General features: G+C 42.5%; 51 protein-coding genes (2 of these 51 only partly in view). 24 read left to right on the forward strand and 27 right to left on the reverse strand.

Annotation, left to right across the window (positions count from 1 at the left end):
• Positions 1–175, reverse strand: the start of a protein-coding gene (gene dusB / locus M2135_RS01085) for a tRNA dihydrouridine synthase DusB (protein ID WP_280746711.1). It extends 809 nt beyond the left edge of the window; only the first 175 of its 984 coding nucleotides appear in the window; the start codon lies at positions 173–175; the stop codon falls past the left edge of the window.
• Between the two features lie 239 nt (positions 176–414).
• Between dusB and M2135_RS01090 the strand changes: the two genes are divergently transcribed.
• From M2135_RS01090 to topA, 5 genes are all read left to right on the forward strand, one after another.
• The gene (locus M2135_RS01090) at positions 415–1227 is read left to right on the forward strand and encodes an SDR family oxidoreductase (RefSeq protein WP_280746712.1); all 813 of its coding nucleotides are present in this window, start codon (positions 415–417) and stop codon (positions 1225–1227) included.
• Positions 1228–1259: 32 nt separating this feature from the next.
• The gene (uxuA, locus tag M2135_RS01095; RefSeq protein WP_280746714.1) at positions 1260–2429 is read left to right on the forward strand and encodes a mannonate dehydratase; all 1170 of its coding nucleotides are present in this window, start codon (positions 1260–1262) and stop codon (positions 2427–2429) included.
• A 40-nt stretch (positions 2430–2469) separates the two neighbouring features.
• Positions 2470–3252 (forward strand): HipA family kinase, encoded by a 783-nt coding sequence (locus tag M2135_RS01100; protein ID WP_280746715.1) that lies wholly within the window; start codon positions 2470–2472, stop codon positions 3250–3252.
• Positions 3230–3613 (forward strand): DUF3037 domain-containing protein, encoded by a 384-nt coding sequence (locus M2135_RS01105; protein WP_280746716.1) that lies wholly within the window; start codon positions 3230–3232, stop codon positions 3611–3613. The genes M2135_RS01100 and M2135_RS01105 overlap by 23 nt, the downstream gene beginning before the upstream one ends.
• Before the next feature lie 422 nt (positions 3614–4035).
• Positions 4036–6378: a type I DNA topoisomerase gene (topA, locus tag M2135_RS01110; RefSeq protein WP_280746717.1), complete on the forward strand. Its 2343-nt coding sequence runs from the start codon at positions 4036–4038 to the stop codon at positions 6376–6378.
• Positions 6379–6467: 89 nt separating this feature from the next.
• On the opposite strand, the gene M2135_RS01115 is transcribed toward topA, so the two are convergent.
• The 11 genes from M2135_RS01115 to M2135_RS01165 all read right to left on the reverse strand — a co-directional run bounded on the left by M2135_RS01115 (position 6468) and on the right by M2135_RS01165 (position 16958).
• Positions 6468–7019: a chromate transporter gene (locus M2135_RS01115; protein ID WP_280746718.1), complete on the reverse strand. Its 552-nt coding sequence runs from the start codon at positions 7017–7019 to the stop codon at positions 6468–6470.
• A gap of 1 nt (position 7020) precedes the next feature.
• Positions 7021–7551: a chromate transporter gene (locus M2135_RS01120; protein ID WP_280746719.1), complete on the reverse strand. Its 531-nt coding sequence runs from the start codon at positions 7549–7551 to the stop codon at positions 7021–7023.
• Positions 7552–7557: 6 nt separating this feature from the next.
• Complete coding sequence (locus M2135_RS01125) at positions 7558–9150, reverse strand: S41 family peptidase (protein WP_280746720.1); 1593 nt, start codon at positions 9148–9150, stop codon at positions 7558–7560.
• Between the two features lie 19 nt (positions 9151–9169).
• Entirely contained in the window at positions 9170–9628 is a 459-nt protein-coding gene (coaD, locus tag M2135_RS01130) for a pantetheine-phosphate adenylyltransferase (RefSeq protein ID WP_280746721.1), read from the reverse strand.
• Positions 9625–11487: a DNA topoisomerase IV subunit B gene (locus M2135_RS01135; RefSeq protein WP_280746722.1), complete on the reverse strand. Its 1863-nt coding sequence runs from the start codon at positions 11485–11487 to the stop codon at positions 9625–9627. Before M2135_RS01135 ends, coaD begins: the two co-directional genes overlap by 4 nt.
• Before the next feature lie 84 nt (positions 11488–11571).
• On the reverse strand, positions 11572–12729 hold the full coding sequence (locus tag M2135_RS01140; protein WP_280746723.1) for a hypothetical protein: 1158 nt from the start codon (positions 12727–12729) through the stop codon (positions 11572–11574).
• 129 nt (positions 12730–12858) lie between these two features.
• On the reverse strand, positions 12859–13167 hold the full coding sequence (locus M2135_RS01145) for a type II toxin-antitoxin system RelE/ParE family toxin (RefSeq protein ID WP_280746724.1): 309 nt from the start codon (positions 13165–13167) through the stop codon (positions 12859–12861).
• On the reverse strand, positions 13164–13394 hold the full coding sequence (locus M2135_RS01150) for a hypothetical protein (protein ID WP_280746725.1): 231 nt from the start codon (positions 13392–13394) through the stop codon (positions 13164–13166). Before M2135_RS01150 ends, M2135_RS01145 begins: the two co-directional genes overlap by 4 nt.
• Before the next feature lie 77 nt (positions 13395–13471).
• Positions 13472–14959: an altronate dehydratase family protein gene (locus M2135_RS01155; protein ID WP_280746726.1), complete on the reverse strand. Its 1488-nt coding sequence runs from the start codon at positions 14957–14959 to the stop codon at positions 13472–13474.
• Positions 14960–14971: 12 nt separating this feature from the next.
• The gene (locus M2135_RS01160; RefSeq protein WP_280746727.1) at positions 14972–16414 is read right to left on the reverse strand and encodes a tagaturonate reductase; all 1443 of its coding nucleotides are present in this window, start codon (positions 16412–16414) and stop codon (positions 14972–14974) included.
• Positions 16415–16493: 79 nt separating this feature from the next.
• Complete coding sequence (locus tag M2135_RS01165; RefSeq protein ID WP_280746728.1) at positions 16494–16958, reverse strand: VTT domain-containing protein; 465 nt, start codon at positions 16956–16958, stop codon at positions 16494–16496.
• Between the two features lie 778 nt (positions 16959–17736).
• Between M2135_RS01165 and M2135_RS01170 the strand changes: the two genes are divergently transcribed.
• The 13 genes from M2135_RS01170 to M2135_RS01230 all read left to right on the forward strand — a co-directional run bounded on the left by M2135_RS01170 (position 17737) and on the right by M2135_RS01230 (position 29528).
• Entirely contained in the window at positions 17737–18201 is a 465-nt protein-coding gene (locus M2135_RS01170) for a hypothetical protein (protein ID WP_280746729.1), read from the forward strand.
• 50 nt (positions 18202–18251) lie between these two features.
• A complete protein-coding gene (locus M2135_RS01175; protein WP_280746730.1) occupies positions 18252–18776 on the forward strand; it encodes a hypothetical protein in 525 nt (174 codons plus the stop codon).
• Positions 18777–18780: 4 nt separating this feature from the next.
• Entirely contained in the window at positions 18781–19290 is a 510-nt protein-coding gene (locus tag M2135_RS01180) for a hypothetical protein (RefSeq protein ID WP_280746731.1), read from the forward strand.
• A gap of 10 nt (positions 19291–19300) precedes the next feature.
• A complete protein-coding gene (locus tag M2135_RS01185) occupies positions 19301–19804 on the forward strand; it encodes a hypothetical protein (RefSeq protein ID WP_280746732.1) in 504 nt (167 codons plus the stop codon).
• A gap of 4 nt (positions 19805–19808) precedes the next feature.
• On the forward strand, positions 19809–20324 hold the full coding sequence (locus M2135_RS01190; RefSeq protein ID WP_280746733.1) for a hypothetical protein: 516 nt from the start codon (positions 19809–19811) through the stop codon (positions 20322–20324).
• A gap of 4 nt (positions 20325–20328) precedes the next feature.
• The gene (locus M2135_RS01195) at positions 20329–20862 is read left to right on the forward strand and encodes a hypothetical protein (RefSeq protein WP_280746734.1); all 534 of its coding nucleotides are present in this window, start codon (positions 20329–20331) and stop codon (positions 20860–20862) included.
• A gap of 470 nt (positions 20863–21332) precedes the next feature.
• Complete coding sequence (locus tag M2135_RS01200) at positions 21333–22652, forward strand: TolC family protein (RefSeq protein ID WP_280746735.1); 1320 nt, start codon at positions 21333–21335, stop codon at positions 22650–22652.
• A 97-nt stretch (positions 22653–22749) separates the two neighbouring features.
• Complete coding sequence (locus M2135_RS01205; protein WP_280746736.1) at positions 22750–23964, forward strand: efflux RND transporter periplasmic adaptor subunit; 1215 nt, start codon at positions 22750–22752, stop codon at positions 23962–23964.
• Positions 23965–24001: 37 nt separating this feature from the next.
• Positions 24002–24745 carry an ABC transporter ATP-binding protein gene (locus M2135_RS01210; protein ID WP_280746778.1) on the forward strand — a complete coding sequence of 248 codons (744 nt, stop codon included), beginning with the start codon at positions 24002–24004 and terminating at the stop codon, positions 24743–24745.
• 7 nt (positions 24746–24752) lie between these two features.
• Positions 24753–25973, forward strand: a complete 1221-nt coding sequence (locus M2135_RS01215; protein ID WP_280746737.1) for an ABC transporter permease — start codon at positions 24753–24755, stop codon at positions 25971–25973.
• A 94-nt stretch (positions 25974–26067) separates the two neighbouring features.
• Positions 26068–27174 (forward strand): histidine kinase, encoded by a 1107-nt coding sequence (locus tag M2135_RS01220; protein WP_280746738.1) that lies wholly within the window; start codon positions 26068–26070, stop codon positions 27172–27174.
• Positions 27171–27935, forward strand: coding sequence for a LytTR family DNA-binding domain-containing protein (locus M2135_RS01225; RefSeq protein WP_280746739.1), 765 nt, complete (start codon positions 27171–27173; stop codon positions 27933–27935). Before M2135_RS01220 ends, M2135_RS01225 begins: the two co-directional genes overlap by 4 nt.
• A gap of 1185 nt (positions 27936–29120) precedes the next feature.
• Positions 29121–29528 (forward strand): DUF3836 domain-containing protein, encoded by a 408-nt coding sequence (locus M2135_RS01230; protein ID WP_280746740.1) that lies wholly within the window; start codon positions 29121–29123, stop codon positions 29526–29528.
• A 155-nt stretch (positions 29529–29683) separates the two neighbouring features.
• Here the strand turns inward: M2135_RS01230 and M2135_RS01235 are convergent, their stop codons facing one another.
• The 9 genes from M2135_RS01235 to M2135_RS01275 form a co-directional block, all read right to left on the reverse strand.
• Entirely contained in the window at positions 29684–31030 is a 1347-nt protein-coding gene (locus tag M2135_RS01235) for a TolC family protein (protein ID WP_280746741.1), read from the reverse strand.
• Positions 31031–31043: 13 nt separating this feature from the next.
• Entirely contained in the window at positions 31044–32165 is a 1122-nt protein-coding gene (locus tag M2135_RS01240) for an efflux RND transporter periplasmic adaptor subunit (protein ID WP_280746742.1), read from the reverse strand.
• A 22-nt stretch (positions 32166–32187) separates the two neighbouring features.
• Complete coding sequence (locus M2135_RS01245) at positions 32188–33453, reverse strand: ABC transporter permease (protein WP_280746743.1); 1266 nt, start codon at positions 33451–33453, stop codon at positions 32188–32190.
• Between the two features lie 49 nt (positions 33454–33502).
• Positions 33503–34777, reverse strand: coding sequence for an ABC transporter permease (locus M2135_RS01250; protein WP_280746744.1), 1275 nt, complete (start codon positions 34775–34777; stop codon positions 33503–33505).
• Positions 34764–35456 (reverse strand): ABC transporter ATP-binding protein, encoded by a 693-nt coding sequence (locus tag M2135_RS01255; protein ID WP_280746746.1) that lies wholly within the window; start codon positions 35454–35456, stop codon positions 34764–34766. Before M2135_RS01255 ends, M2135_RS01250 begins: the two co-directional genes overlap by 14 nt.
• Before the next feature lie 188 nt (positions 35457–35644).
• Complete coding sequence (locus tag M2135_RS01260; RefSeq protein WP_280746747.1) at positions 35645–37972, reverse strand: radical SAM protein; 2328 nt, start codon at positions 37970–37972, stop codon at positions 35645–35647.
• The gene (locus M2135_RS01265; RefSeq protein WP_280746748.1) at positions 37969–39087 is read right to left on the reverse strand and encodes a HEAT repeat domain-containing protein; all 1119 of its coding nucleotides are present in this window, start codon (positions 39085–39087) and stop codon (positions 37969–37971) included. The genes M2135_RS01260 and M2135_RS01265 overlap by 4 nt, the downstream gene beginning before the upstream one ends.
• 12 nt (positions 39088–39099) lie before the next feature.
• Positions 39100–40359, reverse strand: a complete 1260-nt coding sequence (locus tag M2135_RS01270; protein WP_280746749.1) for a hypothetical protein — start codon at positions 40357–40359, stop codon at positions 39100–39102.
• Positions 40360–40831: 472 nt separating this feature from the next.
• Positions 40832–42226, reverse strand: a complete 1395-nt coding sequence (locus M2135_RS01275; RefSeq protein ID WP_280746750.1) for an MFS transporter — start codon at positions 42224–42226, stop codon at positions 40832–40834.
• A gap of 308 nt (positions 42227–42534) precedes the next feature.
• Between M2135_RS01275 and M2135_RS01280 the strand changes: the two genes are divergently transcribed.
• From M2135_RS01280 to M2135_RS01295, 4 genes are read left to right on the forward strand one after another with little or no spacing between them, the layout of a single operon-like run.
• Positions 42535–43485, forward strand: a complete 951-nt coding sequence (locus tag M2135_RS01280) for a LuxR C-terminal-related transcriptional regulator (RefSeq protein WP_280746751.1) — start codon at positions 42535–42537, stop codon at positions 43483–43485.
• Positions 43482–44957: a protein kinase gene (locus tag M2135_RS01285; RefSeq protein WP_280746752.1), complete on the forward strand. Its 1476-nt coding sequence runs from the start codon at positions 43482–43484 to the stop codon at positions 44955–44957. The genes M2135_RS01280 and M2135_RS01285 overlap by 4 nt, the downstream gene beginning before the upstream one ends.
• The gene (locus tag M2135_RS01290; RefSeq protein ID WP_280746753.1) at positions 44954–45721 is read left to right on the forward strand and encodes a protein phosphatase 2C domain-containing protein; all 768 of its coding nucleotides are present in this window, start codon (positions 44954–44956) and stop codon (positions 45719–45721) included. The genes M2135_RS01285 and M2135_RS01290 overlap by 4 nt, the downstream gene beginning before the upstream one ends.
• A gap of 11 nt (positions 45722–45732) precedes the next feature.
• Positions 45733–49329: a serine/threonine-protein kinase gene (locus M2135_RS01295; protein WP_280746754.1), complete on the forward strand. Its 3597-nt coding sequence runs from the start codon at positions 45733–45735 to the stop codon at positions 49327–49329.
• Positions 49330–49363: 34 nt separating this feature from the next.
• On the opposite strand, the gene M2135_RS01300 is transcribed toward M2135_RS01295, so the two are convergent.
• From M2135_RS01300 to M2135_RS01325, 6 genes are all read right to left on the reverse strand, one after another.
• Complete coding sequence (locus M2135_RS01300) at positions 49364–49990, reverse strand: lysine exporter LysO family protein (RefSeq protein ID WP_280746755.1); 627 nt, start codon at positions 49988–49990, stop codon at positions 49364–49366.
• Positions 49987–50265 (reverse strand): LysO family transporter, encoded by a 279-nt coding sequence (locus M2135_RS01305; protein ID WP_280746756.1) that lies wholly within the window; start codon positions 50263–50265, stop codon positions 49987–49989. The genes M2135_RS01300 and M2135_RS01305 overlap by 4 nt, the downstream gene beginning before the upstream one ends.
• 56 nt (positions 50266–50321) lie before the next feature.
• A complete protein-coding gene (locus tag M2135_RS01310; protein WP_280746757.1) occupies positions 50322–51335 on the reverse strand; it encodes an AI-2E family transporter in 1014 nt (337 codons plus the stop codon).
• A gap of 99 nt (positions 51336–51434) precedes the next feature.
• Complete coding sequence (gene nagA, locus M2135_RS01315; RefSeq protein WP_280746758.1) at positions 51435–52607, reverse strand: N-acetylglucosamine-6-phosphate deacetylase; 1173 nt, start codon at positions 52605–52607, stop codon at positions 51435–51437.
• 12 nt (positions 52608–52619) lie between these two features.
• Positions 52620–54047 (reverse strand): S41 family peptidase, encoded by a 1428-nt coding sequence (locus M2135_RS01320; RefSeq protein WP_280746759.1) that lies wholly within the window; start codon positions 54045–54047, stop codon positions 52620–52622.
• A 10-nt stretch (positions 54048–54057) separates the two neighbouring features.
• Complete coding sequence (locus M2135_RS01325) at positions 54058–55863, reverse strand: Na/Pi cotransporter family protein (RefSeq protein ID WP_280746760.1); 1806 nt, start codon at positions 55861–55863, stop codon at positions 54058–54060.
• Between the two features lie 82 nt (positions 55864–55945).
• Between M2135_RS01325 and M2135_RS01330 the strand changes: the two genes are divergently transcribed.
• Both M2135_RS01330 and M2135_RS01335 read left to right on the forward strand, forming a co-directional pair.
• On the forward strand, positions 55946–57613 hold the full coding sequence (locus M2135_RS01330) for a nucleoside kinase (RefSeq protein ID WP_280746761.1): 1668 nt from the start codon (positions 55946–55948) through the stop codon (positions 57611–57613).
• Positions 57614–57619: 6 nt separating this feature from the next.
• Positions 57620–57671, forward strand: the beginning of a protein-coding gene (locus M2135_RS01335) for a DMT family transporter (protein WP_280746762.1). The gene runs 821 nt beyond the window's last position; 52 of the gene's 873 nt are visible here — the first part of the coding sequence; the start codon lies at positions 57620–57622; its stop codon lies beyond the right edge, outside the window.

Consider the following 57671-nt stretch of genomic DNA (forward strand, 5'->3'; position numbering starts at 1 on the left):
GTTTTTGCTGGGTCTTATTGACATGACGGATTAAAGCATCACTGGAGACAAATTCGGTATACACCATATCGGCGCCAAAACGTTTACACATCAATCGGAATGCGATATCTGTCACATCCTCCATGGGAGCCAGCAGAACAGGTTTTTCTCCTAAATCGATCTCTCCTATCTTCATTTCTATTGCATGAATTATCCCACAAAGGTACGAAGCAACAGGATAAAAACATAAATCAACCGTAAAAAAGGACGTATCAAAAGTATAACTGTTATTCGAGTAGCGTGCAAAAGAGCAAGTAACGCCATCTAAAAAGCGTGATTCAAAATAGGGAATGTATAAAAAAAGAAAATTAATGTGCGCGGACACATATTATGGTAAATAATTAGTTTACATTTGCAGCAAAATAAAATAGACCTATGGATAATTTATTTAATATTACAGGAAAAGTAGTCGTAATCACAGGCGGTTCCGGTGTTTTAGGAAAAGGGATCGGAGCGTATCTGTCGGCTCAGGGAGCCAAAATTGCCATTCTCGATCGAAATGAAGAAGTAGGACAAAAACAGATTGAGGCGATGAACGCCAAAGGTGGTGATGCGGCCTTTTTTCTTTCCGATGTGATGAATCAGGAGATCCTGGAGCAGAACAAGGCGGCGATCCTTGCCCGTTTCGGTCAAATAGATGTTTTGCTCAATGCTGCAGGAGGGAATATGCCCGGAGCGACGATTCCACCGGATAAAACGTTTCTGGATCTGAATATAGATGATTTTAAAAAAGTAGTCGATCTGAATCTTTTCGGAACAGTGTTGCCTACTAAAGTGTTTGTGCCCGAACTTGCCAAACAGAAGAAAGCGAGTATTGTGAATTTCTCTTCTGAATCGGCACTACGTCCGTTAACGCGCGTCGTGGGTTACGGCTGCGCAAAAGCTGCTGTCACTAACTTTACCAAATATATGGCGGCCGAACTTGCACAAAAGTTCGGCGCCCACCTTCGGGTGAATGCGATTGCTCCGGGGTTCTTTATTACAGAGCAAAACCGGGATCTGTTATTAAATGCCGACGGATCGCATACAGAGCGGTCTAAAACAATTCTGGCGCATACCCCTTTCGGACGGTTCGGGGAAGCCGATGAATTATACGGTACGATTCATTACCTGATTAGTGATGCTTCCAGTTTTGTGACCGGAACAGTCGCTGTCGTCGACGGAGGTTTCGACGCTTTCTCTATTTAAAAATTAATCATTTACCATTAAACATTCTGATTATGTATTTATGTGAACAATCATGGCGCTGGTACGGACCGAATGATCCGGTCACCCTTGCTGATATCCGTCAGGCAGGAGCAACGGGTATTGTAACCGCTTTACACCATATCCCGAATGGTGAAGTCTGGACAACGGATGAAATCATAAAACGTAAAAAGGAGGTCGAAGCCGCCGGTATGCGCTGGGCAGCCGTAGAAAGTGTGCCGGTACACGAACACATCAAAACACAGACCGGTGATTTTCAGAAATATATCGACAACTACAAAGAGAGTCTTCGCAACCTGGGTCAATGTGGGATCGATGTGGTCACCTATAACTTTATGCCCGTATTAGACTGGACACGGACAGACCTGGCTTATGAGATGCCGGATGGATCCAAAGCGCTTCGTTTTGAACGCGCTGCTTTTATCGCCTTTGATCTGTTTCTGTTGAAACGTCCGGGAGCGGAACAGTCATACACTGCAGAAGAGCGGGAGAAAGCACGTATTCGTTTTAATCAGATGACCGAAACAGACAAACAAACCCTCATCCGGAATATGATCGCAGGTCTTCCCGGTTCTGAAGAGAGTTTTACTGTGGAGCAATTCCAGGAGGCATTGGATCGCTATAAAGGTATCGATGCGGAAAAATTACGTATGCATCTGATCTATTTCCTGCGTGAGATAACACCGGTTGCCGATGAAGCCGGCGTAAAGCTGGTTATCCATCCCGATGATCCACCCTATCCGATTCTCGGTTTGCCGCGTATTCTGAGTACGGAAGATGATTTCCGCAAACTTGTCGAAGCGGTGCCGAATAAGAGCAACGGATTATGTCTCTGTACCGGTTCATACGGAGTACGTGCGGATAATGATCTCGCTGGTATGATCACCCGTTGGGGAGACCGGATCCACTTTGTCCACTTCCGGAGTACACAGAGCGATGCGGAAGGTAATTTCTATGAAGCTAATCACCTCGAAGGGGATGTGGATATGTATGGAGTCATGAAAGCATTATTTGAGGTAGAGCAAAAATATGGGCGTAGTATCGTGATGCGTCCCGACCATGGGCATCAGATGATCGATGACTTACACAAAAAAACCAATCCGGGTTATTCCTGTATCGGCCGACTTCGTGGCTTAGCCGAATTGAGGGGATTGGAAATGGGAATTGCCAAATCCATGAAATAAAAACTATCTTTGTATCATAAGCGTGAATAACTGAATTGGCATGAACCTGCGTTCGGAAAATGTGACCCGTTATATAATGCCCTTACGGGAAGGAGGGTCGTTGCCGGCTTTGGCCGAGGCAGACGATAGCTTTAAATATGTCCTTAAATTCAGAGGAGCCGGACATGGCACCAAAGCCTTGATTGCCGAACTGATCGGAGGAGAGATTGCGCGTACACTCGGATTGCGTGTGCCGGAAATTGTTTTTCTGAACCTCGACGAGGCGTTCGGTCGTACACAGGCGGATGAAGAGATTCAGGATTTATTAAAAGGTAGCCGGGGACTGAATATGGGATTGCATTTTCTGTCCGGAGCATTGGGTTTTGATCCGGTGATTCATACGGTAGATCCTTTACTGGCTTCTCAGATTGTCTGGCTGGATGCCTACCTGACCAATATCGACCGGACTGTTCGCAATACCAATATGCTGATCTGGCATAAAGAACTTTGGCTGATCGACCATGGTTCTTCGTTTTATTTCCATTATACCTGGAACAATTGGGAAAAACATGCCTTGAGTCCTTTTACGCAAATCAAAGATCATGTGCTTTTAAAATGGGCTGAACAGATCACAGCGGCAGATCAACAATTCGTTGCACTCTTAACCGATGAGAAATTGCATGAGATTGTCTCACTGATTCCAGAAGATTGGCTGGAAGGAGACGGGTGGGAAACATCTGCTCAGCAAGCCAGGGAGGTTTACTATCAATTCCTGGTTCGGCGACGTAATCATTCCGAACAATTTGTAAATGAGATAGAAAATGTCCGGAAAATTACTCTATGAATATGCGGTAATTCGACTGCTTCCCCGGGTTGAGCGTGAAGAATTTATCAATGTCGGAGTCATCCTTTTTTCCAGGGAGGCCAGATTCATTAAAACACTTTATACCATTGATGAGGAGAAACTTCGTCTATTCACTTCCGAACTGGAAATCGATTCTCTGAGAGATAGTCTGCATGTTTTTGATAAGATCTGCTCCGGAGAAGCAGAAGGTGGCTCTATCGCTTCAATGCCTATCCAGGAACGTTTCAGATGGCTGACAGCCATTCGAAGTACCTCCTTGCAAACCTCCCGCCCACAAATGGGCTTTTCCGATGATCCCGATAAAACATTAGAACGGCTGTTCAACGAATTTGTGTTATAAAAACGCACTGTAAAAGTGTTAATTTTAGTAGTTTTTATACCAAATGTATATCCTTTTACTTTGCCTAACAATTTTTATACCACCTTCCCTGTTTGCTTAACATATATTACACGAAAGTACATTGACAAACAGCTTTTGAGGTTGTATATTTGTACTGTGGTTTTTTCATAATAGTATTAGATTTAAGGTTAACAAAGTTTGATTAGGGGATGTCGTGATGACATCCTTTAATTTTTTAGAGTTGATTTTTCTACTGAACGAATTTGAACAAAACAGGAGCCTCCCCAAATACTCGTTTTCAGAGCGATGTTTCTAATTGTGTTACACGAGTTTAAAAAGACGTTTTTTGCCTATTAATGTTCGCTCGCGTTAAATATTTATGTATGTTTGCACTCGTTTTCGAAAATAATTACGTTAAAAATATGCAGAAAAACCTGGTAATAGTGGAGTCCCCGGCAAAGGCCAAAACCATTGAAAAGTTTCTTGGTAAGGACTTTAAGGTGATGTCAAGCTACGGACATATCCGAGATCTGAAAACAAAAGATTTCAGTATTGATATCGAGAACAATTATAAGCCGGTATATGAAATTCCGGCCGACAAAAAGAAAATTGTCTCTGAGTTGAAAGCCGAAGCCAAGAAATCTGAACAGGTATGGCTTGCTTCCGATGAGGACCGCGAAGGGGAGGCGATATCCTGGCATCTGTATGAGGCATTAAACCTAAAACCGGAAAATACCAAACGAATTGTATTTCACGAAATTACAAAGAATGCGATTCTGCATGCGATTGAAACACCCAGAGCTATTGATATAAACCTGGTGAATGCGCAACAAGCGCGTCGGGTACTCGATCGAATTGTAGGTTTTGAACTATCTCCTATTTTATGGCGGAAGGTAAAACCGGCGTTGTCTGCCGGCCGGGTGCAGTCGGTTGCTGTGCGATTGATCGTTGAACGGGAACGGGAGATTCAGGGTTTTGTCTCTGAAGCTTCTTTTAGAGTGATTGCAACGTTTATTCTTCCTGATGGAACGACTTTGCTGAAGGCTGAGTTGAACCGTCGATTGAAAAATGAAGAGGAGGTAAAAATCTTTTTGGAATCGTGCAAAGAGGCCTCATTTACTATTGATGATATTTCTAAAAAACCGGGACGTAAAACACCTGCTCCGCCATTTACGACTTCTACTTTGCAACAGGAGGCTGCCCGTAAGTTAGGTTTTTCGGTGTCGCAAACGATGGTTGTTGCTCAACGTCTGTACGAATCGGGGTTGATCACTTATATGCGTACCGACTCTGTCCACTTAAGTGATTTGGCATTGGGAACATCCAAGGAGGCTATTGTGCAGAATTACGGGGATAAGTATTATAAATTCCGACAATATCACACGAAAAGCAAAGGAGCGCAAGAGGCGCACGAAGCGATTCGTCCGACTTATATCAGTAATGCGGAGATCGAAGGGAGTGCTCAGGAAAAGCGTCTTTACGACTTGATTTATAAACGTACTATTGCCAGCCAGATGGCTGATGCCGAACTGGAACGGACGACTATTTCAATCAGTATCAGTTCTCTAAAGGAGACTTTTGTCGCAACGGGTGAAGTGATTACTTTTGACGGTTTCTTGAAAGTGTATCACGAAAGTATGGATGATGAACATGAGAAAGAGCAGGATAACGGACTGTTACCTCCTGTTCAGCTGAATGAAAAACTGGAGATGAAAGACATTGTCGGAACCGAACGTTTTACACAACGTCCTTACAGATATACAGAGGCAAGCCTCGTTCGGCGATTGGAAGAGTTAGGGATTGGACGTCCTTCGACTTATGCTCCGACGATTCAGACCATTCAGAACCGTGAATATGTCATAAAAGGCGACAAAGAGGGAACAGAACGTCAATATACGATTGTTACTCTTCGGAAGAATAAAATTACTTCTGAAGAGAAGAAAGAGGTTGTAGGTGCTGATCGGAATAAACTAATGCCTACCGATATTGGCATTGTTGTGAATGATTTTTTGATGGAGTATTTTCCGGATGTATTGAACTATAATTTTACGGCCAGTGTCGAAAAAGAGTTTGACGCTGTGGCAGATGGTGAGATGATTTGGACTGATGCTATCGATAAATTTTATAAAATATTTCATCCGATAGTCGAATCGACATCAGCGATACGAACCGAGCATAAGGTGGGCGAACGTGAATTGGGGCTCGATCCGAAAAGCGGCAAACCTGTTTTTGTCAAGATCGGACGATATGGACCGGTTGTGCAGTTAGGACAAGCTAATCCCGAGGATAAAGAGGCGCCTAAACCGCAATTTGCGTCATTACTGAAAGGACAGTCTATCGAGACGATTACACTGGAGGAGGCGTTAAAACTGTTTGATCTGCCTCGAACGGTTGGTGATTTTGAAGGAAAGACAGTCGTTGCGGCAATCGGTCGTTTTGGACCGTTTATCAGACATGATGGAAAGTTCATCTCAATACCGAAGCAACTAAATCCGCTGAGTATCACCTTGGAAGAATCGATAGAACTGATTAAAGAGAAACGGGTTAAAGATGAACAACGTTTCCTGAAGAAGTTCGACGAAGAGCCTGAAATGGAAATACTGAATGGCCGTTATGGTCCTTATATCGCTTATAAAGGGGCGAATTATAAAATTCCCAAGTCGGTCAAAGAACCGCAGAATCTTACATTGGAAGAGGTACGGAAGATAATTGCCGATGCTGCTGAAAATCCGGCTCCCAAGAAGAGAGCATCACGTAAGAAATAATCGTTTGTGATAAAAATATAGAAGAGAAGACATGAGGTTTCCCGACTTCGTGTCTTCTTTTTTTTGAGGTTATCAGACCATTGTGTATACTACCAGTATAAAAAGAGTCCTGCAATCCCTGCCAGGAAGATCATTAAAATGGGATGCACCTTAAATTTCCAAGTAAGCACAAAAGCAAATCCAAAGATCAGGAGACTTTTGTAATCAATAAAGTTTTCACTGTTCATTAAAAGCAAAGCTGCTGCACCAATTAATCCGACTGTCGCCGGACGCAATCCCATGAAGGCGGCTTCGACATATCTGTTTTGCTTAAACCGGCTATACGAAGCTGAGATGATCAATACCAATATGAAAGAGGGGAGACAAACGGCAAATGTGGCTAAAACCGATCCTGAGATAGCAATCAACGAAGAGTACCCCGCATTATGAACAGCCGTATAACCGATATAGGTTGCACTATTGATTCCAATAGGACCGGGAGTCATTTGCGAAATTGCAACAATATCTGTAAATTCTTGTAAGGTAATCCAACCATACCTTTCCACCACTTCCGCCTGGATCAATGAAAGCATGGCATACCCTCCTCCAAAACCAAAGAGACCGATTTTTATATAGACCCAGAATAGTTGTAAAAAGATCATCTCACTTCTTCTTTATATATAAACCATATACGATTCCTCCTATAGCAGCAGCCAGGATAAAATAGATCGGAGAAACTCCTCCTTGCCAGATCAGTAATGCACCAGCTATCGGTATAATAGCTGTTTTCCAAGACAGTTTAATCGATCTTGCTGCAGAGATACAGGGCACAACGATCAATGCGACTACAGCAGGTCGTAAACCTTTAAAAACCTTTTCTACCCAGATGTTATCCTGAAATTGTGTAAAGAAAAGAGCAATGGCCAGAATGATCAAAAATGACGGTAAAATCGTACCTAATGCACAGACAAGGCTTCCTCTTACCTTTTTTAAGCGGTATCCCAGAAAGATTGCAATATTGACGGCAAAGATCCCCGGAAGTGATTGAGTGATGGCAAAGAGATCGATAAAATCTTCTTTTGTAATCCATCCCCGATTGATCACTTCACGTTCAATTAATGGCAACATGGCATAGCCTCCGCCAATAGTAAAAGCTCCGATTTTTGTAAAAGTGATAAAAAGCGTCCAGTACATATCCGGTTATTTCATTCCCAGTTCCTTCGTATAACTTTCCTGGTTTTTGATGATGCGCAGTGCCTCTTTAAAACTGTCATTATCTTCATTCATGATCTGGAAATATTCGCTCATTTCGTACATGTCACGCGCGATTAATGCTTTAACCTGTAAAGTAATCAATTGCTTCGAACGGTTATACTGCTCCTCGTTGTATTCGATTTTATCTTCGGTGGCCATATGAATCAATTCCTGCATTGTTGCTTCCGGAACGTTGAAATGTTCTTTATACTGAACGAATTTAGGATACTTTTTCATCATCTCGCTCCGGTTGGCATCCAGATAGTTCATCGCAATCCGGTTCACCAATCCGGTTGCAACCAAACGACGATGATAATCAGTATAACGGGTCGTATCTACAGGAATAAATATATCAGGCATGATTCCTCCGCCACCATATACTACACGTTTGGATACTAAAGTGTTATATGTCATTGAATCCGGGAAATGAATACTGTCGGCACTCATCAATTCTCCCCGGTTGTAACGGTCGATTAAATCGTGTTGATATTCATCAATATTCCCGTTTTCGTAAGGTTTTTGAATCGAACGTCCGGTGGGTGTATAATAGCGTGACACAGTCAGACGGATCATCGAGCCATCCGGTAGCGGAATAGGTTTCTGAACCAATCCTTTTCCAAAGGTGCGACGTCCCAGAATAACTCCTCTGTCCCAGTCTTGAATAGCCCCCGCTACAATTTCACTGGCTGAAGCAGATCCTTCGTCGACCAAAACCACTAAATTCCCTGTCTCAAAATCCCCTTTGTTGGTTGAAGAGGCTTCTTCCCGAGGTTGTTTACTGCCTTCCGTGTAAACGATCAGTTTTCCTTTTGATAAAAATTCGTCTGCAAGTTCAATGGCTGCATTCAAAAATCCTCCTCCGTTGCCCTGTAAGTCGAGGATCAGATTCTTCATTCCTTGTTTTTTCAATTTAGCCAAAGCATCCTGAAACTCCTGAACAGTAGAGGCTGCAAAGCGGTTCAGTTTGATATATCCGGTTTGTTTATCGGCCATATAGGACGCGTCAAGGCTGTAAACAGGTATTTTGCCACGAGTAATCTTAAACTCGATTAATTCGGGGTTTTTATTACGCATAACCTTTACGCTGACGGTAGTCCCTTTAGGGCCACGAAGCCGTTTCATGATATCTGTATTTCTCATACTCACACCGGCAATAAGGGTATCATTGACCTGAACGATACGATCGCCAGCGATTAATCCGACTTTTTCAGAGGGTCCACCGGGAATAACCTGTATCACATATAAGGTGTCGGTCAGCATATTGAACTGTATGCCTATGCCGTCGAAATTCCCCTGCAGAGGTTCGGTCATCTCCTTTGTCTCTTCCGGATCCAGGTAGTTTGAGTGGGGGTCCAGTTTTTCCAGCATACCGATAATCCCGTCTTCGACTAATTTGGTATCATCTACAGCGTCGACATATAGATTGCTTATGGCATATAAAGCCAACTGTAATTTACGTGCATTCTGATCTGCTCGCTGGGCGGTAGCCGAGGCTATTGTGATTGCTGTCAGTAATAGCGATAAAAAGACATTTTTCATTCGATGATCTCCAAATTGATTAATATAATTTTGTCTCTTTCGGGACAAAAAGGGAAATATCTTTCCCATATTGTAAAAGTTCGCGCACGATGCTTGAACTGATATGTGTATGTTCCGGTTCTGTAAAAAGGATAAACGTTTCGATTCCCGATAACTTCCGGTTCACATCCGCAATGCTCTTCTCATATTCAAAGTCATTGACAGTACGGATTCCTCTCAGAATAAATCCGGCACCTATCTCCTGGGCGAAATCAACCGTAAGCGAATCGTAGGCCATAACCTTAACCCTGTCGTGATTCATATACAGGTTTTGTATCGCTTCGATACGTTGCTCTAAGGGGAAATAGGTCTTTTTTTTGTCGTTTATACCTATCGATATAACGATTTCATCGACCAGATCAAGTCCCCGATTCACGAGCGACTGATGTCCTATGGTGAAGGGATCAAATGTGCCGGGAAACAGAGCGATTCGTTTCATGCGATATCTTCTTCCACAACAAGATTGTCAATAATAAACACCTGTCTTTCCATGGTATTTTTCCCCATATAGAACTCAAGCAAGTCTTTGACCAGGTCTTCCTTTTTCATTGTGACCTGATCCAAGCGCATGTTTTCGTTAATAAAGTTTTTGAACTCATCCGGAGAGATCTCTCCCAATCCTTTAAATCGGGTAATTTCAGGGTTTTTCCCCGCAGCTTCCATGGCTGCCAGTCGCTCCTCTTCCGTATAGCAATACCAGGTTTTTTGTTTATTCCGTACACGGAATAAAGGGGTTTGCAGGATATAGACATGCCCTCGTTTGATCAGGTCGGGGAAAAACTGCAGAAAGAAGGTGATCATCAACAATCGGATGTGCATACCATCGACATCGGCATCAGTAGCGATGATCACTTTATTATAACGTAATCCGTCCAGACCATCCTCAATATTCAAGGCAGCCTGTAACAGATTGAATTCTTCGTTCTCATAAACGATTTTTTTCGTCAGCCCGTAAGTGTTCAGCGGTTTACCACGTAAGCTGAATACCGCCTGCAAGTTCGGATCACGACTTTTAGTGATAGATCCACTGGCTGAATCACCCTCTGTGATAAAGATACAACTCTCTTCTTGTTTATCTCCCTTTGTGTCTGTGAGATGAATGCGGCAATCCCGTAATTTACGATTATGAAGATTCGCCTTTTTGGCACGTTCGCGTGCTAATTTGGTAACTCCTGCAATCGCTTTACGTTCTTTTTCCGATTCAAGGATTTTTTTCAGGAGCGCATCGGAGATATCCGGATTCTTATGTAAGAAATTATCTAACTCCTTTTTGATGAAATCACCGATAAATTTAGCAACAGTTGGTCCGTTCGGACCCATATCTTTCGAACCTAACTTAGTCTTGGTCTGACTTTCGAAAACCGGTTCTTCTACTTTAATACTGATTGCAGCAACGATACCGGCACGTATATCCGAATATTCGAAATTCTTTGTGTAATATTCCTTTATCACTCTTCCGATCGCTTCTTTAAACGCAGAAAGGTGTGTGCCTCCCTGTGTGGTATGTTGGCCGTTGACAAAAGAGTAATACTCCTCACCATACTGATTACTATGTGTGAGCACCACTTCAATATCTTCTCCCGTCAGATGAATGATCGGATAAAGCGGTTCGGTGGTCATATTTTCGTTCAACAGATCGACCAATCCGTTTTTGGAATAGAATTTCTTTCCGTTATAGATAATGGTCAGTCCGGAATTCAGGAACACATAATTTTTCAACAGATTTTCAATGAATTCTTCTTTATAAACATACTCTTTGAAAATCTCTTTGTCCGGAATAAAATAGATCGATGTCCCGTTTGCTTCAGAAGTCGGTTGAATATCCATTTCTTCTGTGATATAGGCCCGGCTGAATTGGGCTTTCTTATATTCTCCTTCACGGAAACTACTGATCTCAAAAAAACTACTCAATGCATTGACTGCTTTGATACCGACACCATTCAATCCTACCGACTTTTTAAAGGCTTTACTGTCGTATTTGGCTCCGGTATTCATTTTACTGGAGACGTCTACCACTTTTCCCAAAGGGATACCACGGCCATAGTCGCGCACCATGACGGTGCCTTCTTCTACGGTGACTTCGATAGTTCGGCCATACCCCATCATATATTCATCGATAGAGTTGTCCAGTACCTCTTTCAGCAATACATAAATCCCATCGTCTGCATATGTTCCATCACCTAGTTTTCCGATATACATGCCCGGACGACGGCGGATATGCTCCATCCAGTCCAACGTTTTGATATCATCATCGTTGTATGCAGTCTGTTCTTGTAAAGTTGAATTCAGTTCGTTCATATATTCTTTTGAAAAAGGATAATCAAAGGTAGAAAAACACCCGGATTAATCCTGGTTTTATATTGTTTACTTGTTTGTGTTTTTTTATATCCCAAACCTATGTGGATTCGGTGCGATCAAATATTTAATAAATGCTCTTCTTGTCTTATGATGCTCCCGCTTGAAATAGTCCCATTGAGCCTGTACAGCACTGTTCACTTCCGATTCCGGGTTGCTCTCGGCGTATATAGTACCTACGCTTTGGTAAACCGGGATCAGGTCATTAAATAACAATGCATTCACCCCTTTATTTTGGTACTCCGGCAATACCCCTGTCAGGTAAAGATCGACTACCTCCGGATTTGCTCTGAGGGCTGTCAGTAGATGGAACCAGCCAAAAGGTAACATTTTACCTTTCGCCTTTTGTAAGGCTCTGGATAAGCTGGGCAACGATATCCCAAAACCGACCACCGCATCATCTGCCTCGCGAACAATCAGGGTCACCAGGTCAAAACGCAACATCGGAATATACATTTTGATATAATAATCGATCTGTTTCTGAGTCAACGGAGCAAAACCATAAAGAGGGACATAAGCCGCATTCAACGTCTCAAAGACCCGTTGTGCATATGGCATAATCTCTTTCGCATTTTTGAACTTCATAATTTTCAGTCCGTATTTCTTTTTCACGATTTCACCGATCCGTTGATGTTTTTCCGGAATCTCATTGGGGATATAGATCTTGAATTCATGCCAGTCATGGTTTTTCGTATATCCCATGCGTGTCATATGTGTCGGATAATACGGATAGTTATAGATCGTTGCCATCGTTCCCAACTGATCGAATCCTTCAACCAGCATCCCTTCATGATCCATATCGGTAAAACCCATGGGGCCATGCAAAGCAATCATGCCTTTCTCTTTGGCCCATTTCTCAACGGCATCAAACAGGGCATCCACCACTTCGGCATCGTCAATAAAGTCGACAAAACCGAAGCGCGCATAATCCTGATTCCAGACCTCATTGCTTTTATGGTTGATAATCCCGGCTATACGTCCGACTATTTTACCTGCTTTATAAGCCAGAAAATAAGCAGCATCACACATCTCAAAAGCAGGATTCTTCGTTTTGTCCAGTGTCACCATCTCTTCACTGATCAAACCGGGAATATGGTAGGGATTGTCTTTATATAACCGTATATTGAACTTAACGAACTCTTTAAGTTCCTTCTTCCCCGTAACTTCTTTTACCGTAACACTCATCAACTATTTATTTTAAAACCAATCGACAAATTTAATAATTAATTTGTTACAAGGAGGCTTGTTTAAGCGGTTGTTTGTTTTTTCCTGAATTAGGGTCTACTTTGGTCTATCAAACAGTGAACAGATCATCTATTTCAAATTCTGTGGATTTTTTCGGTAACTCCAAATTCGAGATATAACAACGTAATTGTCTGTTATAAAATAAATTAGTTTAAACAGTCCTCTTTTTATTACAAGCGAACGAAATGGATATTTATATTTTTTCTTATCCAAAAAAGCTTCTTGTTGTCCTATCTCCGGCCAGTCTGCCAGTCGATCCGCTTCATCTAAAATGGAGTTGTGTATTTGGGTTGCTATGGTGAGATTTTTTAAAGAATAGAAATCAAAGATTTCTTCTAAATCCTTTCTGGCAGACGTAGACCATACGACAAGTCTCATGAAGTTTTCCTTTTAATCTGGTCGTGCGAAAGTGTTCCTGTTTCATATTCCTGCATTGCTGCTTCGCAAGCTTGTAAAACTTCGTCTTCTGTATAATCGCAGGGATATTTGTTAACAGCCAGTTTATCGTACAAATCGGCCAGCTTAGTGATTAATTCTTCATTGTCAGAGTTTAATATACGTTTGGCTAATTCCGCTTTTTTAGCTTGTAATTCTAATGTAGTCATACGGCATTAAGTTTTTATCAAAGATAGTGAATATTCACCTATTTACAAACAGTTGGAAAAGATTAAAAACCCAATTATTACAATGTAACCCCCGATTTAAAAATCGCAATCTCTTTGCATCCTGTTTTTTCGTGTTTAAGGAGGGTGCCGTTGCATATTTGAAGGATGAAATCGATAAAATCGTGAATCAACTCATCTCTGTTTGTGCCTTCTAATAAGGCTCCTGCATTGAAGTCGATCCAGTTCGTTTTATAGTTGAATAAGTGCGAATTCGTCGATACTTTCAGGGTAGGGACAAAAGAGCCGAAAGGAGTTCCACGTCCGGTAGTAAACAGAATCAGCTGACAGCCTGAGATCGCCAAAGCCGAGGAGGCGACCAGATCGTTTCCGGGGGCATTCAACAGGTTGAGGCCGTTCCGAGTGATGGGTTGTCCGTACTCAAGGACATCAACCACCTTTGATGTTCCGCCTTTCTGAGTGCATCCCAATGATTTCTCTTCCAGTGTCGTAATCCCTCCTGTTTTATTTCCCGGTGAAGGATTCTCATAAATAGGTTGGTTGTATTGACGGAAATAGTTTTTAAACCCATTGATTAATTGAACGATCTTTTCAAAAACAACCTGATCGGCCGCACGATCCATCAAAATGGTCTCAGCGCCAAACATTTCGGGCACTTCAGTCAATACCGTATTTCCTCCCGCTGCAATCAGCCAGTCGGAGAACCACCCCACAAGCGGATTGGCTGTAATTCCGGAGAAACCATCGCTTCCACCGCATTTTAATCCGACTTTCAGTTTAGAGAGGGGTAATGGTTGACGTTTGTCCTGTTTCATCTTTTCCGCCAACTCCTTCATGAGTATAACACCTGTCTCTATCTCGTCCTCCACATCCTGAGCCGTTAAGAAACGAACCCGGTCGGAATCCCATTCACCCAATATCTTTTTAAAATCACTCAACTGGTTGTTTTCGCAACCCAATGCCAAGACAAGCACCCCGCCACAATTCGGATGTTTGACTAACCCGGCCAGCGCCTTTTGCGTGTTGATATGGTCGTCACCCAGTTGCGAGCAACCATAATTATGGGTGAAAGCGCGGATATCGTCGATATGAGCACTGTCTACTTCGTTTTTAACCCGGTCGACAATGGCTTGTATCTGTCCGTTGACACACCCTACTGTCGGGACGATCCAAAGTTCGTTTCGAATACCCATTTCACCGTTGTAACGGAGATATCCATTCACCGTATATTCTCCTTTCGCAATGGGAGGCAAGCTATCAACCGGATGATAAAAATAGTCGATATCATCGCAAAGATTCGTTTTTAGGTTGTGTGTATGGAGATGTTCTCCTGCGGAAATAGCTGTTATAGCCTGACCGATAGGATAGCCGTATTTAATCACATTCGCTCCTTGTGGAATCGCATATAAAGCCAATTTATGCCCGGCCGGAATCGGATCCAGAAGCGTGATCGCTCGATTGTCAACAGAGAGGAGATCTCCTTTCTGCAAGTCGCAAACGGCAACAGCTACATTGTCTATCGGATGAATTTGAATAAACTTACTCATAACAGGGATCGATTAAAGGAGTACTTCTTTTAATGCATTTTCCATACCTAAGGTTAATATCTGTTCAATCGTATCACTTACATCTTCGATAAAATCGGGTATTTGTGTGATGTTTTCTCTCCAGATATCCTTGTTGGTGACAATACCGGTTACCCAGGCGCGGAGATTATTTCGTTGAAATGTCTGACGAATAAACGTAATATGTTCCGCGACATCATTCGGAACAAAGTCTATCGCCTTGGAATGTCCTGCATAGAGCACCAACAGCGCCGCAAAAGCAAATCGATTAAATCGTGCTTTTTGATTGCATTTGGCATTGTCCCATATCGTCGGATAATTCCGGGTTTCCCATTTAGCCAAGGCATTCAGGGAGATATCTTTTAAGTAATGGTGTAGGAAAGGATTGTAGAAACGTTCGAGAATTTCGGCAGCAAACTGGCGAAGTTCTTCCTGATCGCCAGCAATAACAGGCAGTACTTCCGTTTCAACCATGCGGGTGATAAAGGCTTCAACTTCCGGAATACCGAAAGCTTCTTTTACCGTCTGGCAACCCAGCTGGAGGGCGATAGGAACCATCGCCGTATGTGATCCGTTGAGTATCCGTACTTTCCGGGCACGAAAATCCCTTATGTCATCCATAAACAACACATTTAAACCGGCTTTGTCTAACGGGAACCGTTCCCGGATGACCGGATCTCCCCCGATAGCCCATACATGGAAATATTCGCCTTTAACGAGCAAATGATCATCAAAACCTAACTCTTTTTTGATTTCATCGCTGTTTTCTTTGGGAAATCCGGAGACAATCCGGTCGACCAGCGTATCGTAAAAATGACAACTGCGTTCAATCCATGTGATAAAACCCTGCTCCAGTCTGTTCTGCTGGGCATGTCTCAGAACATACGCACGAAGAACAGAACCGTTATCTTCGATTAATTCGCAGCAAATGATCAACAACCCTTTATCCGGAGCGCCTTTGTATTTCTGATAACGTTTATAGAGTAAAGCCGTCATTTTTGCGGGGAAAGAGTCGGGGGGCGATGCCGTCAGGTCATCTCCTTCCACATAACGTATACCGGCCTCCGTGGTATTCGAGATAATCATCTCCAGTTCTTCCTGCAGAAACAGTCGTTCATATGCGTCGTATTGGGTATAGGGGTTCAACAACGCATTTATACATTCAACCCGTGTGATCTCTTTCACCGGTTGTTTGTTTTTAATTCCTTCAAGATAGACATGATAAAGATGATCCTGATTTTGGAAAACAGAGGCGATCTCTTCTCCTCCTCTGATCGGTTGGACAACGGCGACGCCGTGATTCAGAATCCCCGATTTATTCGCTTTTTCTATCATCCAGTCGACAAATGCTCGTAGGAAATTCCCTTCTCCGAACTGGAGGATTTTTACCGGACGAAGGGTTCTTTGTGTGGTTGTGTTGTTCAATGGTTTCATCATGTGCAAATATATCAAATAAAAAAGCGAAAAACCTCCTTTTCTGATCTTGTCGCATGAAAGGAATGCAAAAAATCCCTATCTATTTTATCCAGTCGACAAACGTTTGTCCGTAGTTCACATAAAGAACGACCCATAAGAGGTAACGGGCTGCGCAACCGATTAATAACAGGGCTATTGTGGTTTTGGGTTTGACTTTATAAAATCCAAGTCCGATCAGACCGGCAATGCCGACCACCGGGATCCAGGTAAAGAGAGCAATCCATACCCCATATTTGTCGATCATCTTTTTTTGTTCCTGTAGTTTTTCGCGTTTGACATTAAACCATTTTTCGAGCCACTCCCATTTGCCCAACCATCCGAGAGCATAGGTGGTCATCAGGCCGAACCAATTACCCGCAGAGGCAATCAACAGACAGAGCCAGGGATTACTGCCCAACGCCAGGATACTGATCAGAATCACATCCGAACTTAACGGAAGGATTGTCCCGGCCAGATACGTGCCGATAAGCAATCCCCAATACCCCAAGTTGATCAACCAGTCCATCTCATCTGTTTAAAATCGAATGCGAAGATAGTTTTTCTGTAACGATCCGCCAACAAAGAAAAATGAATTCGATGATATCATGGTTTTTTGTTGAACCGAGATTCGTTTGACAATTGTCGAACGATCATTACACATTTGTCGAATGATCATTCTATAATTATCAAACGATCGTTCGACAATCGTCAAACGAAATGTTGTTTATGGTGTTCGGAGAAAATATACAGAAGAAAAAGGAGATATATTACTGATCGTTCTTAATCTAACGTGAGTTCGATATAAGTTTCAAATTGAAGAAAATGTGAAGATAGTGAAGGCGAACGCCACAGGCGTTAAATGTGCATAACCCCGGGTAAAGAGGAGCGTAGTGGATCGACCCGGGGGGGCGGTGAATAGATACTACTCTCCAATCAACGCCGATAGGTGTTGAACCGCAGATGATTGAACACCTTCGGCGTTCGTTTGTTACACTCATTATATACCCCGGGTCGATCCGCTACGCTCCTCTTTACCCGGGGTTATTCACATTAAATCCCTGCGGGATTTGGTTTTCGGAAAATCTTCAAACATTACACAATCTGAAGATAAATCTTTATATCGAACTCACGTTAATCTATTTTTCGCTATCTCATTCAGAAAAAACAGATATTTGGTGAGCCGATTTGTTCTCTCAAAGTCTTGTTAAAGAATATATCTTATTCATTGGGGGAAATGGGAAATATGACTTAACTTTATTGCATGTAAAATGTTATTCTCTTTTTTAATTTAAAAATCAAACAACATGAGGCATCTACTTCGTCTATTTTGTGTATACATACTCATTGGTTCAATAGGTGTAGCTTGTGATGGCAATAACGAACCGGAGCAGGAAATAATAGTAGAAGAAGAACCGAAGCAAGAGCCGGAAAAAGGAGTAGATGTTCCATTTGCGGAGTACGCTTTGGAAGGGACTTCCTGTCAATGGGTGAATTTGGACTTTAAAGTTCTTACCTGTGGTCTATACGATCTCCTTGTTATCAACAGCGACGAAGTATTAGAAACATATATTGAAGGCACAGATTATCCCGCAATTGATTTTTCGAAACAGACATTACTGTTGGCTTATGGAGTCCAGTGCTATCAGGATCTTTTGGATAGTGTGAATTTACAACAGTTTTCGGAACAAAATTATCTCATGGCCGTTAATATGCGACCGTGTATAGCGGCAGCATTTTTCAGAGTGGGAAGTGGCAATTGTAATCGATAAATTAGGTGCGGAGTGCAAGGTTGAATTGAACATAACAAATAAATAAGATTATGAGAATGACAAAAGTATTCACATTTTTACTTTTTCTACTTATGATAACCCATGTGGCTTGTGATGGCAATAACGAGTCAGGGCAGGAAATAAAAAAGGAAGAAGAACAGGAACAAGAGCAAGAACCGGAAAAAGAACCGGAAAAAGGAGTAGATGTATCATTTGCAGAATACACTTTGGAAGGGACTTCTTGTCAATGGGTGAATTTGGACTTTGATGATCCTTGCCCCCAATACAATCTCCTTATGATCAACAGCAGCGAAGTATTAGAAGAGTATATTGAAGGCACAGATTATCCCGCAATTGATTTTTCGAAACAGACATTGCTGTTGGCTTATGGAATTGAGTGCTATAACTATTATCAGGACAGTGTGAGTTTACAACAGCTTTCGGAGCAAAATTATCTTATGACCGTTAATCTGCGACCGAGTATAGCGGTAGCATTTTCAGAGTGGGAAGTGGCAATTGTAATCGATAAATTAGGTGCGGAGTGCAAGGTTGAATTGGACATAACAAATAAATAAGATTATGAGAATGACAAAAGTATTCACATTTTTACTTTTTCTATTTATGATAACCCATGTGGCTTGTGATGGCAATAACGATTCAGGGCAGGAAATAAAAAAGGAAGAAGAACAGGAACAAGAGCATGAACCGGAAAAAGAACCGGAAAAAGGAGTAGATGTTCCATTTGCAGAGTACTCTTTGGAAGGGACTTCTTGTCAATGGGTGAATCTGGATTTTCAATACGATTTCCTTGTGATCAACAGCGACGAAGTATTAGAAACATATATTGAAGGCACAGATTATCCCGCGATTGATTTCTCGAAACAGACATTGCTACTGGCTTATGGTTTTGAGGGCAGTGGGAGCTACCTGGACAGTGTGAGTTTACAGCAGGTTTCGGAGCAAAATTATCTTATGACTGTTAATCTTCAAATGACTATAGCATCGGTATTTACAGAGTGGGAAGTGGCAATTGTAATCGATAAATTAGATGTGGAGAGCAAGGTTGAACTGAATATAACACGAAAATAAGATTATGAGAATGACAAAAGTATTCACATTTTTACTTTTTCTACTTATGATAACCCATGTGGCTTGTGATGGGAGCAATGATTCAGGGCAGGAAATAAAAAAGGAAGAAGAACAGGAACAAGAGCAAGAACTGGAAAAAGGAGTAGATATTCCATTTGCGGAGTACTCTTTGGAAGGGACTTCCTGTCAATGGGTGAATCTGGGTTTTGATGAGTGTGACCAAAATAATATCCTCGTGATTAGCAGCGACGAAGTATTAGAAACATATATTGAAGGCACAGATTATCCCACAATTGATTTCTCGAAACAGACATTGCTACTGGCTTATGGACTTGAGTGCTATCGGAATACTCCGGATAGTGTGAGTTTACAACAGGTTTCGGAGGATAATTATCTTATGACTGTTAATCTACGGCCAAGGATGACGGCGGCAGATTTAGAGTGGGAAGTGGCAATTGTAATCGATAAATTAGGTGCGGAGTGCAAGGTTGAATTGAACATAACAAATAAATAAGATTATGAGAATGACAAAAGTATTCACATTTTTACTTTTTCTACTTATGATAACCCATGTGGCTTGTGATGGGAGCAACGATTCAGGGCAGGAAATAAAAAAGGAAGAAGAGCAGGAACAAGAAAAAGAACCGGAAAAAGGAGTAGATGTATCATTTGCAGAATACGCTTTGGAAGAGACTTCCTGTCAATGGGTGAATCTGCACTCCAAAGATGATCCCTGCGGCCATTACAACCTCCTTGTGATCGACTGCAACGAAGTATTAGAAGATTATATTGAAGGCACAGATTATCCCGCAATTGATTTTTCGAAACAAACATTGCTGTTGGCTTATGGAATTGAGTGCAGTGGGAGCTATCTGGATAGTGTGAGTTTACAACAGCTTTCGGAGCAAAATTATGTAATGACCGTTCATCTGCGAATGACTATAGCAGCGGAAATTTCAGAATGGGAAGCTGCAATCGTGGTCGATAAATTAGATGTGGAGAGCAAGGTTGAATTGAACATAACAAATAAATAAGATTATGAGAATGACAAAAGTATTCACGTTTTTACTTTTTCTGCTTATGATAACCCATGTAGCTTGTGATGGCAATAACGAGTCAGGGCAGGAAATAAAAAAGGAAGAAGAACAGGAACAAGAGCAAGAACCGGAAAAAGAACCGGAAAAAGGAGTAGATGTATCATTTGCAGAATACACTTTGGAAGGGACTTCTTGTCAATGGGTGAATCTGCACTCCGAAGATGATCCCGGCGGCCATTACAACCTCCTTGTGATCAACAGCGACGAAGAATTGCAGAAATATATCATCGGTACGGATTATCCTCCCGTTGACTTCTCCAAGCACACATTGCTGTTGGCAAGTAGCAGGACAAACTATGGCATTGCAGAAATTGTCAATAGCTTGCAAGAACTTTCAGTAAGCAAATATAAATGGGCTATTGAAATAAACTTGAGTGACGCAACTATGATCGAAAATTGGGTGAGAGCCATTCTTGTCGATAAACTAAGCAAGGAAAGTGAAGTACAACTATATATAAACACAATTAGAAACTGACAGTCATGAAAACAATCATATCGGATATACATTTAATACAAATAAAACGAATGGGCCTTGGAATAATCAGGTAGGTTATGGTCTGCTCAATGCTTATGCTGCTGTTACATCCGCCAAATCAACACTTTCTTCTTCCGGTAATGTCTCTATAGGTGGACAAACTATTTACAACTTATAACTTATTTAAAGATAAGCTATATTTCTTGGACACCTTCTTCTGGTATCTGTCAGACTCGAAGAATGAGAAAGGAACTATATACCCCATGAAAGCTATAAAAACATTTTGATACCATCGATCCTCTCTTAACTATCGACAAAACCTCCAAAACAATCGACGAATCAGAATTCTCTATTTGATCGACCATCTTTTCAACTTCGTCTATTTCTTTCTTCCTTATATAGATATTGTTTGTCTTGACTTTGAGTTCCGGATAGTTTTGCATCCATAAATCGAAGTAAAACAAAACATGATGAAACAGTACACAGGAATACTACTATTCTTATTGCTTTTTTCCTTAGGAGTAAAGGCTCAGGAGAAACCGGCGACATGGACGTTGTATGATTGCCTTGAATATGCGTTGGAAAATAATATTCAGGTGAAAAAAAGTAAGGTGAATCTTCTTTCAGGAAAAGAGGATACGGAACAGGCGAAAGCCCAGATGTTCCCTTCTCTCTCTGGTTCTATCACACAGGGATATGTCAATTATCCTTCCAGTGATGCCATGGATAATCATAGTTACAGTGGGAATTACAGTGTGAATGCGAACTGGACACTTATTGACGGTGGGCGCAGATCGAATACGATCAAGCAGCAGAAGATCCAGAACGAAGTGGATGCGTTGAACATCGAACAGAGCGAAAATGATATCCGGATATCATTGGTACAGACCTATATGCAGGTGATGTATAGTATGGAAGCTGTTCGGATCAGTGAAAACACGGTGGAAGTATCCAAAGCCCAGCGTGATCGTGCCGAAGAGTTGTTTAAGGCCGGTTCCATCTCCCGGGTCGATCTGGCTCAGATGGAGAGCCAGTATAGTACCGACAAGTACCAACTGGTGACGGCACAGACCAATCTGGAGAACTATAAATTGCAGCTGAAGCAGTTGCTCGAACTGGATATTATGGAAGAGATGATTCTGGTCATGCCGGAGTTGACAACGGATGATATCATGAGTCCGCTTCCGGATAAAGCAGTTATTTATGCCACTTCGCTTGGTGTTATGCCGGAGGTTAAGAGCAGTTCGTTGAATATTGATAAATCCGACCTGGCAATACGGAAAGCCAAAGCGGGTTATTATCCAACGTTGTCGATGAATGCGGGCATTGGAACCGGTCATCTTTCAGGTACCAACTATTCGTTCGGCAGTCAGATATGGAATCGATTCAATGAAAGTGTAGGTCTGACCGTCAGTATTCCGATCTACAGTAACCGTGATAATAAGACGGCTGTCAATAAGGCCAAATTGGCGTATACCAATAGCCAGCTTGATCTGTTGAATACCGAAAAAAGTCTGTTACGAACGGTGGAAGGGTATTATTTGGATGCCACTTCAGCCCAGAATAAATATGTTTCCGCCAATGAACGATTAAAATATATTGAAGAGAGTTTCCAGCTGACAGAAGAACAATTCTTCCTGGGGATGAAGAATACGCTTGAGATGTTGACAGAGAAGAATAATTTGCTCAATGCACAGCAGGAACTCCTTCAATCGAAATATATGGCAGTTATGAGTATTCAGTTATTGAATATTTATCAGAATAAACCCATTAGTGTGAGTTATTTTTAGGTATTAGTTTTTCTATTGGTTTTATACCGGGTAAGGGGGTGTTGTGTCCCCTCCGGTTAAAACCTTCATTCAACAAACAACAAAAAAAATCAATCATATGAAAAAGAAAAAACTTATTATCAGTGGAATTATAGTCGTGGTCTTGTTGGCCATAAGTGTTCCGTTCTTGACAGGAAATTCAGCGGCTAAATCGATGAAATTGGATCTCGGACAAGCCTCGCGCAGTACAATAGCCAATTCGGTGACAGCTACAGGGACAGTTGAACCGGTGGTCAAAGTAGAGGTTGGTACACAGGTGTCGGGAATTATCGACCGGATTTATGTGGATTACAACAGTGTGGTTACAAAGGGCCAATTAATTGCTGAAATGGATAAAATCAACCTGCAGGCGGAGTTGGTCTCCAAAGAGGCTGAACTGGCCAGCAGTAAGACCGAATATGAATATCAGGAGAAAAATTACGCACGTAGTAAAGCGTTGTATGAAAAACAGTTGATTAGTGACACGGAGTATGAAACAGCAACATATAACTACGAGAAAGCAAAGAGTAGTTACGACCGGTTGCGTTCGGACATGGTTCGCGTGCGTCGTAACCTGGAATATGCTACGATTACCAGTCCGATTGACGGGGTCGTGATCAACCGTGCAGTGGAAGAGGGACAAACTGTGGCAGCTGGTTTCAGTACACCTACACTGTTTACAATTGCCAACGACCTGACTCAGATGCGGGTAATCGCTGATGTGGATGAGGCGGATATAGGTCAGGTGGCAGATGGGCAACGGGTTACGTTCTCTGTTGATGCTTATCCCGACGATGTGTTTGAAGGAAATGTGACACAGATTCGCCTGGAAGCGACGGTTACCTCAAATGTGGTCACTTACGAAGTGGTGATCAGTGCCTATAACCCGGAATTGAAACTGAAACCGGGATTGACAGCCAATGTGGTTATTTATACTGATGAACGTCCGAATGTACTGACGATACCCAGTAAGGCATTGCGTTTCATTCCGGATGAAAAAGCGCTTGAATCACTGAATCTGACGGTTGAAAATGTAGGCAAAGAGGCTCCTGTGGGAAAGAAAATCGTATGGCAGCGCGTCGGACAGACTGTTCAGCCCAAGGTGATCACAACCGGTACGTCTACATTAAACATGGTTGAAGTATTAGACGGCTTGAAGGACGGCGAAGAGGTGATTGTTGACCTGGCTTCTGTCGGCCCGGTAGCAGGTCCTCCATCAGGCGGTTTATTCAGTCCAGGCCCTCCGGGAGGCAACAGAAATAACAATAGGGGCGGAGAAGAGTCTGCCAATTGAGAAAAAAGGGATAATAATCATGAAACAAACAAAAGAGATGAAAGAGATCATACGTTTGGAGAATATCGGTCGTGATTTCCATGTGGGAGATGAGACGGTGCATGCCTTGCGGGATGTTTCATTCACCATACAAGAAGGGGAATTTGTGACGATTATGGGGACATCCGGTTCCGGTAAAAGTACACTGCTTAATACATTGGGTTGTTTGGATACGCCAACACGAGGTGAATATTATCTGGATAACGTGGCAGTCCGTTCGATGGGAAAAAACGACAGAGCGACGTTGCGCAACCGGAAGATTGGGTTTGTTTTTCAGAGTTACAACTTGTTGCCCAAAACCACTGCCGTAGAAAATGTAGAATTACCGTTGATGTATAACTCTGCCTATAGTGCGTCGCAACGCCGGAAAAAGTCGATCGAATCGTTGATGGCAGTCGGATTGGGAGAACGTTTGAATCATAAAAGTAATCAGATGTCGGGCGGACAGATGCAGCGTGTGGCGATTGCCCGCGCTTTAGTGAACGATCCGGCGGTGATCTTGGCCGATGAGGCTACAGGAAACCTGGATACACGTACCAGTTATGAAATATTGGTTCTTTTTCAACGTCTGCATGCCGAAGGGCGAACGATTATTTTCGTGACACATAATCCGGAAATTGCGCAGTACTGCAGCCGGAATATCCAGTTGAGGGATGGGAGAGTGGTCAGTGATACGGTAAATACAAATATTCTATCTGCGGCTGAGATATTAGCTCAGTTGCCGAAAGAAGAACAAAATTGAACAGATTATGAACGTAGCAAATCTATTAAAAATAGCACTCAGGGCGTTAGTCAACAATAAGATGCGTGGTTTCCTGACCATGTTGGGGATCATTATTGGTGTCGCTTCGGTGATTACCATGTTGGCGATCGGGCAAGGCTCGAAAAGCAGTATCCAGGCGCAGATTGCCGAGATGGGTTCTAATCTGATTATGATTCAACCCGGAGCAGATATGCGTGGTGGTGTGCGGCAGAGTGCGGCATCGATGGAAACGCTGAAATTGACCGATTTCAACGATTTGATCAACGAAACACGTTATCTGGCAGCAATCTCACCGACAGTAAACAGTAGTGGACAGGTGATTTACGGAGCCAATAATAAGCAGTCGACCATATATGGAGTGAATCAGGACTATCTGGAAATACAACGCCATACGGTCGATGACGGGAATATGTTCAGTCAGCAGGAGATTGCGGTCGCAGCCAAAGTGTGTGTGATCGGTAAAACAGTGGTGGATGAGTTATTCACTAAAGGAGAAAATCCGGTAGGGAAAGTCATTCGTTTTAATAAAATTCCGTTTACAATTATCGGAGTTCTGAAAAGTAAAGGGTATAACAGTATGGGAATGGACCAGGACGATGTGATCCTGGCGCCATATACCACGATCCAAAAGCGGGTGTTAGCTATTACTCATCTGCATGGAATCAATGCTTCGGCTATCAAAGAAGAGTATACCGATCAGGCGATCTCCGAGATCTCCGAGATTTTACGGCGTAATCATAAGTTGAAAATGACAGACGATGATGATTTTCAGATCATGTCGATGGAGGAGATCAGCAATACGATGTCGTCGGTCATGAATATGTTGACATTATTGTTAGGATCGGTTGCTGGCATCTCTTTAATTGTCGGTGGAATCGGTATTATGAATATTATGTATGTCTCGGTCACCGAGCGGACACGTGAAATCGGCCTTCGAATGAGTATCGGGGCTAAAGGGCGGGATATTCTGTCACAATTCCTGATCGAATCGATCCTGATCAGTATTACAGGCGGATTAATCGGAGTATTTTTGGGATTAACCCTCTCGCTTCTGATCAGTTTTGTCCTTAATTTCCCGGCAACCATACAGCTTTGGAGTGTATTTCTCTCCTTTGGAGTCTGTACGTTTACGGGTGTGTTCTTCGGATGGTATCCGGCTAAAAAGGCGGCACAATTAGATCCGATCGAAGCGATTCGTTATGAATAAATAGGTAAAATCATCATGTAGAGTAAAAGACCTTTTTACTCTACATGAATGGTTATTATACTGTCAATTGATCTAAAGTAATTATATTTGTGTAATGGAAAACGAAAAAACGATTATGCCTGTTATTGAAACCACACCGAAATGGCTCCGTTGGCTGATACATATTGTTCCCTGGGGCATAATAATGTGTTTGCCGGTACTTTTTTTCTCCGGGATAGAGGAGATGGATCTGACGGGTGAGCGTTATGCCAAATTTATGGTTTCTCTCATCTCTTTTATGTTGGTATTTTATATCAACTATTTTTATTTGATTAACCGCTATTTGTTTAAAAAGCAGACCGTCAGGTATCTGTTGATGAATTTGTTGTTTATTCTCTTGCTGCAAGGGGGAGAGCATTTCTTTGATCATTATGTCTTTCATGCGTCAGAGTTAGAACGCCCTGAAGGTCCTGCGGGGCCATTTGGTTTTGAACCCAACTGGTTGCAGATCATGGCAGCCTATCTGGTGGTCACGGCGATGTATCTGTTGGTTGCAGCCGTAAGTGTCGCATTTAAAATGACCAGTAGCTGGTATATCGCTGAGGCCAAACGCAAAGAGTTGGAAAGAAGTCAGAGTGAAGCTGAACTACAAAACCTGAAAAGCCAGTTGAATCCGCACTTTTTGTTTAATACCTTGAATAATATTTATAGCTTGATTGCTATAAGTCCCGATCGGGCACAGGAGGCCGTACACGATTTAAGCCGTTTATTGCGCTATGTGATGTATGAGAGCAGCCAACAGTTTATTCCCCTGGAGAAAGATCTGGATTTTGTGCGTAATTATGTGGAGTTGATGCGTATTCGCCTTCCGGGACATGTCGAATTAAGAATGGAAATTGGAGAGATAAAAGCTGGAACACTGGTGGCTCCACTTCTTTTTATCTCGTTGATAGAGAACGCATTTAAACATGGGGTGAGCAACAATAAACCCTCTTTTATCCATATCGACATCCATCAGGAAGGGAACCAGGTCGTTTGCCTGATTGAGAACAGTGATTTCCATAAAAAGACCGAACAGGATAAAAGCGGATCGGGAATTGGGCTGGTCAATCTGGATAAGCGGTTGAAACTCCTTTATCCGGAAAATCATATTTTTGAATGTCAATCTGATGGGGCTACCTATCGTTCTTATTTGTCTATCACAGTAAAAGATTCGTTATGAAACTGACTTGCGCCATTATCGATGATGAACCTCTTGCAGTTAGCCTGTTGGAGAGTTATGTCAATAAAACACCGTTTCTTGAATTGAAAGGAACATATAATAGTGCCTTGAATGCTTTATCGACACTGACGAATGATCCGGTAGATTTGCTCTTTCTGGATATACAGATGCCGGAATTGAGCGGATTGGAGTTTTCGCATATCCTGAAGACGGATACACGGATTATTTTTACGACAGCCTTTGATCAGTATGCTTTAGACAGTTATAAAGTGAATGCATTGGATTATCTGTTGAAACCGATTAACTATCCCGATTTTCTGCAATCGGTCAATAAAGCACTTCAGTGGTATGAACTGTTGCGCAAACAAGACGAAACGCCCATTTCTGGCGAGCAATCTTCTGTTGTGAAGGAGAAAGAGGATGAAATCGAACGTATTTTTATAAAAACGGAGTATAAGCTGGTTCAGGTCGAATTGAAAAAGATACTTTATATTGAAGGGTTGAAAGATTACGTCAAAATTTATATCGAAGACGAAGCACGTCCGATCTTATCCCTGATGAGCATGAAATCAATGGAAGAGCAATTGCCCACTAACCGTTTTGTCAGAGTACACCGCTCATATATCGTACAACCGGAGAAAATCAAAGTGATTGAAAGAAACCGGATTGTTTTCGGAAAAGAATACATCCCCATTTCAGATAATTACAAACAAAAATTTTTCGATTTCCTGGCACAGCGCTCGTTGATGCCTAAAAACTGAGTTCGCTAATTCCTTTTTGTTGCTATAAATGGATAATTTGTGACATAAATCACGAATAATCCATTTTCAGCTAACGCACACTTTGATCATTTATACCCAAATAGATGCCCGATTAGGTGTTTTTTAGGCAAAAGAGGCTTGTTTTTGCCTTTTTGTTCTGCATCTTCCGTCCATTTTATGCAGAAGATTTTTAAAATCATGCAGATGACCTTGGAGAAACATCTAAATGACTTGATCAAGTCATTTAGATCAATTTTTAAGCGACCGAAAAGAGTCGAAAAAACGGTCTGAAAACAGGTGGTTTTTTCCCAGAATAGCTATTTTGTCAGACCAAGAAAAAGTGGATATAAGAAATGATAATCAAAGCCGCATATAAAAATAAAAGCTGATTCCTTGCGTTTTTTCAAGTGAAGTTGTAGTTGGCTCCAAATAACCGAATGATAGAGGGGGTTAAATAACAAATTGTAAAAAAATGACAGATTGTAACAGATGCTAAAGTAGCGTGAGTTCGATAGAAAGAGTTATTTCAAGTAGTGTAATGTTTGAAGATTTTCCGAAGGCCAAATCCCGCAGGGATTTAATGTGCATAACCCCGGGTGAAGAGGAGCGTAGCGGATCGACCCGGGGTATATAATGAGTGTAACAAACGAACGCCGAAGGTGTTCAATCATCTGCGGTTCAACACCTATCGGCGTTGATTGGAGAGTAGTTTCTATTCACCCCGGGTCGATCCGCTACGCTCCTCTTCACCCGGGGTTATGCACATTGAACGCCTGTGGCGTTCGCCTTCACTATCTTCACATTTTCTTCTATTTGAAACTTATAACTCACGTTAAAGAAGGAAAGTATTATCCACTTTTATCGATAGTTAAAATCTGTAACTACCTATACGATTATCACCCTTTTTTATCGTGTACAATTAAAATTCGAAAATCCCTCCATATTTGTTATAAAGCAGAAGTTTAGAAGGATTTTTTATGCCTGTTTGTTATTTAAAAGATCGTTTGATTGTCGTTTTGTGCTTACATATTGTTACTTGATAGGCGTATTCTGAAATATTAGAACTGCTTAATTTGTTAATTAATGTGATTTATAAAACAAAATGTCACTAAACATTTGTTTTAACCCTACAAAAGACTTTATTTTGTGATCAAATAGTAAGTAAACCTTTTAAAATTGAATAGTATGAAAACGAAAGCATTATCAAGAATTATTTGTGTTTTTGTGACTGTATTAATGACTTCTTTTGCTGTAAATGCTTCAAGTCCAAAAAATTACATTTTTGACACAAAGGAGGAAAATGGCAAGGTGGTTTCAAAAGTTATCTTTTTACAGGATAATGGCCTTTTGAATAAGGAGATGATGTATGAGTTTACGTATAACGACAATGGTCAGGTAGCCGAAAAGAAAGCCTATCGTTGGGATAAGAAAACTTCGGCTTGGGAGCCGTTTTTCCTAATCGCTTATACCTATAATGGAGGTGAAGAAATTCATACGACCTATGCGATGTGGGATAAGAAGAAAAAAGATTTTATTTTGAATCAACAGCAAATGGTTATACCGGCAGCCAGTTATGAGGAGATCTTCTCGTAATCGGGAACGACAGCCGAACGTAGGCTTCCCTTTGAGCATTTTTTGACTCTTGGAGCTATTTGAGAAGACAGTTAGTTTGGATAACTAAAAAGGACTGGAATCTAAGGTATTTAAATACCGGGATCCAGTCCTTTTCTTTTTAGAGTTATTTGCAATTATAATTCGATTTCTATGCCTCTATAGAAATCAAGAATCTTTGTTCTGAAAATAAAGTCGTATTTGGCCTGTGATTGTTCAGATAGGCTTTGCGCATATTTTGTTTTTGCTTCGTTGTATTCAAATACGGTACTTTTACCGGCACTATAACGATCCTCGGCATATTTGAATGCTGTTTTACTGGCTTCAACAGATTTATCGGAAGCGATATACTTTTCCTGAGCAGCAGTGGCGTTATAATACGCTTGTTGAATCTCTTTGTACAGAACTTTTTTACTGTTTTCTACCATCAGTTCCCGGTTTTGAATCCCTAAACGAGCCGTGCGTACACTGTTGCGTACCTGAAACCGATTGAAGATAGGAATGTTTAGGCTGAAACCGATCGTTTTGCGTTCGTTTTGTTTGATTTGATCGCTGAAACCCGGGTTGTCCCTGCCACTCCCTGTGTAATAATAATAGCCGTTGCTATAGCTGGCGTTAAAATTTAATTTCGGATAATATCCGGCTTGTGCCACTTTAAGCATCTTTTTCTGACTTTCCAACAGATACTCCTGTTCTTTGACCTGCGGTTTGAATGCTACAGCTTGTTCGTAAATATTATCAGGAGGCAGGATGCTTCCCATATATTGAGCAACAGCATCATTGATCTCCGGGCTTACCACATCAAAGTTCGATTCTGTTCTTTCAAGTTCAAGACTCTGTGCCAGGTCGAGCAACACGAGGTTGACATTGTTTTTGGCTTCTGTCAGAGTGACTTCGTCACGTGCTAACTGTGCTTTCATGTCGTATAATTGAGATAACGGTACTTTTCCGGCATTGACCAACGCTTCGGTTTTAGCCACTTGTTCGCCGGTTAGTTCAACCTGAAGTTCGGCAATTTTCAGTATCTCTTTATTATAAAGAACCTGTAGAAAATACGAGGCAATGCCTACTGAAAGGTTTTCTTTTGCCTTATTGAGTGATTCGACAGCCGCCTGAAGATCCAGTTTTTTAGCAGCGATATCGTTCGGAATTTTCAATCCGTCGAATATCGGCATATTCAGTTGCAAATAGGCTGAGGTATTGCGGGAGTTCTGATCGACGATCACCCCTTCTTTCGTTGGCGAGCGTCCGAAATCAAAATTCTGATTAACACCTGCATTCAGGTCGGGCAACCAACTGTATTTACTGGTATGTAGTGCCACCTCACGGTTGCTTTGCTCCACTTCGATCTGTTTGAGGTCGATATTGTGCTCAATGGCATAATGGATACATTCTTCTAATGTCCACTGTTTGACCGGTTGTTGCGCTTGTGCTTCCCAGGAGAAAAACAGCACTATAGAGAAGCATAATATATATTTCATCATGATGTAACAGTTATTATTTCTTATTCGGATCAATAGCAGCACCTCTGATCTTATCGTTTGATGTTAATCCTTCGATGATCTCGATTTTTATTCCGTCGGACAGACCGACTTTCACCGCATGTTTTTCGAAGATCTGTTCCGGTTTCTCTTGTTTGACTAATTGAACAAAGGCGGAGTCTCCATTGAATTCAACTGTACTTTCCGGAATGGTCAGTACCTTTTCAGCACGTTTCAATACAATTTCAGCATTTGCACTGTATCCTGCACGGATAAAGGCATCTTCCGGAATATCGACGGCCGCTTTAATTTCGAACTGGATGGAACCGTTTTTTTCAACACCTTTAGGCGATACATATTCCAGTTGTGCGTCGAAAGTGCGACTTTCCATGGCACCAATCGTCAGTTTGAGGGGCATTCCTTCGTTGATCCGTCCGATCTCTGTTTCATCAACGTTTCCTTTAAAAATCATATCATTCATATCAGCGACAGAAGCAATGGTGGTTCCGTCATTGAAGTTGTTTGACTGAATCACGGAATTCCCCACTTTTACAGGAACATCCAAAATCATCCCGGTGATTGTACTTCTGATCTGAGTCGTACTGGCCACTTTGGAGTTGCGGGCAATCCCGTCGCGGATAATCTCCAGCGCGCTTTGGGCATTGTCGCGTTCTTCCTTGGCTCTGAGATAATTGGCCTGTGAGAGATCAAAATCTTCCTTGGCAATTACCCCTTGCTGAAAGAGCATTTCGTCTCGTTTGAATGTTTCCTCTACTTGTTTAAGTGAAATTCCGGCAACGTTTACCCGCGATTCAGCGCTATTGAGTTGAACCATTTCTGGGATCACCTTTATACGTGCAATAATCTCGCCCTCTTTCACCATCTGTCCGGCCTCTTTGAGCAGTTCGGAGATGATACCTGATATCTGCGGTTTGATCAGTACTTCATAACGGGGTTCGACATTTCCGGTTGCGACCGTTTTTGTTTCCACATCTCCTGTTTCCGGCACGACTATTTCATAGACCGTGACAATCGGCTGAGCTTTTTTCCATAAGAAATAGAACGTACCGAGTACTGCGGCTCCCACCAACACTAACAACATAGTACGCAGGATTTTTTTCCAAATACGATTTTTCATAATTTTATCTTTGTTATTTATATTATTCTTCACGAATTGCATCAATGGCCTTGATCTGCATGGCACGCCAGGCGGGGATCAGTCCGGCTAACAGTCCACTGAACAAGAGTACCACAGTTGCGGCGATAGCAGTCTGGATGTTTACTTCCGGATTTTCAAAGAAAGTAGTACTTTCTTGTGATGCGTTGGCTGTTGTGAGTAATTTATTGACCACATCCAATAGGAAGACCCCCAGGCTTAGTCCTAACAAACCTGCCAAGGCAGTCAGAACAAGACTTTCACTCATTACCTGAGAGATGATATTGAATGGTTTGGCGCCTAATGCCCGACGTACACCGATCTCTTTTGTCCGTTCCTTGACCGTTACCATCATGATATTACTTACCCCGATGATCCCGGCTAACAATGTGCCCATACCCACCAGCCATACCAGAATATCTATTCCGGCAAACAGCATGGTGAACGTGGAAAACTGAGCGGCTAAATTAACGATCCCTACCGCCTGTGGGTCACTCGGTGCGATCTCGTTTTGTGTTTTTAAAACTGCAGAGATCTCATCGATGACTTCCTGAACAGGGTAATCCAGTTTGACACTGACACATAAAAAATGAAGGATATCTCCTTGATTGAGTGTCTGCTGCATGGTGCTGAACGGGAGGAATACGCTCTCCTCGGATCGTCCGCCAATATTTATACTGGAGGATCTGGCTTTTACGACGCCTACCACCTGATAATAAAGTCCGTTGACACGAATGTATTTACCTGTCGGATCTTGATTGCGGAATAAGGTCTCATTGACCTTTGTCCCGATAAGGCAGACTTTCCGTTTTTCCTGTATGTCAATCTCATTCAGTAATCTGCCATAGTGTAACTCTTGCGATTCGATGTTAAAATAGTCGGGCAATACGCCTTTGACATTATAACTCCCGGTCAGTTGTCCGTATACAATGTTTTTATCTCCGCTGTTACCCCAGATAATGGGGGAGATATCTTCGATACCGGCTACATTTTGCGTAATACTTTCTATATCGCGGTTGCGCATTTGCCACATGCGTCCTTTATTGAATCCTTTATAGGGTTCACTGGTTCGGTCGGTGTAAAAGAAGAGCGAATTGGTGGCAAATCCTTTGAAATTACCCAAGATACCGTTTTTCATTCCGGTGCCTGATCCCAAGAGGATTATCAGCATTAAGATTCCCCAGAAGACCCCAAAACAGGTCAGTAAGCTACGTGTTTTATTTCGGGTGATGGTGACCCATATTTCAACCCATCTGTCTATATCAAACACAGTTGTTAATTATTAATGATTAATAGTTTGAAACTACTTAAGTCCTTATTTAGTCTGCTCTCATCGCTTCGATAGCGGTGATCTTCGTCGCTTTGCGTGCCGGGAAATATCCGGCTAGTACCCCTGCAACAACCAATACTCCGGTTGCAGCCATTGCTATGCCCAGATCTACTGTCGGATTGCGGAAGACCGTCGTTTCTTCTTCGGGATTACCTCCGCCGCTTGATGCGCCCGCCATTTCCATCCCATAATTGATCAGTTCCGTCAGACCGATTCCCAGAACCATGCCGATATATCCGAAGACGGCAGTGACCAATACCGATTCAACAATAATCAATCCGAGGATAGAAGCCGGCTTGGCTCCTATGGCCTTGCGAATGCCAAATTCCTTTGTCCGTTCCCTAACGGTAATCAACATGATATTACTTACGCCTACTACTCCGGCCATTAACGTTCCGATACCTACGATCCATATAAAAAGCGCGATACCGTTGGTCATGCCCTGCCACATCCGGAACTCGGAACCGGTGCTCCACGAGCCGATTGCATTTTTATCTTCAGGATCAAACTGGTGGCGACGCGCCATAAAATGACGGAACTGTTCGTTGAACGCCTCTTCAGCCTCTTCGGTATTGATACCTTTTAAGGTAAAACGGATATTTCCTACCCGATACCCACTATCATAGAGCATCTGTCCGGTGCTAAAGGGGATATACGCCGGTGCATCATTGCTATTATTCTCCTCCTCATAGATGCCTATGACCTGAAACATCAGGTTGCCTATTTTGACATGGCTCCCCAATGGCTCGATGGAATCGCGGAAAAGAACCTCTGCCATACGCGGACTGAGCACAACCACCTTTCTGCGTTGTTGCAGATCCACTTCATTGAGGAAACGTCCTTTTCCGGAAAGAACCGGCACGTAAATAATCGAATTGAAATCAGGATGTACCGCTTGTATGGATCCGGTAATATATTCTTTGTCGAAAGTGATCGTGTCACTTCTGTAGTTTACTGGGGAGATCAGATTGACTTCAGGGAAATGATTTTTTATGGCATATACATCTTCCTCCGTAAACTGAATACTTCGGTTTGGCAGATAGCCTTTATAAGGAAGCGTTGTATAACGCGACCAGCAGGTTACCGTATTGTCTGCCATATAGCGGAAGTTATAGGCAATCCCGTTTCCCAGTCCGTTCCCCGCGGCCAACAATACAATGAGCATGAAAATGCCCCATGCGACCGAGAAACCGGTAAGGAAAGTACGAAGTTTATTTTTTTGCATCGTACTCCATATTTCACGGAGACTGTCAAACTCGAACATAACCGGCTCCTTTTTCTATGGATTCAATAACACCATCGCGCAAGCGGATAATCCTGTCACACGCATCTGCAACAGATTGCTCGTGTGTGACAATGATCATTGTCATGCCCTCTTTATTTACCTGGCGAAGCAGTTCCATAACCTCTACCGTAGTGCTACTGTCAAGTGCTCCGGTCGGTTCGTCGGCAAGGATAACCTGTGGTTTGGCAATAAGTGCACGGGCTATAGCTACGCGTTGTTTTTGTCCTCCGGAAAGTTCATTCGGCATATGTTCCGCCCACTCTTTCAGACCGACCATATCCAGGTAATCCAATGCGATTTTATTGCGTTTTTTTCGGTTGACTCCCTGGTAGTAGAGTGGGAGAGCTACGTTCTCCATCGCATTTTTAAATGAAATGAGATTAAAGGACTGGAAGACAAAGCCGATCAACTGATTACGTAATTCGGCCGCCCGGGTTTCACTCAGATCACGGATTAAATGTCCGTCGAGGGTATATGTGCCTGAATCATATGTGTCCAGAATCCCTAGAATATTTAATAAAGTAGATTTTCCGGAGCCGGAAGCGCCCATAATGGAGACCATTTCACCTTTTTCTATATCCAGATTAATTCCTTTCAGTACATGGAGTGGAGCACCGTTAAAATACGTTTTGTTTATCCCTTGTAATTGGATGATCATATCATTGTTTTTTTATAAAACGCTTACAATTTTTATTTATTAGACGACTAATACTAATAAATGGTTGCACGTATGGGTTATATTTTATCGTCACAAATATATGTTATGATATGATACCTTGCATCACAAGGTACTTAATATTAGAATAAATTAACAAAAAATACGATTTTGATACATGAACAACCGTCTTATGGTATTAAATAAGTTTTAGCAGCCTGAATGAGTTTCTCCGCTTTTTCTTGTAAATGTGTACACTGTACAGGCGCAGCATTCAGATCATTTTCCTGTTGATTGCCCCATGCCCGGCAAGCCCCTCCGCACAAGTAACGGTAGTCGCAATCTTTACATTTGATAATGGTTTCCACCGTACAGGCAGTTAATCGTGTAAATTGCGGGGAGGTCAATACAGTGTTCAACCCTTTTTCAAACACATTCCCTATATAGCTATGTTCGCCACACCAGGCATAACAGGGATAACTTCGCCCGTCAGGACGGATAAAGATATTTTGTCCGATACCGCAGGAAAGGAGCGCGTTGCAAGGAGTTTTCAGCATCTCTTCGGGCGACAGATGTTGCATCAACCCTTCGCACATCACCGGTTCTTCCAGTTTTGAAGCCCTTCCGATCGGCAATACCGGACGGAATCGTACCTTTTCTATGGACAGATTTTGAGCCAGAACAGAGACACTTTCACCGGGTTCACCGTTTATTTCTGCCGCACTCATTACACAGGCAAGAGATAGTTCGGCACAGCTGGGCATCGTTTTACTGACACGGATATATTCTTGCAGATGACGCCTCATGTTCTGATAACTCCCTTTACCCCGGCGTATATCATGCGTTTGTTCATTCCCATCGATGCTTACCACTATTTCGTCAAATGCTTGTGCAAAAGAAGAGAAATCATCTTCTGAAAAATCCCCGGTGAAATTGGTACGCAGCGTGAGTTTGACCCCCTTATTCCGATGTTTTTTGCAAATGGCTAGTAACATCTCCCTTTGTGTATATAAAAGCGGTTCGCCTCCTGTAATCACGACCTTATGAAACCGGGCTTCGATGGCTTCTGTGATCAACTGTTCAAACTGCGCGAGCGGCATCTCCTCCCGGCTATTTCCGGCATCCGCATAACAGTGGCTGCAACGTAGATTACAATCAAAGGTAATATGCACATAACAATTACCTTTGGCATACCTGTTCCGACACATACTGTCATATAGGTTTGCCAGGATTTTGGAGGTGGTATATGTATCCCCACATATCTTTTGATCATACAATTTTTGTGCGGCAATAACAGGATCATTTGTTTTTCCCAACTCATATAAAGCAAGAACCCGGCGTGCATTGTCGGCCACTCGTACCGGATGCGTTTTGTGAGAAAGTGAGATGAAATCGCCTTTTCTCAACAAAGGGTGCTCGTCCGCCTCGTATTGGCGAGAAGAGATTGCTTCCTTGTTTTCCGCACTTTGCATCTCTTCCACAATCTGATTCTGCACGTAATCATAAATCGCTTTATACGCTTCACATAATGGGTCGATAACGCCATCCCCTGATGCCAATGCCGTATAATAACATCCACCTTTACAGATTGAATAGGTTTCGCAATCCGCACATTTTTCTATTGTTTGCTTTTCACGCGCTTTCTGTTTCCGGGCAGCATCGCTGTCATAAAGCGTAGCTAATGAAGGTCGATCAAAAATATTCCCCAGGCAAAACTCTTTTTTCCCGGTCAGCCGTTGGCAGGAGGTAATATCTCCGGTCGGTGAAATCGAAAAAAACATACCAAAGCAATCCCGGAAAGTACATACGCCCGATTCTCCCCATACTATTCCCCGCACAAAATGATCCAGTGTCTCTATTTGAATATGCTTCCGGTTTTTGACATACCAGGGGAAAAGATCTTTAATCATTTGGGCATATTCCTCCGATGAGAGCGAAAACGGCGTATCTCGTCTGTCCATTCCCGCAACTGCCCCATGCAGGACCAGTGACATCCCGTTGTTCCGGAAGAATTTGACAATCTCTTCCGTTCGATGATAGGTCTGGCGCGTAATTGTAGCAATGGCGCTAACCATACATCCTGCCGTATTTGCCTTTTTGATTGAGGCTGAGGTTTTATCGAAATACCCTTCTCCCCGATTGATATCACATAATTCTTTCGGTCCGTCAAGACTTGTGCCGATTGTCACGTGATTGTCGCGGAATAGTTTTAAATGCGTCTCGTTCAGGTTCCACAGATTGGATTGAATGTTCATTTTGAGGCGGTATCCCGAAAGATTTTCTTTGATTTCATCGAAAAATAGTTCCCAGATAGCCAATGGAGCTAATAAGGGTTCTCCTCCATGAAAGATGATAGAGAGGTTGCGGGCAGCCGTCTCTTCAGCGATCTCTTGTATAAAACGAATGGTTTCCCGGACTGTATCTTCATCCATGACAGCCCCTTTGTGCGGACCAAAACAATAGTTGCAGGAAGCCTGACAAGCCATAGAGGGGACGATCATAAAAGTGGGCGTGTTCATACTGGATAAGGGGGAAATAAAATACCTGTACCCGTATCAGTATGCCTTTGGAAATCGCTGTGTGTGCAGTCGTTAGAACGTCCCTTCACTCCATCATCCACATGATTTGAAATATCCGAATGGGGCACTTCCACCATCTTTTTCATATAGTTCCAAAGCAGATGTGCAGCCTGCTGATTCTGTTGTAACAAGGATAATAACTCTTTGGCTCCTTGCATCCTGTCTGCCCGAGCCGACTTCCCGATTTGTCCCACCGCAGCCAATATCCGCTGATCGCTATAGGGGAGTAAGGCAAATGCATCACCCCAGAAACGATCATTGTGGAAAACCAGTTTCTCCAAGACGGCCTGATCGGTTATTTTCTGTAAAGCAGCCAGACGTATCGCATAATCCATTTTTCCGGTGGCAATCTCTAACAACTGTTTCTGATCGGAAATGTGTTTAATCGTAATATTCCGGATGGAATTGTAGTTTTTCTCATCAAAAAAGGCGGTGATAAAGACCTCTTTGGACTCCGTCGGGTAGCGTTTATCCAACTGTTTAATCGCCTCTTCCCGTACCGGATGACTGGTGTCTTTAAGCGCTAATAACTGGAGCACTTTCCGATCGGTTAGTTTGCCGGTTATCCGGAAACGTTTGTTCTCGTCTTTGATCTTTTGCACAATCTTCGCTAAAACGTCAGGATCTTCAATCCTTACCGCCGCCTCTTCCCGGGCATACTGGCTGGACGTATTGTTGTAAATCGCCAAGAATTGTTCCTGGTTATTGAATTCCGAGCGGATGAGAGTTCGCATACACGCATCGATATGCCGTTCACTTTTCAGTCCTTGTATCAATGCAACCAGGTTGTTGGGTGAATGAATCATGTAGCAGAGATCTCTAATCATCTCCTTAAGTAAGGATGGACAGTCGGCTGCATCTAAAGCCAATGCGTATTGCATAAGAAATGGTTCATCTTTTATTTTTTTGATGGCGGCCACACGTATATCCACATATTGGTCGGTGAAAGCGATCTTTTTGAGAACCTCCTGATCGTTTAACTTCTCGATACCGGCGAGTCTTTTCTGGGGATTACTCTGTTCCCACGGTTTTTTAAACAGATCTTTAAATGACATATCTCTTCTATTTTAGTCGTTCAAAGGATAAGGAGGTAACGACAATGCATTTTCCGGAATATCCTCATGATATCCGCCACATTGTTCCTTCCAGTAGTCGCTATGTATTCGAAAGACCTTTTTATCATAAGGTATGATATATGGGCGTAGTGTTTTATTGTGTTTGTAGATCTCGATCAACCATATTACGGCAGATTCATTTTCGGATGCCGCCTCAATGAGTGCAGCTACTGTTTGTGGCGTGCAAAGAGAAGCCACCCACTCTTTGGAATATCTCTCCATAAGAGAAAGAATGTCACAAACATATCGACGGACTGCTGTCAGCGGAATTAATCGCTCCATTTTTGTTTTGCCCAGTCTCATCTGTTCGATTTTTCTCAGTGCATCGATCGCCTGAGGTCTTCCGGGATATTCCAAGGCAATACCTATCAATACCTCCAGATCGGTGATTCTTTCGGTTGCCAGTCTGATGATCCACTCCTCGGCACTCTCCAAAGCGATCTGGATTAATAGTTGTTCATCATCGATCCGCTGTATGGCATTTTTTTGTACAGTAGGGTCTTTCGCTTTTTCGGCTAATGTATAAAATTGTTTGTTGTCGACACCTTTCATTTTGTCGATTAAACCGCCAATTTTGCGATCCCATTCGTTGTGTTTGAAAAAATCGCTACGGGTGCCGTGCGGAAGCCGATATTCGGTATTCATCAGGAAGTGAAGGATGGCGTCATTCTCCCTTAGTTTTTTCATCGCCTTATATTGATCGTTTGCATACCAGTTCCTACCTATTTCTGCTAAAAGAAGCTGGTCGCCTAAAGCGAGAAGTGCTTTTACGGTTAAGTCATAATGTGTCGCCTGGCGAATAATCTCCCGAAGTATCTGTTTGTCAGTGATAAGACCCAATGATTCAATCTTTAGGGGATGAAGTATGCCGGCCGACAAAATGATTGTCTTTAGGATCTCCTGATCGGTGATTTGAACTAACGCCATCCGGGCAACTCCCGGACTGCGATGTTCTTTGACCACTTTGAACAAAATCTCCTGATCGGTGATTCGCTCCAAGGCTGCCGAACGCACCTCCGGAAGAGTTGATAGAAGAACGATGTTCCCTAAAACTTCCTGACCGGTGATTTTCTTTAAGGCCGCCAGACAGGTATCTGGAAAAACAGACTGTAGTACAATCGTTTCCAGTTTTTGTTGGTCGTCGATCTTTTCAACGGCAGCCATTCGCTTCTCCGGTTTTTTACTTTGCCAAGCCGGTTTGAATAGTCCCATAATCGCTTCTTCGGGTTAATTGATTGGAAAAGGTCAAATATAGGGATATTATTTTTGTATGAATACCCTATTTATGGGGTGTTTGAATCTGAGAAACGATCAAAATATCTGCAGACTTTTTTGACGCCATCCGATAGAAATTATAACATCATTCTGCCTGTTTTTTTGTTACACCTACCTCTGTTTTTTGTTAGAGGTACGTCTAAACAAATTTAGAGGTAGGTGTAAATCGATTTAGAGGTACGTCTAAATCATTTTAGAGGTACCTCTAACAAAAAAGTGTTTTAGTTTATACAATGTTTTCATCCTTAACAGTTTTATTTAATGTCTCAATAATACTAAAAAAGTCTGTATTGGAGATGTTTGACATTGTCGGTAATTATTTAATCCGCCTTTCAGTATACAATTATATTACAGTATTTTACAATCAGGCGATCTTCTTTCTTTCACTCAGCAAGTGAAGAAAATGTCACTACTTTGATTTTCGAGCCATAGAGGCATAAACGCCCAATCCGCATAAACCGGCAAAAAAGAGGAACACCCAATGCATTGTCTGCATAAATTCGGAGGTCACAGCGGCAGAGATCTGTTCTTTTCCCAAAAAGAGAGAAAGCATCATGGTACTGATCCCCATACTCAGTGTTTGTCCGGTCAGCCGCATGGTGCCTGTGGTGGCAGAGGCGGTACTGTAATAGCGCGGTTCAACCGAACTCATAATGGCGTTTTGGTTGGGCGATGAAAAGATGGCAAAGCCGATCCCTAATAAGACAAATAAGGCGATAATAAACAGAAGCGGACTCTGCGGAGTAATAAATAATCCGATACAGAAGAGGACGGCAGTCAATAACGCCATGCCGGCAGATGCGAGGTAATGCGACGGGATTTTATCAGAAAGTCGTCCGGCAACAGGAGAGATCAAGGCTTGTATGGCCGGTTGAATGATGAGAATAAGTCCGGCATGACGTACATCCATCCCTTTGATCTCTTGGAGGTAAAGGCTGAAAAAGTAGCTGATCGGAAAGGTAGACATATAATTGATCAGTGCGGCTACAGAGGAAAGTGTAAAGAGGCGGTTGGTAAAAAATAGGTTGACATTTAATACAGGATACGTTTTTTTCTTTTCATAAAAAATGAAATAGGTGAAAAGGAATAACCCACTACCCACCAATACAAAACCGATCATCTCGGGCAGGATCGTAAAACCGTAAATGATCATCAGTAAAGAGAGTCCATACAGGATTGACCCGGGAAGATCGAACGGTTCTCCTTGAGCCGATTTCCATTGTTCTTTAATAAAAAACAAGGCGCCAAGGGCTGCGGTCAATGCGGTTGCCGCTGTGATAAAAAAGATACTGTTCCATCCCCAATACGCCATAATAAAACCACCGACAGAAGGTCCCAATGCGGCTGATAGATAGACAACAGCAACGTTTATCCCCATCACTTTTCCTCGTTCACGGCTGTCGAAAACAGCTGTCAGAATTGCAATCGCCGTACCAAACACCATAGCCGACCCTATCCCTTGTATGGCACGGGCGATGATCAATAATGAGGGGTTATAGGCAAGGGCACAACCCAAGGAGGAGAGTGCCACTAAAAGTAGTCCACAAATAAAGATACGGCTTCGACCCACCATGTCAGCCAGTCGTGCAAAGGGAATCTGAAAAATGGTGGATGCAATCAGATACGCTGTTAATATCCAACTTTGCGTAATACTGTTCATCTCAAATTCACGACCCATCTGCGGAAGAGCCAGATTCACCGCTGTTCCTAAAAAGGGAACGATACTTGACGCTATACAAATGATGATAAGTACAGTATATTTATAGGATTGGGAGAATGAGGTAGGCGGCGTATGGACAGTCATTTGATACGTTTATTTTTAATGATAAGCGACAAAGATAACAAGAATTCCGGAGTGCTTTTCGGAAGAAATAGACTATTTGTGGGGGGTATGGTGGGACAACACTCCTGTTATCTTTGCTTTCGAAGTCGATCTGTTCAACGAACAATTAAAAAAACAGACATGATGGGACAAATGATTACATCGGCAAAAACCGGGATACCCCCATAAATGGGGTAAAAGGTCAAAAGAAATAAATTATATCTTTACGGCTTTAGGTCGTTCAACTTTCGTTAATCCACAAAATATCAACCATAAAGCATAATAAAACCATGATAAAAGTCTATGTTACCGACGGCAATAAAGTATTATTAAACGATATCCGGTCTACCATAAACAACTCCCAGATCGCACAAGTCATTGGCTGTTCCAGTTCGATGAAAGGCTCATGGAAAAAGCTGACAGAACATCAGCCGGATATCCTGTTGATGGGTATCAATCTGACGGATGGAACTGGTATGGATTATTATGCGAAAGTAAAGGAAAAATATCCGGATATAAAGGTATTGGTATTGATTACGCATTATGAATTAGCATTAGCGAAACGGTTATTGGAGAAAGGCGCTTCGGGGTATATCCTGAAAAATGCTTTGGGCGAAGAGTTGATGACAGGAATCGAAGCGGTTATGCATGGTGAAACATTTTTATATGAGGAGATGAATATGTTGGAAAAACAAACAAAAACACCAGAGTGGCTGACTCCGTTGGAACAGGAGATGTTGAAATGTATTGAAGAGGGATGCTCGGAGGTAGTTATGGCCAAAAGGCTTAAGGTCAGTGAGGCGAGTATAGAAGCCTATCGGAATATCTTAATGATGAAGTTGTTGGTCGAGGGATTCTCCAACCGGGAGATTACCCGGAAATTGGATATTGATCTAGAGACAGTCCGGATCTACCGGATGAATCTGATTCAGAAGTTGGGAGAGAAGAATTCCATTATGTTGATGAAAATTGTGAATGATGGAGAAGAGGAGGTGTTGGAACTGACTAATCGTGACTTGGAGTTGTTGACACATATCGCCGAAGGGTATTTCAACAAGGAGATCGCCGAGAAGATGTTTCTTGGCGTAGAGACCGTTAAAACCAATCGCAGGGATCTGATCAAGAAATTCAAAGCGAAAAACACGATGACTATGGTGATGGAAGGCCTTCGGAAAGGGCTGATAAAAGTAAGCGCTAACTCTCCGGAGAAAACAACTGAACCAAAAGCAAAAAAGAAGTGACTGAAGTTGTATTGAAAATAAGTAAAGGAGGAGTAGTCGGAAAAACGTTTCGTTTTAACCGGAAAGAGGCTATTTTTATAGGACGGCAAGACGATTGTGGGATTGTCTTGCCGGAATCGACCATCTCCCGTTATCATTGTCTGTTAGAGATAAACCCTCCTGTTGTTGTTATAAAAGATCTGGGGAGTTTAAACGGGACTTATCTGAACGGCTACAAAATCGGGCAAAGAGACCGTCAACTCTCTTCGGAAGAGGCGGCTGGTCTGCAGCAAGATGAGTATTTTGTGCATGCGGGCGACTGTTTGCGATTGGGGAAGGAGTGTGAAATAATGGTTGATATATTGGTGGAAGGAGAAGAAGAAAGTGCGACGAATGAAGCCCGGGAGTTGCAAAAGCAAGGCTTTCCGGTGTATTTACAGCGACGAAAGATAAAAGACACGATTATTTTTTCGGAGGGCGAAGAGCCTGTTTCACGGAAATGTGAGATCTGTGGTACACCTTTGTCGGGCGGCATCCATGAACCGAATATCTGTTCAGCCTGTCTGAAGAACCCGGAAAAGGCGATGGATTTTTTGATGGATCAGATGTTACTCGGCGAGAGTCGGGTCGGCGAGATTGTCGACTACCGTAAAATGAAACGACTGGGGCACGGAGGAATGGGTGAGGTGTGGCTGGTAGAGAATTCTGAAGGAGAAGAAGCGGCTCTCAAAATCATGCTCCCCAAAGCAGCAGTGAACGAAAACAGCCGCAATCTGTTTTTACGGGAAGCAAATATTGCCGGACAATTAAATCACAAACATATTGTCAGACAGTATCATTCCGGACATTCGGGAGATACCTATTTTATTTTGATGGAATATTGCCGGGGGGAAAATCTGGAGACTCTGGTTATTCGTAAAGGAGGGAAACTCCCTATTGAACAGGCCTCGGAGATTGTGTTGCAACTGCTTGAAGGGTTGGAATATGCCCATTCGCAAGTCGTAGAGGTCGACTTGGCGGATGGACAAAGGCGGTTGGCGAAAGGGATTGTGCATCGTGACCTGAAACCGTCTAATATCCTGTTATCAGACTATTCAACACATCCGATTGTCAAAATATCCGATTTCGGTTTGGCAAAAGCCTTTGAAACCGCCGGATTATCAGGATATACGCAGGCTGGACAACGAGCAGGAACCCCGGGTTTTATGGCTCGTCAGCAAGTGATTGATTTTCGTTCTGCCAAACCTGCTGTGGATGTTTGGGCTGCTGCTGCGACCTACTATTTTATGCTCACCGGAACAACACCCAAAGAGTTTAAAAAGAAGGATAAGGTCAAGGTCATACTGAATGAAAAACCGATCCCGATCCGGGAGCGGAACAGAGATATCCCGCAGGCATTGGCCGAAGTGATTGATCGGGCGTTGATTGAACTCCCGGAGATTGGTATACAATCGGCCGGAGAGTTGCGGACGAGGATAATAGCTGCGTTATGAGAGAGACGCCTTTTTTTAAGTATTCGTTTTGTGGAACGGCCTTGGTAGATATCGGTTTAAGCCGCCGAACCAATCAGGATGAAGTGATTGTTGAACCGGAACTGGGATTTTATGGTGTATCGGATGGAATGGGAGGTTTGGCCTGTGGAGGAAAAACATCGTATATGATCAAAGAGACCTTTCCGGGCATGTTGCAAGAGGCGTTAGATGGTTTAACTAAAAAAATAACACCTTCACAAGCCGCCAGAATATTAAAGGAGCAGGTTCAGAAATTGAGCGACTCAATTTACAACACAGGAAACAGAGAAGGAGGAGTACTGTTTGGCGCCACTTTTACCGGTATGTGGCTGGTTGGTACTTCAGTCGTATTTGTCAATCTGGGAGATAGCCGGGGATATATTTTATCACGTCAAAAGAAATATATCCGCCAGATAACGCGGGATCATAATGTGGCCACGATGTTAGTCGAGCAGGGCGAGTTGTCGAGAATACAGGCGAACGGCCATCCTGCCAGTGCGACATTAACCCGTTTTGCAGGGATGCGCACACCGGCTACACCCGAGGTCTATATTCAGGAAGTGGAACAGGGGGATCGTCTTCTTTTATGTAGCGATGGATTGTATGGGATGGTTGATGATGAACAGCTTCCCGCTCTTCTGCGTTCATCCGAAGAACCTCGGAAAGTCTGCCAACGGCTGGTGAATAAGGCCAATCATTGTGGGGGACATGATAATATTGCAGTTGTTTACGTGAAAATCATATAATTGTTTGGACAATGGATAATGGATTGACTCAAATGAATGGTTTGACCCAACCGGGATCGGCAACCAAGATCGAAGGCGGATCTATGGATATGGAACCGGTAGTGGATAGTCTGATTCAAAAAGGGAGTATGGTTCTTGATCTCTACCGTGTTGACTCTGATCCGATCATTGGTGGAATGGGACGGGTGGTTCGTGTGCACCACACGGGATGGAATATCGATCTGGCCATGAAGCAGCCTCAGCAGAAACTGTTCCGTACCGAGAAGCAGAAAGAGGACTTTATCGACGAATGTCGCAATTGGATCAATCTTGGTTTACATCCGCATATTGTCTCCTGCTACTATGTTCGTGAGATTGATGGAATCCCTTCGATCTTTTCCGAATGGATGGATCAGGGAAACCTGACAGAGTATATGGCGAATGGCATAATGTATGAAGGTTCCGAAAAAGAAGTATTGGAACGTATACTTGACATTGCCCTTCAATCGGCACGCGGATTGCATTATGCACATGAGAAGGGGTTAATTCATCAGGATGTCAAGCCGGAAAATCTGTTGCTTTCTGCTGATGGTTCGGTGAAAGTGACCGACTTCGGACTGGCCAAAGCCCGGGCTTTCCTGACCATTGAAGATCTGGATAATAAGGAAGGATCAACTGTTGTCTCGGAATCAGGAGCCTATACGCCGGCCTACTGTTCTATGGAGCAGCTAAACGGGGAAGAGTTAACGCGTCGAACGGATGTCTGGAGCTGGGGGATTACTATTCTTGAACTGTTTTTGGGGAAACGCTACTGGCAAAGCGGGGTGGTTGCCGGTCTGGCCTGTGAAGATTATTTCGAGAAGGCGCAAGTCGCTATTCCGGAACAGATGAGGGCTCTTCTGCGCGCGTGTTTTAAAGAAAAAGAGTCGGATCGTTTACGTGATTTTGAAGAGATAGAGAACCAACTATTCGAAATATATCACGATGAAATCGGATATTCTTATCCCCGTCAATCGTCTCAGGCCGCCTCTGATTCGGCAGATAGTCTGAACAATAAAGCGCTCTCATTTTTGGATATGGGCAATCCTGTCGAGGCAGAAGTATGTTGGCAGAAAGCGCTTGAAGAATATCCCGAACATCCGAGTTCATTATGTAATTATACACTTTTTTTATGCCGGTCGGGTCGGATTGATGCACATGAAGCGATTCATCGTGTGGAAAAAATAGGTAATGCCTCTACTGAGTGGGGCAATAAGTATTTATTAGCGCAATTCTACATCGAGCAAAATCATATAGAGAGAGCGAAAGTGCTATTACATGAGGCAACGGATCTCGTAAATGGAAAGAATGAAGAGATAGAATCTCTGCTGGCTGATATTGGTGTTTTGGAACAGAATTATATGGAAGATGATTACGATCCGATTGCGATTATTTCATTGAGTGAAGATGAGGAAAAAATGCTTATTGTACATGATCAGATCATCTCTTTATATGATGTAAAAACAAAGAAACACATTCGTGATTACTCAAATAGATCTTCTATTGCAACGAATAATACGGCATTTTTCCCTGGTAAGAAGTATTTTTTATCATCCAACTATGATGGGGATATCTATTTATGGGATATAGATATTCCGGACAAGATCATTCGTTCGTTTACCGGCCTTGCAATGGGTCCTTCGTTTTTTTGTATTGACTCCAACCATACCAAATTACTTGCCGGAAACGTCTATGAAATCCGGATTTGGGATATTAAGACCGGAAACTGTCTGTTTATTATGGATAGTAGAAATTACCCGAACAAAAAAGTGGAACTTGATGTTTCCAAGGGTACTTTCTCCACATATAGTCTTGATGGTGGCACTATGCAAGTGTGGGATATGAAAACAGGAAAAAACGATCTTATATTTAAAAACACGCTGGAAGATAGAGATGTGTCTGTAGAAGAATTTGATAGACCATTGAATACAATAATTTCTGTTGGCAGAAGAGATAAAAAAGAAGTCAACTGTAATCTGGCCGAACTTTTTCTTGAAATCAGAGCAAAGTCTCGCAAAGGAGTTAGAGATATCGTTTTACTTCCGCAAAATAAATTGATCATTTATGGAGACAAAGATGATTTGATCTATGTCCATGATATGGATACGTTTGAGCAGTATGCCTGTATTGCAGAAAAGGGAGCACTTAGCAAATTATGTACAGGTATGACTCAACATTGGTTGTTGTATGATAAGAAATATACTGCCAGATGGCGAATGCCAGCGATTAATTATAAAGCTGAGTGGGCATTAAATAAGATAAAATCGACTCATTCAAAAATTAAAGAAGAAAGACTTTATGCAGCTAAACTAAGTGAAGCAGAAAGACTCCTTACTCAAAATAAAATAGGCGAGGCTCTTCTCGAGTTATATTCGGCAAGACAGATTAGTGGCTTTGAAAATGACGCTCAATTTGAAGCTTTACATGAGCAGATCCGAGGTCGTTGTAAAATTAAAAAATTACGGGGGTTCCATGTTAAAGAAATCTCATTTCAGCAGATAAGTAATGTCACGTTTGCTTCTATAAGTATGGATGGAAGATATCTTGCCCTTTTATCAAGAGGAGCTACAATGACAAGATGTTCTAATAATGGGATTCCGTTGAAATATGATATCCCTTCTATGGCAGGAGTATTTGATTTATTTTCAGGAGAATGTGTACAGTTTTTTAAAACGTTTTATACACTTCATAAAGCGAAATTCAACACTAAAAATAATAGTCTCCTGTTAGCCGGAAGCTTATTACAATTAATGGATATAACAACGGGAGAAATTAAAGATTATGGATTAGACCCTGTGTGTATCGATTTTTCTCCTGATCATAGAATGATTGCTGCAGATACATTCAACCTGGATGACAATTCTATTTTAAATGTGTGGGATGCGTCGAATGGCAAATACCGGATGAAAAGCAGACAACAAACGGAAGAAGGCGGAATTTCTTCACTCCATTTTTCTCCCGACGGGAAATATATACTCGTCAGTAATTATATGTTTCAACCGGCATTATATCTGGTAGATGTTTCAACCGGGGAGATAGTCAGGGAATTTACGACAGATAAAAAGATTCATTACTCCTGTTTTAGCCCCGATGGCCAGTATCTTCTCGCCTATAATGAAAAGGACGATAAGATATCTCTTTGGCATATAGACAATCAATCTCCCATCCGGCAAATGAAAGGGTATACAGGAGAATTATACTTTGCGTGTTTCAGTCCCGATGGAAAATGTATCATAGCTGGAAGTAAAGATGCTACAGTCAGAGTTTGGGATTGTCAATCCGGTCTCTGTATAAATTCTTTGTATGGATATATTTCGTCGGATTTCAACTATTCATCGGTGGTTGGTGGAAGATATATTGTTTCATATAATAAAGAGAAGGTTCTTTTATATGAATTTGATTATGAATATGAATTCCCAGGCTGGTCTGGTTGGGATGAAGGTGCACTTCCGTATCTGGAGAATTTCCTGACTTTATTTCCTGATTATACGGAAGAACAATTGAATGAACTGATTGCAGAGTTACAACGTTGTGGGTATGGCTGGCTTCGACCTAAAAGTATTCGGTATAAATTATTGGAAATACAGTGATCGATTAAAATAAGGAGGCAGACACGTATCGTTTTTAAAACGAACAAAAGAAAGTCACAAAGAATGGTACCGTTAAATCGACCACTATCCCATGAAAGATCGCGATAAAGACCAGGTCTTTTCCAGAATAACGAGTGATGACAGGTAGCGTCGTGTCCATGGTGGTCGCTCCTCCTGCACAGATGGGCGCTAGCCGCCCGAAGTATTTTACGAATAAGGGTGCGCCTAACAATGCAAATATTTCACGAAGAATATTGGCCATAAGAGCGATCGTCCCTAATTCGGTGGCCAGCTGAATACCGATAGTCGGCTCTTTGAGTTGCGTAATCAGGATGGAAGATAAGGAGTAGTAGGCAAATCCGCTCCCGATGGCCAGACAATCGAATACCGTCCATTGAGTGATCACCAGGCTGATCAATGCAGAGAAAGAGAGTGTGCCAACAATTGTGGCTAAAGGGACTAACAACAGGCGGGGACGTAGACTCTGCAGGATATCTTTGAGTTTCTTATCACTTCCAATGCTCAAGCCAACCAGAAACATTAATAAATACAATACATACATGGTGATATCCGTTTCGATTGCGATTTGATGAATCATTAAACTCCAACCCAAGAGACTGCCTACCACGAAAAAACCGACAACAATCAGACTCCCTTTCATTCCTTGCTCCTTTCTTTAAAAAAGAAATGATACACGCCCCAAGCAGCCAGTAGGCTACCGGTAGTTGCTGCCGTAGCGATCAGGAGCGCTTGAAGTCCGAGTGTATTGAGGTTGTCGACAATCTCTTTGTTCTGGCCGACGGATAAACCTAACAGAAAAAGAAGCAGATAAATCGCATAGGAGATCAGTTTCCCCGTCTGTTGTAGTCGTTCGACTTTCCGTAATAAATATCCAATGGCTATACCGCCAAACATAATTCCGATAATCACAAACATCGTTTGGAGATTTTTAGGCAAAGGTAACCGAAAGACGCTCTACAGACAAACATGTTTTACGGTAATTTTTTGTCCAGATATTGCTCTTTGAAGATATTGACACAAAGCAAAAAGACGGAGATCAGAATCGGACCAAAGATGATACCCATAAATCCGAAGAGAGATAAGCCGATGATTACTCCGAAGATGGTTATCAATGGATGTGTATCGGCCATTTGTTTCTGAAGCATAAAACGAATCAGGTTGTCGATATTCGAGATCACCAAAAGGGCATAAATGCCAAGGCCGATGGCATTGATCCAATCTCCGGTGATAGTCATATACACGCAAAGAGGAAACCACACTAAGGCGGTGCCGACAATCGGGATAACAGTAGCAATGCATGTAAGCAGTCCGAAAACAAGAGGTTGCGGGACACTAAAGAGTAAATAACCAACCAGTGCGACTACCCCTTGGATAACGGCTAATAAGGGGATGCCGATGGCATTTGATTTGACCAATAGGTATACCTCTTTCAGTACGCGGTCTTTGTTCCGTTGGCTGAATGGGAGTATGGTATAAAACCAACTTTCCATTTGCCGGCAACTGATAAGCATAAAATAGAGAACGAAAATCAATGCGACCAGGTTAATCGATAAGTCACTGATACTTCCGACTAATGATTGACCTATTTTGGGAAGGATCGCTACTGCATTCAACAGGTTCTCTTTGTCTAAAACATTATACCCCGTTTTCTCCTGAATAATATCGGCCAGATGTTGTGCGGTGTTTAAAATGATAGTAGTGTCTAAACTGAAATGTTGCAGTTTAGAGATAATCAACCAGGCTGCCAATGAGAGTGGGATGAGTACAAACAGTGTCGTTTCTCCCAGCAATAGAAGAGCAGCCATGCTGGGTCGCATCTTTTTCTTTTCGGTGAGAAAAATCATTTGTTTCCTCACTAACACATAGATCGTAAATGCACCGAGGATACCACCTAAAAAGGGGGTAATCTGCGTAAATAAAACAACTCCTAAACCGATGATGATGGCTATAAGGGAAAATCGCCAATATTGTTCTTTGATACTCATATATTGCAGTTAAGCTGATTCTCTTTATTGAAAAACAATCGTTAAATGCGCAATGTTTAAATTTAAAGCGGGTAACAGCGGGTTTACGGATGATTTTTATTATTGAAAAACAATCTTTCCACCGACAAGGGTGTAACGAATGTTTATTTCCGGATCAAAAAGGATGATGTCGGCATCTTTCCCTTTTTCCAGAGACCCTTTACGGTCAAGGATACCCATCACCCGAGCAGGACTTTCTGCAGCCATACGTACAGCGTCTGTCAAGGGGACATCCGCCTGTGTCACCATTGTCCGGATCATCCGGTCGGCTGTAGCTATACTGCTGGCCAAGGCCGAACGGTCGGCCAGTTTTGAAACACCATCTTCTATAATCAGCCTTGGATCGATCGTGGAGATATCCCCATCGGGCCAGGCGGCGGCAGACATCGCATCGGTCACCAGTGAGGTGCGTTCGACCCCTTTTAGTTTATGTGCTAATTTCAGGATCGCCGGTGGAACATGAATGCCGTCGGTCACAAGTTCAACCGTCATGTCATCCATTAAATAGATTGCTTCTATTGTTCCTTCATATTTATATTCACGCGCTTTGTGCACGGAAGTCATCGCATTATAAAAGTGGGTTGCATGTGTATAACCGGCATCAAAAGCTTCTTTCACCAGCTCATACCTTGCGGTGGTATGCGCCAAAGAGACTAAAACTCCTTTTTGGGTTGCATACCGTCCGAAATCCAGCGCCCCTGCTAATTCCGGCGAAGCACTCCATCGTTTGATACAATCGGTTCGTTCCAGTAAGTCTTTGTATTCTTTAGGGTCAGGAGCATATATATAATCTGGATTTTGTCCACCCTTCATCTGTTTGTTCAGGTAGTTGCCCTCCAGGTGTAATCCCATAATCTGTGCGCCTTCTCCCGGATCGTTCATTGTTTTTTCACAGGCATCTATCGCCTGATAGAATGTCTTCATTGACGCTGCAGCAATGGTCGGATAAAGTGCAGTCATCCCATACCGGGCATGTGCTTTGGCGATAGCATAAAAAGCTTCGGGGGTCGCCTCCATAAAATCATGCCCTCCACCGCCATGCAGGTGCGTATCGATACAGCCCGGAGCAACATAACATCCTTGAGCATCCAGGGTTTGTACTCCCGGGATTTCCTGTTGTTTATTGGTGATTTCAAGTATCTTCCCGTTTTGTATCAACAGGTCATGCCCGGAAAGAATTCCACCGGGAGTGATTACTTTTCCATGGCTGATTTTGAGTATTGGCGCTTGCATCCGGAAAATGATTTATTCGATAAGATCATTGATCAATTCACCATTTCGTTTTTCGCTAAGGGATTTGTAGACCACCTCGTAGTGCTGGGTAGTCGATGGGTAAACAGTCGGTTCACTTCGCATCGAAATGCCGGTCATCTGCCGGATCGCTTCATTCAGAAGCGCCTCGCGTGTATCACCAAGTTCGTACATCGGGTTCGATTTTGCTTCCACCAACTCATCCATTTGTGTATCCGGCGTGAATCCATCACCATAATCATAGAAGCTATCCCGGTTGGTGATCCAGAATGTAATCGGATGCATAAGCCATCCATAATTTTCATTCTCCCCATAGGTGTTGGAGCCTACATTTTTTCCAATGGTTTGTTCCCCGATCACTTTAATCTTTGTTCTGTTATGTGGGTTCTTTCCTCCATCCATATACGGGTAAAGCGTATTGATAATGGCTTCCGATGCCGATGCCGTATACTCACCGGTAATCACATACAATCGACTTAAATTCAGATTCATATCTGCCACCTCTTTCTCTTTAAGGAAAAAGTATTCAGATTTTCTCTTATTCTTATCGATCATATAGCAGAATGTTCTGCCTAAGGCGTCTGTTGGAGCCAACAGTGAACTTAACAGTTGTGCGCACGAAACCAGTCCGCCACCGTTATACCGAAGGTCAAGGACAAATTCATTGACGCCTTTCTGTTTGAATCGTTTGAAAATATCCTTCATCTGGTTGTTGTAGGTCACATCTTTATATCCCCCCGGTCCGGACATAAAGCGGGTATAATGAAGGTAACCGATCGTTCTTTTTCCGATCGAATAGATCGAATCTTTTAATATGGGGTTATTTTCAACGATCCGTGCAGCTGAAATTGTTACAGAGCCATTGTCGACAAACCCGTGAACGTCCGAATCGAATTTCATTAAATCGAATTTAGCAGCACTTCCTGTTCGCAATAGATCAAAATTTGTAATCGGGTTATTCTCTACCGCAGTAATTAAATCGCCTCTCTTCAGACCAGCCTCTGCTGCCGGCGAGTTGGGCAAGACATACAGAATGATTGCATAATAGCCAATCGTTTCCTGATTATCATTGATCACCCGGTATGCCCCGAAGTCGAAGCCATAGGTCGGATTATTTTCATCGATTGCTCTTGTCGTTTCCTTTTCTTCGATATAGGAGAAATATTGATGTGTTCCATTGATTTCAATACCATCATTTCGTGACAGTAAGGAGGCAAAAAACTTATCGGGGTTTTGGCTGAAGTCTAACGATGATTTATCCGGAATACTCCAAAGGTAATTTTTATCCATTGTTTTATGGATCCAAGTATTTACATCATCTTCTTCTCCACCGGGAGGGATCGGTTTTTCGTCTTTGCTGCAGGAAGCAAAAAACAAAAAGAACGAAGTGATAATAAATAGAGTTTTGAATAAATAAGTCATAGTTTGTCAATTAAATTTTCTTTTCGATAACGGCTTGTACGACATTTAAAATATAATCGCCCAGTTTTTCACATTCGGCCACTAAATCCATATAATAGACGCCTGTCTGATATTCATATTTTTTAGAGCCTACATCTTCCAAATTGTTCGTTTTCAGTTGGTTTCGGTAGTTGTTTATGTCGTTTTCCAGGTTGTAAGAAATATTAATGTCTTCAGGGACAACTTCTGTTTTTTCCAAGATAATATTCATCCGAGCCAATGCCTCAGCGACTAAGTCGATCAGTTTATCCATATGTTTATCCTGTACTTCTGTAAATTTCGATTTGCCGTCATTCCGGCGTTTGATTCCTCGAGCCAGGTTGTAACAGGAGTCGGCAACACTTTCAATTTCTGTGACGGCACGGAGCATAATACGGATCTCTTCTTTACTTTCCGAACTTAACCGCCCTTCGGAGACATAGGTCAGGTAATTGGCAATTTCCACCTCCATCCGGTCGCTGATACTCTCATATTTCTCGATTCTACCGTATAAAGTGAGGAATTTCTCATCATCATCTTCATGCAATAACTCTTTCACCATACCTAACATCCGGTAACAGCGTTGGCCATAAACAGCAATCTCTTTTTTAGCCTGCATTAAAGATAACTCAGAAGTAGATAACATTCCGGAAGTGATAAATCTCAATTGGAACTCTTCTTCGTCTTTTTCGTTTTTCGATTTGATGATCGCCGAACAAACATACACATAGAGTTTGACAAACCAAATCATGATGCAGACATTGGCGATATTGAATATGGTATGGAATAAAGATAATCCGTAAGAGACCGATACCTGTAACGACATCAGCTGCTTTTGCAGTTCGATTAACCGTGGATCGGTCATTGTCGCTCCTGAAGTGATCAATGAGATTGTTTCCCGATCTAATCCGCTCAGAAAATGAGTCATAGCCTGAGGATCACCCGGCCCGAAGTTGGTCACAATCCAGGAGATCATTTGGGTAAACGGATAAAAAGTTGCAAGTATCCAACAAACACCGAAAAGGTTAAACATCAGATGAGCTAATGCTGCACGTTTGGCCGAAATATTGGCCGATAAAGCAGCAATATTTGCGGTAATGGTCGTTCCAATGTTTTCGCCCATCACCATTGCTGCTGCCATTTCGAACGGGATCCACCCTTTGGTACACATAATCAAAGTGATCGCTATCGTGGCACTTGAGGATTGAACAATAATCGTCAGAACCGTTCCTAATCCCAGAAACAAAAAGATAGAAGCATACCCCATGGAGGTGTAGTTCTGTAAAAAAGCCAATACTTCCGGATTACTCTGCAGGTCAGGGACAGACGCTTTTAAAAAGTCTAAGCCCATAAACAAAAAAGCGAAACCCATCAGGAACTCCCCCCATGACTTTCGCTTACTTTTCCCTGAGAAGATTAAAGGAATGGATAACCCGATTAACGGTAAAGCAAAAACGCTTATGTTGACTTTGAATCCGAAAAGGGAGATAATCCAAGCCGTGACTGTCGTTCCGACATTGGCTCCCATAATTACACTAATGGACTGGGTTAATGTAAGCAAACCGGCATTGACGAAACTAACGACCATCACAGTAGTTGCACTGGATGACTGGATAAGAGCCGTAATCAGAATACCTGTTAATACGCCGGTAAACCGATTGGTCGTCATCGCAGACAAGATCGACCGCATTTTGTCTCCGGCCACTTTCTGTAGCCCTTCACTCATTATTTTCATTCCATAAAGAAACAGACCTAGTGAGCCGACAAGGGTAAGAAAATCAAAAAACGTGTAGTCCATTAAAATAAGTTATAGACGGATATATATCCAATTATTATTCTTTACTTTAGGCAGCGAAATTACGAAATTAAGTTTATATAATATGTCTGAATCCATTACAATTTTCTGTAAAAACAATCACACGTATACCGAAGTTCCTATCGGATCTTCTTTGTTGGAAATTTATGAAGCAGTAGGCGCACCGTTAGCCTTCAAGCCGATGAATGCGCAGGTCAATAACAGAACGGAAGCATTAGCCTACAGATGTTGGATGTCTAAAGATGTTGAATTCTTCGACTATACCAGGCAATCCGGCTTGCGAACCTATGTCCGCTCGCTGTGTCATATTTTCTCTAAGGCAGTACATGATATCTTGCCCACGGCTACGCTTAATCTGGAACATCCCATCTCTAAAGGGTATTATTGTGTGATCCACAATGGAAAATGCATGACGCAAGAAACGATTGATAAGATCCGGCAGCGCATGCAGGAAATTATTGATGCCGATTTACCTTTTGAACACCGATATATACGGACTCCGGATGCTGCAGAGATGTTTCGTCAGCAGAAAATGCCGGACAAAGCCCGGTTGGTAGAGACGGCAGGTTTGCCTTATACCCCTTATTATGAATTGGAAGGGTATGCCAACTTCTTTTATGGGTGTTTAACACCATCGACCGGTTACATTCATCTGTTTGACTTGGTTCCTTATTTTGACGGGATACTGTTGCGTGTTCCCCAAAAGACAAATCCGACTGAACTGGAACCGGTTATCCGGCAAGATAAGATGTTTGCCGCCTACAAAGAGCATCTGACTTTGCAACGCACGGTGGAGATGGATAATGTCGGGGATCTTAATCTGGCAATAGCCAAAGGTGCGAGTCGGGAAGTGATTATGGTTTCCGAGGCTGTGCAAGAAAAGCAGATTGCCCGCATAGCGCATGAAATAGCAGAGGGCTATGCGGAAGGGGTTCGAATAGTGTTAATCTCTGGTCCCTCTTCTTCAGGAAAGACGACGTTTACGAAACGGTTGGGTATTCAATTAATTACCAATTTGATTCATCCGGTCAGTATTTCGCTGGACGACTATTTTCTGAATCGGGTCGATACCCCGAAAGACGAATATGGCGAATATGATTTTGAATCTCTGTATGCATTAGATCTTCCATATTTCAATAGTGATTTGCAGAAACTGCTTCGTGGAGAAGAGATTGATCTGCCGACATTCAATTTTGAAACAGGAACCCGTATCTATAAAGGTCAAAAGCTTCGTCTGCGTGAAAACTCTGTATTGACGATTGAGGGTATTCATGCGTTAAATCCAGAATTAACCGCTTTCATCGACGAAAAATATAAATATCGTGTGTATGTTTCGGCATTGACTTCGATCTCTCTGGATAATCATAACTGGATACCGACAACCGACAATCGTTTGTTGAGACGAATTATCCGAGATTATCGTTTCAGAGGGTATTCTGCCAAAGATACCATCTCCCGTTGGCCAAGTGTCCGACGCGGAGAAGATAAATGGATTTTCCCTTATCAGGAGAATGCCGATGCGATGTTTAACAGCGCCATGCTTTATGAACTAGGTGCTCTGCGCAAATTTGCGGAGCCCATCCTGCTGGAAGTGCGCGAGAGTGATTGTGAAAATGCAGAAGCACACCGTCTGTTACGTTTTCTGCGTTACTTCAACTATATCCCGGAAGAGGATCTGCCGGGAACGTCCCTGTTGCGTGAGTTCCTGGGAGGTGGTAGCTTTAAGTATTAAACGTTCATGCGAGATACATTTATCAAATTACATCTCTCTATCCTGCTAGCAGGATTTA

The organism is Parabacteroides sp. PF5-9 (genome assembly GCF_029893105.1).
GTDB lineage: Bacteria > Bacteroidota > Bacteroidia > Bacteroidales > Tannerellaceae > JARXWG01.

Bases quoted from the DNA above. Each gene is read 5' to 3' on its own strand.
- M2135_RS01090 (WP_280746712.1), top strand. From the start codon at position 415: ATGGATAATTTATTTAATATTACAGGAAAAGTAGTCGTAATCACAGGC.
- uxuA (WP_280746714.1), top strand. From the start codon at position 1,260: ATGTATTTATGTGAACAATCATGGCGCTGGTACGGACCGAATGATCCG.
- M2135_RS01100 (WP_280746715.1), top strand. From the start codon at position 2,470: ATGAACCTGCGTTCGGAAAATGTGACCCGTTATATAATGCCCTTACGG.
- M2135_RS01105 (WP_280746716.1), top strand. From the start codon at position 3,230: ATGTCCGGAAAATTACTCTATGAATATGCGGTAATTCGACTGCTTCCC.
- topA (WP_280746717.1), top strand. From the start codon at position 4,036: ATGCAGAAAAACCTGGTAATAGTGGAGTCCCCGGCAAAGGCCAAAACC.
- M2135_RS01115 (WP_280746718.1), bottom strand. From the start codon at position 7,019: ATGATCTTTTTACAACTATTCTGGGTCTATATAAAAATCGGTCTCTTT.
- M2135_RS01120 (WP_280746719.1), bottom strand. From the start codon at position 7,551: ATGTACTGGACGCTTTTTATCACTTTTACAAAAATCGGAGCTTTTACT.
- M2135_RS01125 (WP_280746720.1), bottom strand. From the start codon at position 9,150: ATGAAAAATGTCTTTTTATCGCTATTACTGACAGCAATCACAATAGCC.
- coaD (WP_280746721.1), bottom strand. From the start codon at position 9,628: ATGAAACGAATCGCTCTGTTTCCCGGCACATTTGATCCCTTCACCATA.
- M2135_RS01135 (WP_280746722.1), bottom strand. From the start codon at position 11,487: ATGAACGAACTGAATTCAACTTTACAAGAACAGACTGCATACAACGAT.
- M2135_RS01140 (WP_280746723.1), bottom strand. From the start codon at position 12,729: ATGAGTGTTACGGTAAAAGAAGTTACGGGGAAGAAGGAACTTAAAGAG.
- M2135_RS01145 (WP_280746724.1), bottom strand. From the start codon at position 13,167: ATGAGACTTGTCGTATGGTCTACGTCTGCCAGAAAGGATTTAGAAGAA.
- M2135_RS01150 (WP_280746725.1), bottom strand. From the start codon at position 13,394: ATGACTACATTAGAATTACAAGCTAAAAAAGCGGAATTAGCCAAACGT.
- M2135_RS01155 (WP_280746726.1), bottom strand. From the start codon at position 14,959: ATGAGTAAGTTTATTCAAATTCATCCGATAGACAATGTAGCTGTTGCC.
- M2135_RS01160 (WP_280746727.1), bottom strand. From the start codon at position 16,414: ATGATGAAACCATTGAACAACACAACCACACAAAGAACCCTTCGTCCG.
- M2135_RS01165 (WP_280746728.1), bottom strand. From the start codon at position 16,958: ATGGACTGGTTGATCAACTTGGGGTATTGGGGATTGCTTATCGGCACG.
- M2135_RS01170 (WP_280746729.1), top strand. From the start codon at position 17,737: ATGAGGCATCTACTTCGTCTATTTTGTGTATACATACTCATTGGTTCA.
- M2135_RS01175 (WP_280746730.1), top strand. From the start codon at position 18,252: ATGAGAATGACAAAAGTATTCACATTTTTACTTTTTCTACTTATGATA.
- M2135_RS01180 (WP_280746731.1), top strand. From the start codon at position 18,781: ATGAGAATGACAAAAGTATTCACATTTTTACTTTTTCTATTTATGATA.
- M2135_RS01185 (WP_280746732.1), top strand. From the start codon at position 19,301: ATGACAAAAGTATTCACATTTTTACTTTTTCTACTTATGATAACCCAT.
- M2135_RS01190 (WP_280746733.1), top strand. From the start codon at position 19,809: ATGAGAATGACAAAAGTATTCACATTTTTACTTTTTCTACTTATGATA.
- M2135_RS01195 (WP_280746734.1), top strand. From the start codon at position 20,329: ATGAGAATGACAAAAGTATTCACGTTTTTACTTTTTCTGCTTATGATA.
- M2135_RS01200 (WP_280746735.1), top strand. From the start codon at position 21,333: ATGAAACAGTACACAGGAATACTACTATTCTTATTGCTTTTTTCCTTA.
- M2135_RS01205 (WP_280746736.1), top strand. From the start codon at position 22,750: ATGAAAAAGAAAAAACTTATTATCAGTGGAATTATAGTCGTGGTCTTG.
- M2135_RS01210 (WP_280746778.1), top strand. From the start codon at position 24,002: ATGAAAGAGATCATACGTTTGGAGAATATCGGTCGTGATTTCCATGTG.
- M2135_RS01215 (WP_280746737.1), top strand. From the start codon at position 24,753: ATGAACGTAGCAAATCTATTAAAAATAGCACTCAGGGCGTTAGTCAAC.
- M2135_RS01220 (WP_280746738.1), top strand. From the start codon at position 26,068: ATGGAAAACGAAAAAACGATTATGCCTGTTATTGAAACCACACCGAAA.
- M2135_RS01225 (WP_280746739.1), top strand. From the start codon at position 27,171: ATGAAACTGACTTGCGCCATTATCGATGATGAACCTCTTGCAGTTAGC.
- M2135_RS01230 (WP_280746740.1), top strand. From the start codon at position 29,121: ATGAAAACGAAAGCATTATCAAGAATTATTTGTGTTTTTGTGACTGTA.
- M2135_RS01235 (WP_280746741.1), bottom strand. From the start codon at position 31,030: ATGATGAAATATATATTATGCTTCTCTATAGTGCTGTTTTTCTCCTGG.
- M2135_RS01240 (WP_280746742.1), bottom strand. From the start codon at position 32,165: ATGAAAAATCGTATTTGGAAAAAAATCCTGCGTACTATGTTGTTAGTG.
- M2135_RS01250 (WP_280746744.1), bottom strand. From the start codon at position 34,777: ATGTTCGAGTTTGACAGTCTCCGTGAAATATGGAGTACGATGCAAAAA.
- M2135_RS01255 (WP_280746746.1), bottom strand. From the start codon at position 35,456: ATGATCATCCAATTACAAGGGATAAACAAAACGTATTTTAACGGTGCT.
- M2135_RS01260 (WP_280746747.1), bottom strand. From the start codon at position 37,972: ATGAACACGCCCACTTTTATGATCGTCCCCTCTATGGCTTGTCAGGCT.
- M2135_RS01265 (WP_280746748.1), bottom strand. From the start codon at position 39,087: ATGTCATTTAAAGATCTGTTTAAAAAACCGTGGGAACAGAGTAATCCC.
- M2135_RS01270 (WP_280746749.1), bottom strand. From the start codon at position 40,359: ATGGGACTATTCAAACCGGCTTGGCAAAGTAAAAAACCGGAGAAGCGA.
- M2135_RS01275 (WP_280746750.1), bottom strand. From the start codon at position 42,226: ATGACTGTCCATACGCCGCCTACCTCATTCTCCCAATCCTATAAATAT.
- M2135_RS01280 (WP_280746751.1), top strand. From the start codon at position 42,535: ATGATAAAAGTCTATGTTACCGACGGCAATAAAGTATTATTAAACGAT.
- M2135_RS01290 (WP_280746753.1), top strand. From the start codon at position 44,954: ATGAGAGAGACGCCTTTTTTTAAGTATTCGTTTTGTGGAACGGCCTTG.
- M2135_RS01295 (WP_280746754.1), top strand. From the start codon at position 45,733: ATGGATAATGGATTGACTCAAATGAATGGTTTGACCCAACCGGGATCG.
- M2135_RS01300 (WP_280746755.1), bottom strand. From the start codon at position 49,990: ATGAAAGGGAGTCTGATTGTTGTCGGTTTTTTCGTGGTAGGCAGTCTC.
- M2135_RS01305 (WP_280746756.1), bottom strand. From the start codon at position 50,265: ATGTTTGTGATTATCGGAATTATGTTTGGCGGTATAGCCATTGGATAT.
- M2135_RS01310 (WP_280746757.1), bottom strand. From the start codon at position 51,335: ATGAGTATCAAAGAACAATATTGGCGATTTTCCCTTATAGCCATCATC.
- nagA (WP_280746758.1), bottom strand. From the start codon at position 52,607: ATGCAAGCGCCAATACTCAAAATCAGCCATGGAAAAGTAATCACTCCC.
- M2135_RS01320 (WP_280746759.1), bottom strand. From the start codon at position 54,047: ATGACTTATTTATTCAAAACTCTATTTATTATCACTTCGTTCTTTTTG.
- M2135_RS01325 (WP_280746760.1), bottom strand. From the start codon at position 55,863: ATGGACTACACGTTTTTTGATTTTCTTACCCTTGTCGGCTCACTAGGT.
- M2135_RS01330 (WP_280746761.1), top strand. From the start codon at position 55,946: ATGTCTGAATCCATTACAATTTTCTGTAAAAACAATCACACGTATACC.